The organism is Micromonospora sp. DT231 (assembly GCF_049847025.1).
Lineage (GTDB): Bacteria > Actinomycetota > Actinomycetes > Mycobacteriales > Micromonosporaceae > Micromonospora.
In genome coordinates, this window is the sequence record NZ_JBNCNO010000019.1 from 55,989 (window position 1) to 111,607 (window position 55,619).

The 55,619-nt window shown below is 71.9% G+C and carries 58 protein-coding genes, 1 tRNA gene and 1 pseudogene (2 of these 60 cut by a window edge); 45 read left to right on the forward strand and 15 right to left on the reverse strand.

From position 1 onward, the window contains the following. From egtA to ACPXBU_RS32455, 8 genes are all read left to right on the forward strand, one after another. Positions 1–721, forward strand: partial view of an ergothioneine biosynthesis glutamate--cysteine ligase EgtA gene (gene egtA, locus ACPXBU_RS32420; RefSeq protein WP_393370543.1) — the 3' portion only. Its footprint begins 518 nt before the window's first position; the window shows 721 of its 1,239 coding nt (coding positions 519–1,239); its start codon lies beyond the left edge, outside the window; the stop codon is at positions 719–721. Continuing rightward, a complete protein-coding gene (gene egtB, locus ACPXBU_RS32425; protein ID WP_425761108.1) occupies positions 718–2,052 on the forward strand; it encodes an ergothioneine biosynthesis protein EgtB in 1,335 nt (444 codons plus the stop codon). Before egtA ends, egtB begins: the two co-directional genes overlap by 4 nt. A gap of 40 nt (positions 2,053–2,092) precedes the next feature. Continuing rightward, complete coding sequence (gene egtC / locus ACPXBU_RS32430) at positions 2,093–2,839, forward strand: ergothioneine biosynthesis protein EgtC (RefSeq protein WP_425761109.1); 747 nt, start codon at positions 2,093–2,095, stop codon at positions 2,837–2,839. 49 nt (positions 2,840–2,888) lie between these two features. Continuing rightward, on the forward strand, positions 2,889–3,854 hold the full coding sequence (egtD, locus tag ACPXBU_RS32435; RefSeq protein WP_425761110.1) for an L-histidine N(alpha)-methyltransferase: 966 nt from the start codon (positions 2,889–2,891) through the stop codon (positions 3,852–3,854). Between the two features lie 218 nt (positions 3,855–4,072). After that, a complete protein-coding gene (locus ACPXBU_RS32440) occupies positions 4,073–4,660 on the forward strand; it encodes a TMEM165/GDT1 family protein (protein ID WP_272611408.1) in 588 nt (195 codons plus the stop codon). A 39-nt stretch (positions 4,661–4,699) separates the two neighbouring features. After that, positions 4,700–5,062: a DUF1622 domain-containing protein gene (locus ACPXBU_RS32445; protein ID WP_393370531.1), complete on the forward strand. Its 363-nt coding sequence runs from the start codon at positions 4,700–4,702 to the stop codon at positions 5,060–5,062. Then, positions 5,059–5,391, forward strand: coding sequence for a hypothetical protein (locus ACPXBU_RS32450; protein WP_425761111.1), 333 nt, complete (start codon positions 5,059–5,061; stop codon positions 5,389–5,391). Before ACPXBU_RS32445 ends, ACPXBU_RS32450 begins: the two co-directional genes overlap by 4 nt. After that, on the forward strand, positions 5,388–5,585 hold the full coding sequence (locus ACPXBU_RS32455; RefSeq protein ID WP_425761112.1) for a hypothetical protein: 198 nt from the start codon (positions 5,388–5,390) through the stop codon (positions 5,583–5,585). Before ACPXBU_RS32450 ends, ACPXBU_RS32455 begins: the two co-directional genes overlap by 4 nt. A gap of 28 nt (positions 5,586–5,613) precedes the next feature. Here the strand turns inward: ACPXBU_RS32455 and ACPXBU_RS32460 are convergent. Further along, a pseudogene (locus ACPXBU_RS32460) lies at positions 5,614–6,369 on the reverse strand (Na+/H+ antiporter NhaA). Between the two features lie 336 nt (positions 6,370–6,705). On the opposite strand from ACPXBU_RS32460, the gene ACPXBU_RS32465 reads away from it, so the two are divergent. Then, positions 6,706–8,169 (forward strand): polysaccharide biosynthesis tyrosine autokinase, encoded by a 1,464-nt coding sequence (locus tag ACPXBU_RS32465; RefSeq protein WP_425761113.1) that lies wholly within the window; start codon positions 6,706–6,708, stop codon positions 8,167–8,169. Here ACPXBU_RS32465 and ACPXBU_RS32470 read toward each other — a convergent pair. Continuing rightward, positions 8,150–8,704: a low molecular weight phosphatase family protein gene (locus tag ACPXBU_RS32470; protein ID WP_393370521.1), complete on the reverse strand. Its 555-nt coding sequence runs from the start codon at positions 8,702–8,704 to the stop codon at positions 8,150–8,152. The two genes, ACPXBU_RS32465 and ACPXBU_RS32470, sit on opposite strands and share 20 nt — an antisense overlap. Positions 8,705–8,872: 168 nt before the next feature. Here ACPXBU_RS32470 and ACPXBU_RS32475 point away from each other — a divergent pair, with 168 nt between their 5' ends. The 4 genes from ACPXBU_RS32475 to ACPXBU_RS32490 all read left to right on the forward strand — a co-directional run bounded on the left by ACPXBU_RS32475 (position 8,873) and on the right by ACPXBU_RS32490 (position 14,177). After that, complete coding sequence (locus ACPXBU_RS32475; RefSeq protein ID WP_393370519.1) at positions 8,873–10,120, forward strand: glycosyltransferase family 4 protein; 1,248 nt, start codon at positions 8,873–8,875, stop codon at positions 10,118–10,120. Positions 10,121–10,217: 97 nt separating this feature from the next. After that, complete coding sequence (locus tag ACPXBU_RS32480; protein WP_393370516.1) at positions 10,218–12,002, forward strand: DUF4012 domain-containing protein; 1,785 nt, start codon at positions 10,218–10,220, stop codon at positions 12,000–12,002. 13 nt (positions 12,003–12,015) lie between these two features. Continuing rightward, positions 12,016–12,645 carry a hypothetical protein gene (locus ACPXBU_RS32485; protein ID WP_393370513.1) on the forward strand — a complete coding sequence of 210 codons (630 nt, stop codon included), beginning with the start codon at positions 12,016–12,018 and terminating at the stop codon, positions 12,643–12,645. Positions 12,646–13,613: 968 nt separating this feature from the next. Further along, a complete protein-coding gene (locus ACPXBU_RS32490) occupies positions 13,614–14,177 on the forward strand; it encodes a hypothetical protein (RefSeq protein WP_425761114.1) in 564 nt (187 codons plus the stop codon). A gap of 470 nt (positions 14,178–14,647) precedes the next feature. Here the strand turns inward: ACPXBU_RS32490 and ACPXBU_RS32495 are convergent, their stop codons facing one another. The 4 genes from ACPXBU_RS32495 to ACPXBU_RS32510 form a co-directional block, all read right to left on the reverse strand. Next, positions 14,648–16,087, reverse strand: coding sequence for an MFS transporter (locus ACPXBU_RS32495; protein WP_425761115.1), 1,440 nt, complete (start codon positions 16,085–16,087; stop codon positions 14,648–14,650). 85 nt (positions 16,088–16,172) lie between these two features. Continuing rightward, positions 16,173–16,409 (reverse strand): hypothetical protein, encoded by a 237-nt coding sequence (locus ACPXBU_RS32500; protein ID WP_393370505.1) that lies wholly within the window; start codon positions 16,407–16,409, stop codon positions 16,173–16,175. Between the two features lie 131 nt (positions 16,410–16,540). Beyond that, entirely contained in the window at positions 16,541–18,046 is a 1,506-nt protein-coding gene (locus ACPXBU_RS32505; RefSeq protein WP_425761116.1) for a DUF6297 family protein, read from the reverse strand. Then, positions 18,043–18,684 carry an ABC transporter ATP-binding protein gene (locus tag ACPXBU_RS32510; protein ID WP_425761117.1) on the reverse strand — a complete coding sequence of 214 codons (642 nt, stop codon included), beginning with the start codon at positions 18,682–18,684 and terminating at the stop codon, positions 18,043–18,045. Before ACPXBU_RS32510 ends, ACPXBU_RS32505 begins: the two co-directional genes overlap by 4 nt. A 129-nt stretch (positions 18,685–18,813) precedes the next feature. Here ACPXBU_RS32510 and ACPXBU_RS32515 point away from each other — a divergent pair, with 129 nt between their 5' ends. After that, on the forward strand, positions 18,814–19,974 hold the full coding sequence (locus tag ACPXBU_RS32515; protein ID WP_425761118.1) for a geranylgeranyl reductase family protein: 1,161 nt from the start codon (positions 18,814–18,816) through the stop codon (positions 19,972–19,974). An 81-nt stretch (positions 19,975–20,055) separates the two neighbouring features. Next, complete coding sequence (locus ACPXBU_RS32520) at positions 20,056–20,226, forward strand: hypothetical protein (protein WP_357249107.1); 171 nt, start codon at positions 20,056–20,058, stop codon at positions 20,224–20,226. A 55-nt stretch (positions 20,227–20,281) separates the two neighbouring features. Here the strand turns inward: ACPXBU_RS32520 and ACPXBU_RS32525 are convergent, their stop codons facing one another. Further along, complete coding sequence (locus ACPXBU_RS32525) at positions 20,282–22,072, reverse strand: bifunctional metallophosphatase/5'-nucleotidase (RefSeq protein WP_425761119.1); 1,791 nt, start codon at positions 22,070–22,072, stop codon at positions 20,282–20,284. A 186-nt stretch (positions 22,073–22,258) separates the two neighbouring features. Here ACPXBU_RS32525 and ACPXBU_RS32530 point away from each other — a divergent pair, with 186 nt between their 5' ends. Next, a complete protein-coding gene (locus tag ACPXBU_RS32530; RefSeq protein ID WP_425761120.1) occupies positions 22,259–23,161 on the forward strand; it encodes an SDR family oxidoreductase in 903 nt (300 codons plus the stop codon). 176 nt (positions 23,162–23,337) lie between these two features. On the opposite strand, the gene ACPXBU_RS32535 is transcribed toward ACPXBU_RS32530, so the two are convergent. Both ACPXBU_RS32535 and ACPXBU_RS32540 read right to left on the reverse strand, forming a co-directional pair. Continuing rightward, positions 23,338–23,997, reverse strand: coding sequence for a nucleotidyl transferase AbiEii/AbiGii toxin family protein (locus ACPXBU_RS32535; protein ID WP_425761121.1), 660 nt, complete (start codon positions 23,995–23,997; stop codon positions 23,338–23,340). Next, positions 23,994–24,335, reverse strand: a complete 342-nt coding sequence (locus ACPXBU_RS32540; protein ID WP_425761122.1) for a hypothetical protein — start codon at positions 24,333–24,335, stop codon at positions 23,994–23,996. The genes ACPXBU_RS32535 and ACPXBU_RS32540 overlap by 4 nt, the downstream gene beginning before the upstream one ends. 692 nt (positions 24,336–25,027) lie before the next feature. Between ACPXBU_RS32540 and ACPXBU_RS32545 the strand changes: the two genes are divergently transcribed. The 7 genes from ACPXBU_RS32545 to selB all read left to right on the forward strand — a co-directional run bounded on the left by ACPXBU_RS32545 (position 25,028) and on the right by selB (position 35,080). Next, positions 25,028–25,588 (forward strand): hypothetical protein, encoded by a 561-nt coding sequence (locus ACPXBU_RS32545; RefSeq protein WP_425761123.1) that lies wholly within the window; start codon positions 25,028–25,030, stop codon positions 25,586–25,588. A gap of 710 nt (positions 25,589–26,298) precedes the next feature. Further along, entirely contained in the window at positions 26,299–29,571 is a 3,273-nt protein-coding gene (fdh, locus tag ACPXBU_RS32550; protein WP_425761124.1) for a formate dehydrogenase, read from the forward strand. Continuing rightward, positions 29,564–30,670 carry a 4Fe-4S dicluster domain-containing protein gene (locus ACPXBU_RS32555; RefSeq protein ID WP_425761156.1) on the forward strand — a complete coding sequence of 369 codons (1,107 nt, stop codon included), beginning with the start codon at positions 29,564–29,566 and terminating at the stop codon, positions 30,668–30,670. The genes fdh and ACPXBU_RS32555 overlap by 8 nt, the downstream gene beginning before the upstream one ends. Then, entirely contained in the window at positions 30,667–31,887 is a 1,221-nt protein-coding gene (nrfD, locus tag ACPXBU_RS32560) for an NrfD/PsrC family molybdoenzyme membrane anchor subunit (RefSeq protein WP_425761125.1), read from the forward strand. Before ACPXBU_RS32555 ends, nrfD begins: the two co-directional genes overlap by 4 nt. A 13-nt stretch (positions 31,888–31,900) precedes the next feature. Continuing rightward, positions 31,901–31,996: transfer RNA gene (locus ACPXBU_RS32565), tRNA-Sec, on the forward strand. A 22-nt stretch (positions 31,997–32,018) separates the two neighbouring features. Then, positions 32,019–33,323, forward strand: coding sequence for an L-seryl-tRNA(Sec) selenium transferase (selA, locus tag ACPXBU_RS32570; protein ID WP_393374848.1), 1,305 nt, complete (start codon positions 32,019–32,021; stop codon positions 33,321–33,323). Positions 33,324–33,325: 2 nt separating this feature from the next. Continuing rightward, the gene (gene selB, locus ACPXBU_RS32575) at positions 33,326–35,080 is read left to right on the forward strand and encodes a selenocysteine-specific translation elongation factor (protein WP_425761126.1); all 1,755 of its coding nucleotides are present in this window, start codon (positions 33,326–33,328) and stop codon (positions 35,078–35,080) included. A gap of 22 nt (positions 35,081–35,102) precedes the next feature. Here the strand turns inward: selB and ACPXBU_RS32580 are convergent, their stop codons facing one another. Further along, positions 35,103–36,146, reverse strand: a complete 1,044-nt coding sequence (locus tag ACPXBU_RS32580) for an NAD(P)-dependent alcohol dehydrogenase (RefSeq protein ID WP_425761127.1) — start codon at positions 36,144–36,146, stop codon at positions 35,103–35,105. A gap of 95 nt (positions 36,147–36,241) precedes the next feature. On the opposite strand from ACPXBU_RS32580, the gene ACPXBU_RS32585 reads away from it, so the two are divergent. The 5 genes from ACPXBU_RS32585 to ACPXBU_RS32605 all read left to right on the forward strand — a co-directional run bounded on the left by ACPXBU_RS32585 (position 36,242) and on the right by ACPXBU_RS32605 (position 39,520). Further along, positions 36,242–36,850 carry a TetR family transcriptional regulator gene (locus ACPXBU_RS32585; RefSeq protein WP_425761128.1) on the forward strand — a complete coding sequence of 203 codons (609 nt, stop codon included), beginning with the start codon at positions 36,242–36,244 and terminating at the stop codon, positions 36,848–36,850. A gap of 75 nt (positions 36,851–36,925) precedes the next feature. Beyond that, positions 36,926–37,666, forward strand: a complete 741-nt coding sequence (locus ACPXBU_RS32590) for a hypothetical protein (protein ID WP_425761129.1) — start codon at positions 36,926–36,928, stop codon at positions 37,664–37,666. Between the two features lie 39 nt (positions 37,667–37,705). Next, positions 37,706–37,903: a hypothetical protein gene (locus ACPXBU_RS32595; RefSeq protein ID WP_030327722.1), complete on the forward strand. Its 198-nt coding sequence runs from the start codon at positions 37,706–37,708 to the stop codon at positions 37,901–37,903. A gap of 80 nt (positions 37,904–37,983) precedes the next feature. Beyond that, positions 37,984–39,261, forward strand: a complete 1,278-nt coding sequence (locus ACPXBU_RS32600) for a hemolysin family protein (RefSeq protein WP_425761130.1) — start codon at positions 37,984–37,986, stop codon at positions 39,259–39,261. Between the two features lie 73 nt (positions 39,262–39,334). After that, a complete protein-coding gene (locus ACPXBU_RS32605) occupies positions 39,335–39,520 on the forward strand; it encodes a hypothetical protein (RefSeq protein ID WP_036410487.1) in 186 nt (61 codons plus the stop codon). A gap of 5 nt (positions 39,521–39,525) precedes the next feature. Here ACPXBU_RS32605 and ACPXBU_RS32610 read toward each other — a convergent pair whose 3' ends face one another. Further along, positions 39,526–40,194: a hypothetical protein gene (locus ACPXBU_RS32610; RefSeq protein ID WP_425761131.1), complete on the reverse strand. Its 669-nt coding sequence runs from the start codon at positions 40,192–40,194 to the stop codon at positions 39,526–39,528. A 116-nt stretch (positions 40,195–40,310) separates the two neighbouring features. On the opposite strand from ACPXBU_RS32610, the gene ACPXBU_RS32615 reads away from it, so the two are divergent. Then, positions 40,311–40,514, forward strand: coding sequence for a hypothetical protein (locus ACPXBU_RS32615; RefSeq protein WP_393374836.1), 204 nt, complete (start codon positions 40,311–40,313; stop codon positions 40,512–40,514). Here the strand turns inward: ACPXBU_RS32615 and ACPXBU_RS32620 are convergent, their stop codons facing one another. The 3 genes from ACPXBU_RS32620 to ACPXBU_RS32630 form a co-directional block, all read right to left on the reverse strand. Continuing rightward, on the reverse strand, positions 40,515–40,991 hold the full coding sequence (locus tag ACPXBU_RS32620) for a hypothetical protein (RefSeq protein WP_425761132.1): 477 nt from the start codon (positions 40,989–40,991) through the stop codon (positions 40,515–40,517). Then, a complete protein-coding gene (locus tag ACPXBU_RS32625; RefSeq protein ID WP_030327717.1) occupies positions 40,988–41,200 on the reverse strand; it encodes a hypothetical protein in 213 nt (70 codons plus the stop codon). The genes ACPXBU_RS32620 and ACPXBU_RS32625 overlap by 4 nt, the downstream gene beginning before the upstream one ends. A 99-nt stretch (positions 41,201–41,299) precedes the next feature. Beyond that, the gene (locus tag ACPXBU_RS32630) at positions 41,300–42,181 is read right to left on the reverse strand and encodes a universal stress protein (protein ID WP_425761133.1); all 882 of its coding nucleotides are present in this window, start codon (positions 42,179–42,181) and stop codon (positions 41,300–41,302) included. Positions 42,182–42,297: 116 nt separating this feature from the next. Here ACPXBU_RS32630 and ACPXBU_RS32635 point away from each other — a divergent pair, with 116 nt between their 5' ends. The 15 genes from ACPXBU_RS32635 (at position 42,298) to ACPXBU_RS32705 (ending at position 53,877) form a co-directional block, all read left to right on the forward strand. Beyond that, positions 42,298–43,044, forward strand: coding sequence for an SAM-dependent methyltransferase (locus ACPXBU_RS32635; RefSeq protein WP_425761134.1), 747 nt, complete (start codon positions 42,298–42,300; stop codon positions 43,042–43,044). 70 nt (positions 43,045–43,114) lie between these two features. Then, positions 43,115–44,293, forward strand: a complete 1,179-nt coding sequence (locus ACPXBU_RS32640) for a PP2C family protein-serine/threonine phosphatase (RefSeq protein WP_393374825.1) — start codon at positions 43,115–43,117, stop codon at positions 44,291–44,293. Between the two features lie 56 nt (positions 44,294–44,349). Continuing rightward, positions 44,350–44,814, forward strand: coding sequence for a MarR family winged helix-turn-helix transcriptional regulator (locus tag ACPXBU_RS32645; protein WP_425761135.1), 465 nt, complete (start codon positions 44,350–44,352; stop codon positions 44,812–44,814). Between the two features lie 287 nt (positions 44,815–45,101). Then, positions 45,102–45,731: a CDP-alcohol phosphatidyltransferase family protein gene (locus tag ACPXBU_RS32650; protein WP_425761136.1), complete on the forward strand. Its 630-nt coding sequence runs from the start codon at positions 45,102–45,104 to the stop codon at positions 45,729–45,731. Then, complete coding sequence (locus tag ACPXBU_RS32655; protein ID WP_425761137.1) at positions 45,728–46,672, forward strand: DUF881 domain-containing protein; 945 nt, start codon at positions 45,728–45,730, stop codon at positions 46,670–46,672. Before ACPXBU_RS32650 ends, ACPXBU_RS32655 begins: the two co-directional genes overlap by 4 nt. Next, complete coding sequence (locus ACPXBU_RS32660; RefSeq protein WP_030327710.1) at positions 46,669–47,001, forward strand: small basic family protein; 333 nt, start codon at positions 46,669–46,671, stop codon at positions 46,999–47,001. Before ACPXBU_RS32655 ends, ACPXBU_RS32660 begins: the two co-directional genes overlap by 4 nt. Before the next feature lie 10 nt (positions 47,002–47,011). Further along, the gene (locus tag ACPXBU_RS32665; protein WP_393374816.1) at positions 47,012–48,043 is read left to right on the forward strand and encodes a DUF881 domain-containing protein; all 1,032 of its coding nucleotides are present in this window, start codon (positions 47,012–47,014) and stop codon (positions 48,041–48,043) included. Between the two features lie 60 nt (positions 48,044–48,103). Further along, positions 48,104–48,484, forward strand: coding sequence for a glycine cleavage system protein GcvH (gcvH, locus tag ACPXBU_RS32670; protein WP_393374815.1), 381 nt, complete (start codon positions 48,104–48,106; stop codon positions 48,482–48,484). Positions 48,485–48,699: 215 nt separating this feature from the next. Beyond that, on the forward strand, positions 48,700–49,152 hold the full coding sequence (gene odhI, locus ACPXBU_RS32675; protein ID WP_007071101.1) for an oxoglutarate dehydrogenase inhibitor Odhl: 453 nt from the start codon (positions 48,700–48,702) through the stop codon (positions 49,150–49,152). Positions 49,153–49,202: 50 nt separating this feature from the next. Continuing rightward, entirely contained in the window at positions 49,203–49,904 is a 702-nt protein-coding gene (locus tag ACPXBU_RS32680; protein WP_354974112.1) for a MerR family transcriptional regulator, read from the forward strand. A gap of 185 nt (positions 49,905–50,089) precedes the next feature. Further along, positions 50,090–50,554 (forward strand): bifunctional nuclease family protein, encoded by a 465-nt coding sequence (locus tag ACPXBU_RS32685; RefSeq protein WP_030327706.1) that lies wholly within the window; start codon positions 50,090–50,092, stop codon positions 50,552–50,554. Between the two features lie 197 nt (positions 50,555–50,751). Then, entirely contained in the window at positions 50,752–51,348 is a 597-nt protein-coding gene (locus ACPXBU_RS32690; protein ID WP_393374811.1) for a MerR family transcriptional regulator, read from the forward strand. A 254-nt stretch (positions 51,349–51,602) separates the two neighbouring features. After that, positions 51,603–52,001: a group I truncated hemoglobin gene (locus ACPXBU_RS32695; protein WP_393374809.1), complete on the forward strand. Its 399-nt coding sequence runs from the start codon at positions 51,603–51,605 to the stop codon at positions 51,999–52,001. Between the two features lie 2 nt (positions 52,002–52,003). Then, positions 52,004–53,185, forward strand: coding sequence for a globin domain-containing protein (locus ACPXBU_RS32700; protein ID WP_393374806.1), 1,182 nt, complete (start codon positions 52,004–52,006; stop codon positions 53,183–53,185). Then, positions 53,182–53,877 carry a DivIVA domain-containing protein gene (locus ACPXBU_RS32705; RefSeq protein WP_393374803.1) on the forward strand — a complete coding sequence of 232 codons (696 nt, stop codon included), beginning with the start codon at positions 53,182–53,184 and terminating at the stop codon, positions 53,875–53,877. Before ACPXBU_RS32700 ends, ACPXBU_RS32705 begins: the two co-directional genes overlap by 4 nt. 55 nt (positions 53,878–53,932) lie before the next feature. On the opposite strand, the gene ACPXBU_RS32710 is transcribed toward ACPXBU_RS32705, so the two are convergent. Beyond that, positions 53,933–54,589: an NAD(P)H-binding protein gene (locus ACPXBU_RS32710; protein ID WP_425761138.1), complete on the reverse strand. Its 657-nt coding sequence runs from the start codon at positions 54,587–54,589 to the stop codon at positions 53,933–53,935. A gap of 109 nt (positions 54,590–54,698) precedes the next feature. Between ACPXBU_RS32710 and ACPXBU_RS32715 the strand changes: the two genes are divergently transcribed. Continuing rightward, positions 54,699–55,619: the 5' portion of a MerR family transcriptional regulator gene (locus ACPXBU_RS32715; protein WP_425761139.1), read on the forward strand. The gene runs 147 nt beyond the window's last position; only the first 921 of its 1,068 coding nucleotides appear in the window; the start codon lies at positions 54,699–54,701; its stop codon lies off the right edge, out of view.

A 55,619-nucleotide genomic window follows, 5' to 3' on the forward strand; every position in this document is an offset into this window, starting at 1 on the left:
GCAGGTCTGCCTCGACGCCGGTGAGCCGGACCAGGTCGCGGCACGCTGGGCGGCCGCCCACGCGGTCGGGCCGCCGCTGCTCGCGGTGTTCGCGTCGGCCAACCGGCACGCCGGGCGGCGCACCGGCTGGGCCTCCGCGCGGATGGCCGCCTGGCTGGCCATCGACCCGGCCCGCACCCGCCCGGTCTGGACGCCCGGCCGCGTCGACGAGGATCCGACCGCCGACTGGATCCGGTACGTGCTGGCCGCGCCCCTGCTGTGTCTGCGCCGGCACGGCACGGACTGGACCGCGCCGCCGGGCGTGACCTTCGCCGACTGGCTCGACGGCGCGTTGCCCCGACCGCCCACCACCGACGACCTCGACTACCACATCAGTACCCTGTTTCCGCCCGTCCGCCCGCGTGGCTACCTGGAGCTGCGCTACCTGGACGCCCAGCCCGACCGCGACTGGCGGCTCCCGCTGGCGGTGCTGGCCGCCCTGTTCAGCGATCCGGGCACGGTGCGCGCCGCGCACGCGGCCGCCGCGCCGGTGGCGCACCGCTGGTCGGCCGCCGCCCGGCACGGCCTGGCCGACGCCGCGCTGGCCGCCGCCGCGGCGACGCTGCTCGACCTGGCCCTGCGCACGCTGCCCCGGCTGGAGCTGCCGGCGGGCATCCACGACGAGATCCGGCACGGAGTACGACGGCGGTTGGCCGCCGCGACGAGAGGACGGGACAGGTGAGCACGAGCACGACGGGACACACCGACGGGGAGCGGCTACGCGACCGGATCGCGGGGGAGTTGGCGCGGGCCCGCGCCCGCACGACGCTGCTGACCGAGGTCGACGACGCGGACCTGCTGCACCAACACTCACCGCTGATGTCGCCGCTGGTCTGGGATCTCGCCCACGTGGGCAACCAGGAGGAGCTCTGGCTGGTCCGTGACGTCGGAGGCCGCGAGCCGGTCCGGTGCGACATCGACGAGCTGTACGACGCGTTCAAGCAGCCGCGACGGGACCGCCCCGCGCTGCCGCTGCTGCCGCCCGCCGAGGCGCGCGCCTACCTGGGCACCGTCCGGGACAAGGTGCACGACCTGCTCGACCGGGTGGCGTTCACCGAGCGGCCGCTGGTCGCCGACGGGTTCGCGTTCGGGATGATCGTGCAGCACGAGCAGCAGCACGACGAGACCATGCTCGCCACCCACCAGCTCCGGTCGTGGCCGGCGGTGCTGCACGCCCCGCCGCCGCCCGAGCCCTCCGCCCGGGTCGGTCCGGAGGTGCTGGTGCCCGCCGGCGAGTTCACCATGGGCACCGACACCGACCCGTGGGCGCTTGACAACGAGCGCCCGGCGCACCGCGTCGACCTGCCCGCGTACGTCATCGACGCCGCTCCGGTCACCAACGGGCAGTACGCGGCCTTCATCGCCGACGGTGGCTACACCGATCCGCGGTGGTGGAGCGCGGCGGGCTGGTCCCACCGGCTCCAGGAGCAGCTCAGCGCGCCGATGCACTGGCGCCGTGACGGCGCCGAGTGGTCCTACCGGCGCTTCGGCAGGTGGAGCCGGGTCCGCGCCGACGAGCCGGTGGTGCACGTGTGCTTCTACGAGGCGCAGGCGTACGCGGCGTGGGCCGGCAAGCGCCTGCCGACCGAAGCGGAGTGGGAGAAGGCGGCCCGGTGGGACCCGGCGACCGGGCGGTCCCGCCGTTATCCCTGGGGGGATGACGACCCGACCGAGGTCCACGCCAACCTCGACCAACGTCACCTGTGGCCCGCGCCGGTGGGCGCGTACCCGGGTGGCGCCTCGCCGTTGGGTGTGCACCAGCTCATCGGCGACGTCTGGGAGTGGACCTCGAGCACGTTCGACGGGCATCCCGGCTTCACCGCGTTTCCCTACCGCGAATACTCGGAGGTCTTCTTCGGCGGCGACTACCGGGTGCTGCGCGGCGGCTCGTTCGGCACCGACCGTTCGGCCTGCCGGGGCACCTTCCGCAACTGGGACTATCCGATCCGCCGGCAGATCTTCAGTGGGTTCCGCTGCGCCCGCGACGTCCGACCGGACGAGTCGTACCGGTGATCTGCCGCGCGACCGGCGGCCCGGCGGGGGCGGGGCGCTGATGTGTCGCCACCTGGCCTACCTGGGGCCGCCGGTCACCCTTGCCGAGGTGCTGTTCGATCCGCCGCACTCGCTGGCGCGGCAGTCCTGGGCGCCGCGCGACATGCGGGGCGGCGGCACGATCAACGCCGACGGGTTCGGGGTCGGCTGGTATCCGGGCGACGGTGCGCCGGTGCGCTACCGGCGGGCGCAGCCGATCTGGAGCGATCCGACGATTGCCCAGCTCGCCGCGGTGACCCGCACCGGCGCGGTGCTCGCGGCGGTGCGCTCGGCCACGGTCGGGATGGCGGTGCTCGACGGCGCCGCCGCGCCGTTCGCCGAGGGGCGGTGGCTGTTCAGTCACAACGGTGTGGTCCGCGGCTGGCCGGACGCGGTGGTGCCGCTCGCCGCCGGGCTGCCGGTGCGTGACCTGCTCACGCTGGACGCCGCCACCGACTCGGCGTTGCTCTGGGCGCTGGTGCGGCATCGGCTGCGTGCCGGTGAGGATCCGGCCGAGGCGGTCGGGCAGACGGTGGCGGACGTGGCCGCGGCGGCCCCCGGTTCGCGGCTCAACCTGCTGCTCACCGACGGCCGCCGGGCGGTCGCCAGCGTGGCCGGGCACGCGTTGTCGGTCCGCGAGACGCCGGGTTCGGTGCTGCTCGCCTCCGAGCCGCACGACGACGACCCCGGGTGGTGGGCGGTGCCGGAGGGGCACCTGGTCCTGGCCACCGTGGGTGACGTGCGGGTACGTCAGTTGCCGATCCGGTGAGCCGCACCGGTTCCGGCGCCACCTGTTGTTCGAGCAGAGAGGCTTATCGATGACCGCGGATCCGCTGGAGATCTACCTCGAAGAGGGCGACCTGGAGCGCGGCCTGCGCGACGACGTTCGGGCCGGGCTGAGCGCCGGGCAGAAGTGGCTGCCCCCGAAGTGGTTCTACGACGCCCGGGGCAGTGAGTTGTTCGAGGAGATCACCCGGTTACCCGAGTACTACCCGACCCGGGCCGAGCGGGCGGTGCTGGCCGAGCGTGCTCCCGCCATCGCGGCGTTGACCGGGGCCAAGACCCTCATCGAGTTGGGTTCCGGCTCGTCGGAGAAGACCCGGCTGCTGTTGGACGCCTTCAGCCGGCGCGGCGGGTTGGGCACGTTCGTTCCGCTCGACGTGTCGGTGAGCGCGCTGTCGAGTTCCACGGCCCAGATCGCCGCCGACTATCCGCGCCTGCGGGTCCGGGGCATCGTGGGTGACTTCACCCGGCAACTGGACCGGCTGCCCACCGGCGGCCGTCGGTTGGTGGCGTTCCTGGGCGGCACCATCGGCAACCTGCTGCCCGCCGAGCGGGCCGAGTTCCTGACGGCGATGCGCGGCGCGCTGGAGGTCGGCGACTGGCTGCTGCTCGGCACCGACCTGGTGAAGGACCCGTCGGTGGTGGTGCCCGCGTACGACGACGCCGCCGGGGTCACCGCCGAGTTCAACCGCAACGTGTTGCGGGTGATCAATCGGGAGTTGGGCGCCGACTTCGACCCGGAGGCGTTCGCGCACGTGGCCCGCTGGGATCCGGCCCATGAGTGGATCGAGATGCGGTTGCGGGCGACCCGGCCGATGCGGGTACGGGTGCTGGACCTGACCGTGGACTTCGCCGTGGGGGAGGAGTTGCGCACCGAGGTCTCGGCGAAGTTCCGCCCGGAGGGGATCGCCGGGGAGTTGGCCACGGCGGGCTTCGCGACGACGGAGTTCTGGACCGACCCGGACGGGCTCTTCGGGGTCACGCTGGCGCGGGCGCGGTGAGCCGGTTCACCCACCACGGCCCGGCCCGGTGGTGATCGGCTAGGCTGGTCCCGCGAAGGGGAGTAGCCCCCAATGTCGTGGTCGACATACTGGTGCGTTCCGCATCCGGCCACGCGGCCCCGGTCTTTTCCGGGGCGGGCGAGACCTTCGACTCAGGCTGTTGCAGCCGGGTCGAGGGCACCCCTGTACCTCCTCCCGGCGTGAACGGGAAGGATGTCATGGAGGGATTTTTCGCCGCGCTGGTGATCAGCTTCGGCGTCATCTTCGTCGCCGAGCTGGGGGACAAGTCCCAGTTGATGGCGCTGACCTTCGCCACGCGGTTCAAGCCGATTCCGGTGCTGATCGGCATCACTGTCGCCACGGCTGTGGTGCACCTGGCGTCGGTGGCCATCGGTGTGGGTCTCGGGGCGGTGCTGCCGACCGAGTGGATCTCCCTGGTGGCCGGCGTGGCGTTCCTCGGCTTCGGCGCGTGGACGCTGCGCGGTGACAAGCTCACCGAGGAGGAGAAGCGCAAGGCGGAGAAGACGAGCAAGACCGCGATCGTGGCGGTGTCGGTGGCGTTCTTCCTGGCCGAGTTGGGCGACAAGACGATGCTCGCCACGATCACGCTCGCCACCAAGTACGGCTGGTTCGGCACCTGGCTCGGCTCCACCATCGGCATGGTGGCCGCGGACGCGCTTGCCATCCTGGTGGGCCGGATGCTCGGTCGGCGGTTGCCGGAGAAGGCCATCAAGTACGGCGCCGCGATCCTGTTCGCCATCTCCGGTCTCTGGCTGATCCTGGAGGCGGTCAACGAGCTGACCTGAGTGCCGACTAGCTGGCCCGAGGGCGGGTAACGGCCTCCGGTGGAGCCGGCCGAGTTGTTGCGCCAGGGCGATCAGGTGCTGGTTGCCGTGGTGGAGGTGTGCGGCGCGCTCGTCATCTTCGTCGGGGCGGTCTGGGCGGCGGTGCGGTTCGTGGTCGAAGGGCTGCGACACCGTACCGCCGCCCGTTTCACGCCGATCCGGCTCTCGCTGGGTCGCTTCCTCACCCTCGGCCTCGAATTCCAGTTGGCGGCCGACGTGCTGCGGACGGCGGTGTCCCCGTCGTTCGACCAGATCGGCCAACTGGCCGCGATCGCGACGATCCGAACGGCGCTCAACTACTTCCTGGGCCGGGAGATCCGTCAGGAGCAGCGGCAGGTGACCGAGGGTGAGCGGCGAACGTGATGGGCCTGCTGATCACGGCGGTCACCGCGTTGGCGCTTGTCGCCGGGGTGCTCACCACGCTCACCACCCGGGCGCTGCGCAGCGGCGTGCGGATCCTGCTGGACCTGCTGATCGCGGCCGGCCTGCTGCGGCTCGTCGGCGAGTTGGGGTGGAACGACCTGGCCGGCGCGGTGGCGATCATCGCCCTGCGTCAGCTGCTCGGGGCGGCGCTCAGCCGCCCACCCCCGCCGTCCGGCCGACAATCCCCGGCGCGCTGCGCCGATGACGATCGCCACCTACCGTTGGCGGTAAGAGGTGGAACCGGGGAAAGCGGGAGGATAACCACATGAGCCGGCACGACGAACCGAACGAGTACGGCTACGCCGGCGGCGCCACCGCTCCCGAGCCCCCGCCCGGTGGGAAGTCCGACGAGCAGGACCGTGTCGAGGCGGTCGCGGTGCCGGGCGACGACCTCACCGCACCGACGGCGGAGGCGCTGGCCGAGGAGACCGAGGACCTGCCGCCCGCCGAGCGCCGCCGCTGACCGGGTAGCCCGGGCGAGCGCCGCGCCGCTACCTGTCGGCGGGTCGCTGGTAGACGTCGGGCACGCCGTCGCCGTCGGCGTCGAGCCGCTCCCGCTCCGCCACCCGGCGGTACGCGGCGTTGCGGCGGCGCAGCACCGTGGTGGCCAGCCCGGCGGAGACCACCGATCCGAGCAGCACGGCCACCTTGACCCGGTCGTCGGCGGTGCCGCCCGTGCCGAAGGCCAGGTCGCCGATGAGCAGCGACACGGTGAACCCGACGCCGGCCAGTAGGGCGATTCCGGTCAGGTCCGACCAGGTGATGTCCTCGTCCAGTTCGGCGCGGGTGAACCGGGCCAGCAGGTACGTCGAGCCGAAGATGCCGACGCTCTTGCCGAGCACCAGTCCGGCGACGATGGCGATCACCACCGCCGAGAGCGGCCACCACGGGTAGCGCGGCCCGGCGCCTGCCGCGTAGTTCACCGGCGACGAACTCCCGCTTGAGTTTTAGACCCCACCACGAAGAAGACGGCCAGCAGGGCCGTCCGCCGCCCAGGTGGCCACGTCCAGGTCGAGGTGCCAGGGCGCGCCGCCGGGCCAGGGCACCCAACCACCGAGCCGGGTGTACGAGTCGGACCAGGGCGAGTTGGCCCAGAGCAGCGCGGTCACGGCGCCGAGCAGCAGCAACGCGCCACCGACCGTCTCGGTGCGCAGCACGTCGGCCAGATGCCGGGCCTCGGGCCAGGACGACCGGGAGAACAGCCGAGCCTTCGGCCGCCGCTCGGGCGGTGGGGTGGGGGAGGTCATTCGCGGCGCTCACCTCGGGACATCGGGACGGCAGGAATCCACTGGCCGACCAGACTCCCCGGCACACCGCTGTCGGCCCTATCCGGGCTCGGCGCGGTGCCGACCGCGGGGGCCGTTCGGTCGGCATCCGATCGCGGCCGACTTTTCCCGGGTCTCGCCGCTGCCGAATGCGCCTCTGCCCGGTTGGTTATGCGGGCGCACGTGTCGAAGTCAGAACCACCTAACTCCGGACATAAGTCGTATTAGCCGCTTTAATGGTTTCACGAGTTGACAGACGACCTTGGGGGTTTTCGTGAAGTTTTTTGGCGTAACCGGACCGACGCGGAGGCGCTCCTGATGGACCTGCTCCGCCAATTGCGCCACGTGCGTCGGCACTGGTGGGTCGTGCTGGTCACGGTCATGGTGGCCCTGGGCGCCTCGGCGTTCCTGACCGTACGGGCCCAACCCCGGTACGTCGCCTCGGTGACCTTCTTCGTCACCACCCCCAACTCCGGCGTCAGCGATGCCTACCAGGGTGGGCTCTTCCTCCAACAGCGCGTGAAGTCGTACGCCGACCTGCTCACCAGCGACCGGCTGGCGCAGAGCGTGGTGGCCGACACCCCGGTGGGTCTCACCGCGGACGAGGTGCGTAGCCGGGTGAGCACCTCCACCGAGACCGGCACCGTCCTGCTGCGCGCCGCGGTCACCGACACCGACCAGACCCGGGCGTTGCGGGTGACGGAGTCGCTCGCCGCGAAGTTCGTCGACCTGGTGCAGAAGGTCGAGACGACCTCCGAGGGCAAGGCTCCCATCAAGATCGAGGTGGTGAGCGGCCCACGGGTCACCGCCAACCCGGTCTCACCACAGCCCACGCGCAATCTCACCCTCGGCGGGCTGATCGGCCTGGTGCTCGGCGTCGGCCTGGCGATCCTGCGCGGCGTCGCCGACGTCCGGCTGCGGGACTCCGCCGGCCTGCAACGCGCCACCGGCAGTCCGCTGCTCGGCGAGATCCCCTACGAGAGCAGCGCCCGTACCGAGCCACTGATCATCGGCGACGCCGCGACCTCGGCCCGCGCCGAGGCGGTGCGCAAACTGCGGACGAACCTACGCTTCGTGGACGTCCACGAGCCCGCCCGGGTCATCGCCGTGACCAGCGCGCTGCAGGGCGAGGGCAAGACCACGCTCTCCTGCAACCTGGCCATCGCGCTCGCCGAGGCGGGGTGGCGGGTGTTGCTCGTCGACGCGGACCTGCGCCGGCCGAAGGTCGACGAGTACCTGGGCCTGGACGCCGGGGTCGGCCTCACCGACGTGCTCGTCGGCGACGTGAAGGTCGGCGACGTGGTGCAGCGCTGGGGCGACAAGTCGATGCTCGTGCTGCCCAGTGGCTCCGCCCCACCGAACCCGAGCGAGCTGCTCGGTTCCAAGGCGATGTCGGACCTGCTGCTGGCGCTGCGGGAGTCGGCGGACATCGTGATCATCGACACCGCCCCGCTGCTCGCGGTGACCGACGGCGTGGTCGTGGCCGTGCAGGCCGACGGGGCGCTGCTGGTGAGCCAGCAGGGCCGTACCTCCCGGACCCAGGTGGCCGCGGCGGCCCGCGCACTGCACTCGGTCTCGGTCCGCCTGCTCGGCTGCGTGCTGAACATGGCAAAGGTGGCCAAGGCCGAGGCCTACCAGTACGAGGCCTACCGGGTGGTCGCCTCGGCGCCTCCGGCAACGGTGCCGACGGACCGGGCGATGTCCGGCCGGCACAGCGACACCACCACCGGGGTCAACGGCGTCGCCGACCACACCCAGGAACTCACCCGGTTGCCCCGATGAGCGCGGCGAGGGGTCGCAGCGACCGTTCGATCTCCTCGGCGCAGCGTCGGAAGTCGGCGGACGTACCGCCGATCGGGTCCCGCAGGTCGTCCGCGTCCGGGGCGGCGGGTTGCAGCCGTCCCCGGGCCTGGGCGACCGCGGCGATCGCCGCCCGCAACGGGTCGTCCGTCGGCTCGGCGGGCGGCTCGGCCGCCGCGGCCAGCCGACCGAACTGGCGCAGGGTGAACGTCCGGTGCAGCGCGCTCGGCGCCAGCGCGGTGCAGATCGAGCGCTGGCGGCGGGTGGCGGTCAGCACCAACGTCGCGTCGACGAGGTATTCGGGCCGCAGAGCCCGGGTCCGGAACGCCGACACGTCCGCGCCGCCCTCGGCCGCGACCTCCAGGGCGTACGGGTGCATGGACAGCCCGTCGATCGCGTCGGTGCCGGCGCTGGCCACCGTGACGGACCTGTCGGCCAGCAGCCTGCGGGCCAGATGTTCGGCCATCGGTGACCGGCACAGGTTGGCGTGGCAGACGAACAACACGCGATCAGCCATCGGTGCCCCTCTCGTCGGTGCGGGCGCGGGCGGGCACACCGTGCGAACGGTGCGTCGGTGCCGGCGGCCGCGCGGAGAGGGGTTGTCGGCATCGTACGCGCGCCGTCCACCCGTCGGTCGGGGTGCCGCGCCGATCGCCGCCGATTCGCGGCGGACGGGGGCGCGGCCATGAAGATCGGCATCCTGTCCTACCACTTCCCGCCCGAGCCCGCGTTCATCCCCGGCAGCCTCGCCGAGGAGTTGGCCGCGCGGGGGCACGAGGTCCGGGTGCTCACCGGGTTTCCGGACTACCCCGGCGGGCACGTCTATCCCGGCTGGCGGCAGCGGTGGCACCACGAGACGCACAGTGAACGGCTGACCGTGCGCAGGGTGCCCCGTTACCCGGGAGGCGCCACGTCCACCGGCGCGCGGATGGCCAGCTACCTCTCCTTCGCCGGCAGCGCGACGCTCACCGCCCGCCGATACTTCAGCGGCCTCGACGCGCTGTACGTCTTCCAACTCCCGGCCACGACGTTCGCCGCCGCCGGGGTGCTCCGGCTGCTCGGACAGGTGCCGACGGTGCTGCACGTCCAGGACGTCTGGACCCGCGACGGCACCGACGAGGCGGGCGAGGGGGGTTGGGTGTCGCGGCTGGGCAGCGCGATGACCCGGATCTACCGGTCGGCCGCGCGGATCGCGGTCGCCGCGCCGTCGATGCGGGACCTGGTCATCGCCGCCGGCGCCGAACCGGACCGCGTCCGGCTGGTGCTCAACTGGACCGACGAGCGGATCTTCTATCCGGCGACACCGGGCGCGGCGGCCCGTCAGCTGGTCCGTCGGGACGGTCGGTGCGTGGTCATGCACGCCGGCACGATCGGCCCACGGCAGGGGCTGGAGACCGCGGTCCGGGCGGCCGCGGCGCTGGACCGGACGATGGACCTGGTCCTGGTCGGTTCGGGCTCGGCCGAGCGGCGGGTCCGGGGGCTCGCCGCCGAGTTGGGCGCGGACAACGTCCGCTTCGTGGCGCGCCGGTCGCCTGTCGACATGCCCGAGCTGTACGCGGCCGCCGACTATCAGCTGGTCATGCTGCGCGACCTTCCGGAACTGCGCGGCACGGTGCCCGGCAAGTTGCAGGCGGCGCTCTCCTGTGCCGCACCGGTGATCGCGTCGGCCGGCGGCGACACCACCGAGCTGGTCGAACGCGTCCGGGCGGGGCTGTCCTGCCCGCCGGAGGACTGGGCGGCGCTGGCCGACCGGTTCTGGTTGGCCGCCACCATCCCGCCGCCGTCGCGTACCGAGATGGGTCGCCGGGGGCGGGCCGCGTACCTGCGGGAGATGTCGCTGCCCGCCGGGGTGGACCGGATCGAGCGGTTGCTGCACGAGGCGGCGGGACGTGTCACCGAGCCCGTCGGCGAACTGCGAAGGAAACTCGCTTAAAGGGCGAAGAAGCCAATAAGAGTACGAAGTTCCCCGACACGTGCTAAGAACGTCAGGGAACCGACCTTCTGTCCGGTTCCGCGAACGGGAGTGTGGTGTGACGGAAAGCGAACGGCCGACCCGGCGGCGGAGCCGGTCCCGGCGCCGTCGGCGGGCCCGACTGCGACGTGCCCTCCTCGGCGCCCTGGTCGTCGGCTCGCTGCTGCTGGCGACCGGCGGCTGGATCGGCTTCCGTGGCTGGCAGGCGCGTACCCACCTGCTCAACGCCGCCGGCCTGGCCCGGGAGTTGAGCGCGCAGGTGGTGGGTGGGGACACCGAACGCGCCCTGCGGACGCTCGACGCCCTGCAGGAGCAGTCCGGCGCCGCTCGGGCGGCGACGGCCGATCCGAGTTGGCGACTCGGCCGGCGGACGCCGATCGCGGGTGACGATCTCGACGCCGTCCGCCGGATCGCCGTCGCCATCGACCAACTGGCCCGGGAGGCGTTTCCGAGTCTGCTGCGGACGGATCTGACCCGGCTGGTGCCGAGCGGCGGCCGGCTGGATCTCGCTCAGCTCACCGCGGTGTCCACCGAGCTGACCGGGGTCAACGAGTCGGTGCAGCGGACCCGCCGAGACCTGGGCGCGGTCCCGGCCGACCGCCTGGTCAGCCAGGTCCGGCAGGCACTGACGGACCTGCGCGACGAGATCGACCGACTGGCCGGCCTCACCACGGCCGCCGATCAGGGAGCCCGCCTGCTGCCGCCGCTGCTCGGCGCGAACGGACCGCGACGGTACCTGCTGGTCTCGCAGAACCTCGCCGAGTTGCGCGCCACCGGAGGCATGTTCGGCGCGTACGCGATGATCGAGGCGGAGAACGGCGCGGTGAAGATGGGCAAGCAGGGCAGCAGTGCCTCGCTCGGCCGGTTCACCCCGGCGCTGAAGGTGCCCGCCGAGATCCGGGCGCTCTGGACCGACCTGCCCGGCATCTATCCCGCCGACGTCAATCTGTCTCCGCACTTCCCGAGCGCCGCCGCGCTGTACCGCGAGATGTTCCGGCGCTCGACGAACATCACCGTCGACGGTGTGCTCGCCGTCGACCCGGTGGTGCTGTCGTACCTGCTCAAGGCGACGGGTCCGGTGTTGGTGCCCGGTGGTGTCCCGCTGGCCAGCGAGAAGGTCGTGCAGACCCTGCTCAACGACAGCTACCAGAGGCTGAACGTACGGCAGCAGGACGACTTCTTCGCGGCGTCGGCCGCGTCGGTGTTCGACGCCTTCTTCAAGAAGAATGTCAACCCTCGTGTGTTGTTGTCCGCATTTGACCGTGCTATCACCGAACGGCGGATATTGTTCTGGAGTGCCCGACCTGAGGAACAGCGGACATTCGGCGCGAGCCGGATGGCCGGGACGCTTCCGGAACAGGACACCGTGCCGACCGTCGGCGTGTTCCTCAACGACGGCAGCGGCGCGAAGCTCGGCTACTACCTGCGGCCGACGGCGAACCTGACGGTGGGCGAATGCCGGCCCGACGGTCGCCGCGAGCTCCGGCTGCGGGTGACCCTGCGCTCGACCGCTCCGAAGTCCGGACTTAGCGAATCCGTCCTCGGGCTAGGTCTGGCGGGCGACCCCTACACCGCCCGCACGTTGGTGTCGATTTTCAGCCCGGCTGGCGGGGCAGTGCTCGAGGCCCGGCTCGACGGGGCCGAGACGGCGCTTGGCAGCGGCACGGAACGCCGCCGCCAGGTGGCGACCGCAAGTGTCGACGTCGGCCCCGGCGTCGAGAAGGTGCTGGAGGTCACCGTGCTGACGGCCAAGACCGGCGTCGGGCAGGCCGAGCTGTGGCTGACCCCCACCGCCAGCCCCTGGACCACCCAAGTTCATTCCGCACCAAGCTGTGACCAGTAGGAGGGAACCAATCATGCGGCTATCCCGCATCATCATGGCGCTCACGGTCGGCCTGGCCGTGGTGGCCGTGCCGACGGCAGCGGGGGCGGCACAGCCGCAGCCGACGCCAAGCGCGACCACCGACCCGCCGCAACCGCCGCCGTACCCGCCAGCCGCAGCCTCGCTGACCGTCAACCGGCCGACGATCTTCCTCGGTGAGACGGTCGTGTTGACGGGCACCGGCTTCGGTCCGAACGAGACGGTCGACATCGTGGTGACGGTAGCTCCGCTTGCTGCCCCGGCCGGCGGTCAGGCTCCGGCTCGCCGCAGCGACGGCAGCACCGTGGCGATGGTCCCGGTGGCCTACCAGGCGAGCGCGCCGCTGACCTTCACGGCGTACACCGACGCCCAGGGACGATTCACCAAGAGCTACAAGCCGTCGGTGACGGGTCACCTGACCTTCACCGCCACGGGTCGGGAGTCCGGCCGTTCCGCCAGCACCGAGCTGCGGGTGCTGCACAAGAAGCAGCCGTTGCCGGTCACCGGTGACAGCATCGGCACGCCGATGAAGCTCGGCGGTGGCCTGGTGGGCGCCGGAGCGGTCATGCTGCTGCTGACCCTGGCCTGGCGTCGCCGCCAGCGCCTCGGTGGGACCGCGCACTAATCCGCACACCACCGGGCCCTGCCCGGATCGCACCTGAAGCTGGCGCCCGTCGGATCACTCCGACGGGCGCCAGCGCCCGTCGCCCCGAGCTCGTCCGACTCTCGGGGCGTCGGTCCGGATAGGTCCGGTCCGGGTGGGTCCGGTAGCCGCCGGGTACCTCCTCGCCGGCACCCGGGCGCTCCGAGGCGTCGAGATCAGGAACGTCAGGGCCTTCGACCGATCCAGGTCGGAGACGACCACGTCCCGGACCAGGTGGGCAGACTCAGCGAAGGCGCGGCGAACCCGAACTGAACAATGACGCCCCCTGCCGCATTTGTCGCTTTCGGGAGCGCTGGCCGTGGCCGACAGGCCTCGATCGACTCGCGTTTCATGATGTCGGGCTGTCGGAGCGTCCCGGATGCCGCGTTATCAAAGACTCCGAGTGGATCATGCCCGGTTCGGGCGCGGTCTGGCGCGGTGTCGGCTCGCCTGGTGCCGCAGGCGGGAAGCCGCTGGGCTTTCCCACCAATCTGGGCGGTTTGGCCGACGTGACGGGTCGCACCCGGGGGCCGGAATGCTGGCCGGGGCGGAGTCGTTACATACCCTGACGATCGCAGTACCGCCGGCTCGCCGCCCCTAGCGGGGTCGGAATGCGGGCCGCGGCCCGGTCGTTACAGTCCCCACGAACGACCACCCGGTGACCGCCTCCACGTGGTGCCGATGGACGGGCCGCCCCCGGAATGACCCCGGCCCGCCGGTCGTTACAGATGGACCCGGCGCCACGAGCCCCGCTTGTAGGTCGCCGCCCCGGGCGCCGCAAGCCCTCGCTTGTAGGTAGCCCCGCCGGGCGCCGTGAGTCTCCGGGCTTGCTGGTCGCCCACCTCCAAGACTTTTCGCCGTTGTGAACGTGCAGCGCCGGACGAGGTGCTCACACCCTGCCGCTTTCCCCCTGGCGCTGGGTGTTTCCTACCCCCGAAGGAGCTACCCCCATGAACACGATCATGCGTAAGAGCGTGCTGTCCGTTGCTGGTCTCGCGTTCGCCGGTGGTGTGTTCGCCGGTCCGATCGCCGCCCACGCCGCCGCCCCGGTGGATGCCAAGCCCGTCGCGGTGGCCGTGCAGACCACTGCGCCGAAGCCGCAGGGCGACCAGTCGCACATCTCCCTGAACGATGAGCAGACCGCCAACGTCAAGGCGATCATCGCCGCGACGAAGAAGGCCGGCCTGCCCGAGCGCGCCGCGGTCATCTCGATCGCGACGAGCCTGCAGGAGTCGAAGCTGGACAACCTGGGCCACCTCGGCGACGCCAACGACCACGACTCGCTGGGCCTGTTCCAGCAACGCCCCAGCTCGGGTTGGGGTACGCCGGAGCAGATCACCAACCCGGAGTACTCCACCACCGCGTTCCTCAAGGGCCTGCGCCAGGTCGACGGCTGGCAGGACATGGCACTGACCGACGCCGCGCAGACCGTCCAGGTCTCCGCCTACCCCGACGCGTACGCCCAGTGGGAGCAGCAGGCCACCGACCTGGTCGGCCAGCACTGGAACAGCTGACACCGGCACCACCGCACCACCGCACCACCGCACGGCACCACCGCACCACCGCACGGCACCACCGCACCACCGCACCCGAACACCTGTCGCTGACCGGCATCCGCACCACGGGGTGCCGGTCAGCGCTGTTTCCACTTCCGTGCCGCGCGTACGGCCTGCTCGCCAACTCGCTGAGCGCCCACGTGTCATCTCGCTACACCTGGACAACCACGCCGACCCCGCTGGCCGCTGGCCACGGACGCGGCGACGGCGACCGCCACCGGATTACGCCACCGATCGCTGGCCGGGCATCCCGCAACCTGGGGCGCCCGCTGGCGGCGTTATCGGACGGGCTGGCCCGGCACCCGGGGGTGCCCGCCAGCGGCGTTGCCGGGCGGGCTGGCCCGGCACCCGGGGCGCCGGCCAGCGGCGTTACCGGAGTGGCCGGCCCGGCGCCGGGGGTGCCGGCCGGCGGCGTACCCCTGGTGTTGTCAGGTTTTCTGGTGGCGTGTACGGAGGATGTCGATCAGCGCGCAGATCAGCGCGAGCGCGATGATGCCGGTGGCCAGCATGAGCGACCGTTCGAAGGATGTGGTCCAGTTGCCGCGGCTGTCGGCGAGCGATGAGAAGAACAGCGAGCCGACGGCGGCGATGCCGGCGGCGGCGCCGATCCGCTGACCGGTCTGGAGCATGCCCGCGCCACTACCGGCCTGCGCTACCGGGACGTCGGCGAGGGTGATCGTCTGGTTGGGTGCGATCACCAGCCCGCTGCCGATGCCGGCGACGAGCAGCGGTCCGGCGGTGACCCAGGGGGCCGGGGCGTCCGGGGCGAGGTGCAACGCGACAACCGTCGCGACCAGCCCGATCACGATGGTGAGTAGACCGATGGCGACAAGTGGTCGGCCGAGGCGGTTGACGATGCGGCCACCGAGCACGGCTGCGGCGGCGGAACCCAGGGCGAACGGGGTGATCGCCAGGCCCGCGACGAGCGCGCTGTAGCCGAGACCCATCTGCAGGAACAGCGTGAAGATGAAGAAGATCGCGGTGAAGCCGCCGAAGTAGACGAGCGCGATGAGCGACCCCAGGGTGTACGACCGGACGCTGAACAGTCGAAGGTCGAACAGTGGTTGGTGGTGGCGTGCGTACCGCCGTTCCCAGAGCCCGAAGACGGCGAGCACCGCGAGACCGACCGGGATGAGCGCCCACTTCCAGGGGGTCCGCCACTGCTGTTCCTGCACGAGCGGGAGCAGGACGAGGACCACGCCGATGCCGAGCAGCAGGACACCGACGGGGTCGAGTTGACGCCAGCCGGGTTGACCGGCGGGGCGGCCCGGCAGCAGACGCCAGCCGAGGATCACCGCGAGGATGCCGACCGGCACGTTGACGAAGAAGACCCACCGCCACCCGTGTTCCTCGCCGCCGACGGCGATGAGCATCCCGCCGAGCAGCGGCCCGACCGCAGTGGAGATACCGATGGTGGCGCCGAGCAGCCCGAACGGGCGGGCCCGTTCCGGGCCTCGGAAGAGCTGCTGGATCAGCCCGATGACCTGCGGGTTGACGATGCCGGCTGCGGCACCCTGGAGCAGGCGGGCGAGGACCAGCCAGGTCGGTGAGGTGGCGAGGCCGGCAAGCGCACTGGTCAGGGTGAACAGTGCGATGCCGAAGACGAACGCGTTGCGCCGGCCGCGGGCGTCGCCGAAGCGACCGGCGGGCACCAGCGCCAGGCCGAAGGTGAGCGCGTACCCGGAGAGGATCCACTGGAGGTCGCTCGACGAGGCGTGCAGCGCCCGGTCGATGGACGGCACCGCGACGTTGACGATGCTGACGTCGAGCAACGTCATGAACGCGGCGACCAGTCCGACGCCGACGGCCTGCCAGCGTCGTCGGTTCGCTGCCGCGTCCACCGGTTGCGGCGGTTGCGCCGCGTTCATCGTGCCCCCCGTTGACCGTCGATCGCGCATCGTTGACCCCTACCCGGGTCAGCGGGGGGCGAATCGTCCCGGCTTGTTCCGCGGGTCACGCCATCTGGCGGGCGCAGAACCGGGGACCGAAGTCGAGGCCCGCCATCGGCGAGTCCTCGCGGTGCAGCAGGCCCTTCTCGGTGAGCAGGTGCAGGGGGGTGCCCACCTGTTCTCCGGTCAGTCCGGACTCCTCGGCGATCAGGTCCGGGTAGGGCACCTGTCCGCGTGCCTCAAGAGTGGTGACCGCCTGGTACACCCGTTGCTCGGCCTCCGACAGTTGCACCTGCTGCATGGTTCCTCCTTCGTCTGTCCGCCGTCGTGCGGCGGTTGCCGTGCGCCGGTTACCCCCTGTCCGACCGAAGATGCACACCCGATCGGGCGGTGCTGATCAGGCGCGGCAGCGGCGTGCGGGCGTGGGGCGGCTCAGAGCCGCCACACCACCGTCACCGCTCTGGTCACGGCCGCCCGGGCGGAGCGACGGAGACGTCCACGGGCCCGGCGCGTCCCGGACGCGGTGAGGAACGCGGTCAGCACGACGACGGACAGGACCGCCTGGATGGCCACGGCGATACCCCCGACGCTGTCGGCGGTGATCGCGGCCAGGGCCGGCAGGGTGCCGATCAGCGCCACGTCGAACGCCTGGGTGACCCAGAGCAGCGGTCCGCTGGGCACCACTCCCTGGGGCGTGACGATCAGCGGGTAGTCGTGGCGGACGAACGACCGACGGCAGGAGCGCAGCGCACCCGCGGCGAGCGCGGGGCCCGCCGCCGCGCCGAGAGCGGCGCCCCACACCGGGTCGGCACCCGTCTGCCCGGCCAGCGTCGCCGCGGAGCCGGCGCTCCAGAGCACCGCGACGCCCACCGGTACGACGGCGCGCAGCCGCAGCAGCGCACCGTCGGTGCGGCCGAGCAGCCGGCCCAGTCCGGGGCGGTCGGCGTCGTAGCGGACATTGCCGGTGACCTGGGCCGTGGCGTACAGGCCGCAGGCGAGCCAGAGCGCGGCCCGGCTCGCGGGGGCGACGGTGATCAGGGCGGGGATGGCGGCGAAGGCCGCGATCAGGAGGATCCGCGACGGCATGCGGAGGAGGGTGATCACGTCGTGGGCCGGGATCGCCGAGGAGCCGGCGGGCAGCCGGAACCGTCCGCGCGGCGGGTGCCGTTTCCAGCGGCGGTCCTCGGCGACCCGGGACAGCAGGCCGGGATCTCCCGCCGTGACGCCGCCGGTCGCCGCGAGCACGGACGCCCCGGAGGCGTGCAGGGTGGTCAGCCGTACCGCGTCGAGCCGCCGCGCGGCCAGGAACGTCGCCACTGCGGCGGTCAGCACGGCGATCACCGTGACCGGAACGGCAGGGGGACGCACGGCCGAGGCGATGCCGAGCAGGCCCACTGTGAGCGCGGCGACGCCGCAGACCGTCGCCGAGATCCGCAGCACCCGGGCCGGATCACGGGCCGAGGTCTGCACCAGCACCGCCGTGGCGGCCGTCGCCACGCCGAGGGCGAACGCCGGGACGACGACCGCCGGCCGGGCCGCGGCGACGGTCAGCGGCACCCCGCCGACGAGGCCGGCGCCGAGCACGGCGACGAGGCGGGGACGCAGCATCTCGGCGCGCCGCAGCGGGCTGGTGGCGAGCCAGCTCAGCGCCGCGGCGGAGGTTGCGAGGGGCCCCGCCAGCGCCGCGCCCGCGAGGAGCGCCGCGACGCTGCCCAGCGCCACGGCCAGGACGGTGGCCGTGCTCGCCGGCCCGTTCCCGTCGGTGTCCCGCAGATGGCCGTGTACCGCCGTACCGATCATGAGGAGCAGGAAGATCAGCGTCAGCGCGACCGTGTAGAGCCCGTCGGCGCTCCACTGCTCCCGGGCCTGGCGTACCTGTCGGGCCCGCAGCCACCGCCGGACCGTACGCGCGGAGACCGGGGCCGGTCCGACACTCATCGCGGGTGTCGAGAGTGTTCGGGCCCGGTGACCTCGACGACGCGGCAGGTCTCGGCGAGGTCGGGGTCGTGGGTGGCGATCAGCGCGGCGCCGTCCCGGTCGAGATACGCGCGCACAAGGTCGATCACGGTCTGCCGGCCCGCCGCGTCCAGGTGTCGTTCCGGCTCGTCGAGCAGGAGCACCCGGCTGGGCCGCGCGAAGGCCATGGCCAGCGTCAGGCGCTGCCGTTGACCCGAGGAGAGCCGCACCGGGGAGTCGTCGGCGACGGTGGTCAGGGCGAGCAGATCCAGCAGCTCGACCGGATCCCACCAGGCGCCGGTATCCGCAGGGTTGAGCAGCCGTACCAGATCAACGTGTTCGCGAACCGTGAGCGACGGATACCAGGCGACGTCGTCGAGCATCGCCACCACCGCGCGGCGGAACCCCGCGTCCCGCTCGTCCACCGGGAGACCGGCCACCGTCACGGTGCCCGCGCGCGGCGCGTGCAGACCTGCCACGCACCGCAGCAGGGTGGACTTTCCCGCGCCGTTGGGCCCGCGCAGGGCCACCGCCTCCCGGGGCCGGACGTCGAGGCCGAAGTCGGCCACCACGAGGTGGTCGCCGTAGCCCAGGGTGAGCCTGTCGATGCTGATGGCCACGTACGGCTCCCCGTCCGGTGGGCTGTCGGTCAGGCGTCGGGACGCAGGTGCGGACCGACCGAGGATAGCCGTGCGGGATCACCCCCTCGGCGAACGAATGCGCGGTTCGCCATCCCCTAGGCTGCTTTCGTGATCGTTTGGGACCTCGTTGTCGTCGGCGCCGGCCCCGCCGGCCTGTCCGCGGCCTACGCCGCTGCCCGCGCGGGCGTGTCCACACTTGTTGTCGAGCGGGCCGCGCACCCGCGGTACAAGACCTGCGGCGGTGGCCTGATCGGCACCTCCCTGGCGGCGGTCCACGGTCGGATCGAGGTGCCCGCGCACGACCGGGTGGACCGGGTGACGTTCACCCGCGACGGCCGCCGGGAGTTCACCCGCCGCCACGACAGTCCGGTGGTGACGATGGTGCGCCGCGAGGAGTTCGACGACCGGCTGCGCGCGGCGGCGGTCGCCGCCGGCGCGCAGGTGCGGGAGCGGGTCGCCGTCCGCGCGATCGAGCAGGACCCCGAGGGGGTACGCCTGCGGCTGGCCGACGGTACGACGATCGCGGCCCGTGCGGTGATCGGGGCGGATGGTTCCTCGGGGGTGAGCGCCCGGCACGTCGGGGTGCGGTACCGGCAGGTGGACCTGGGTCTGGAGCTGGAGATTCCGGTGCCCCCGGCGGAGCAGGAGCGGTGGCGGGGGCGGCTGCTGCTGGACTGGGGCGCGATGCCGGGCTCGTACGCCTGGGTCTTTCCCAAGAACGACACACTGACTGTCGGTGTGATCGCCGGTCGGGGCGCGGGGGAGGGGACCCGGGACTACCTGCGGCGGTTCGTCGACCGGTTGGGGCTGACCGGGTTGCCGGCGGAGCACGACTCCGGTCACCTGACCCGGTGCCGCGAGGAGGATTCGCCGTTGCGTAACGGTCGGGTGCTTGTCGTGGGCGATGCGGCGGGGCTGCTGGAGCCGTGGAGCCGGGAGGGCATCAGCTTCGCGTTGCGCTCGGGTGAGTTGGCCGGCGCGGCGGTCGCCGGCGGAGATCTGGCCGGGTACGAGCGGGCGGTCGCCGAGCGTCTGGTGCCGGAGATGCGGGCCGGGTTCCGGCTGCTTGACGTGTTCACCAGGCGTCCGGGGGTGTTCCACGCCCTGTTGGCGACCCCGCCGGGGTGGCGGATGTTCGTCCAGTTCTGCCAGGGTCGGGCGAGCTTCGCCGAGATGCTGCGGCGGCGGCCGATCCGGGCGGCGCTCGCGGTGCTCGACCGGCTGCCCGACCGGCGTCGACGGTCCTCCACTGCTCACCCAGGATCCTAGGATGCTCTACGCGGTGTGACGGTGACCTGGTGTCGAGCACCCCGTACACCGGACAATGACGGGGAGCAACAGGAGGTGCCGATGGCCGAGCAGCCGTTCACCGATGACGAGTACGCGTTCCTGCGGCACGCGCGCTTCGGGGAGTTGCCGCCCGCGGTCCGCCCCGACGAGCGGGTAGCGCTGACCGAGACCGACCCCGGGCGAGATCAGCCGGAGCCCGAGGACCCGGTCCGCTGGAACGTGCAGGGCTGACACACGCGCGGCGGGCCGCGGGTGTCGCCACCCACGGCCCGCCGACGATCGGAGATCAGAAGAGCGGCACGCCCTCGCGTACGAGCCGCCAGTTGGGCTGGAAGAAGTCGGCCGGGTCGATCGTCCCCTTGGCCTGCGCCCAGTCGATGAGCAGCTGACGGATCTCCTGCTGCGCGTTGTAGACCTGGGTCTTCACGATGCCGGGGAAGTTGCCGCCGCCGCTGCGCCGATAGTTGTTCACCGCCACCACGAACTGCGCGTTGTCGGCTACCGGAGTGTCGGTGCCGGTCAGCACCAGTCGGGTGATCCGCTGTCCGACCGGCTTGGCGATGTCGATGTCGTAGTCGAGGCCGGAGAAGACGTCGTAGTTGTAGTCCGGCACCGCCGGGTCGCTGATCTGCTCCGGGTCGACAGGCGCGCCCGGCGCGAGGGTCCGGAAGTACTTCGCCGAGTACTCCAGGTACGCGCGCACCTCGGCGCCGCTGAGCACGACCGCTTCGAGGGTGTTGTCGTAGACGTACAGGCCGGCCACGTCGCGGATCTTGACGTCACCGGCGGGGAAGACCGCGGTACGACTGAACGGCGCCGCGATCGACAGCACCGGCAGGTCCGCGTACGTGGTGCCGGCCAGGGCCGCGCCGACCACCTCGGTCTGCACGTGGTTGATGAAGTCCAGGATCGGCGTGTCCTTGTACCGCGACTCCGCCGCCGACAACTCCACTGTCGACTGGGCGACCACCTGGTTGACGTACGCGATGGTCTTCTGGTGTTGGGCCCGCACCGCCGCGAGCACCTTCGGGTCCTCGACCACCGTGTTGGTGTTCAGCATGGTGGCGGCCTTCGTGGTGATCGTCCAACGGCCACGCTCCCGGGCGAGGGTGAAGTCCATCCGGGTGAGCCGCTGGCCCCACTTCGACGGCTCGGAGAGCAGCACCTGCGCGCCGGTCCGCTCGTTGGTGACGAACCGCTCGACCACCTCGTTGTGCGCGTGACCGAAGAGGATCGCGTCGATCCCGGGCACCTGCTGGGCGATCAGCGCCACCGGGTTCTCGTTGGGCAGCTCCGGGCCGTAGCTGGAGGTGCCGCTGTCACCGCCGTGCGCGGAGATCAGCACGAGGTCCGCGCCGCGCGCCCGCATGATCGGCACCCACTTCGCGGCGGTCGCGACCATGTCGTCGAAGCGCAGCCTGCCCTCGACGTTGCCCTTGTCCCAGATGGCCACGCCGGGGTTGGTCAGCCCGAGGATGCCGACCCGCAGGGTCGGCGCGGCGAAACCGAGGGAGACCTTCTTGATGACGTACGGCTGGAAGGCCGGCTTTCCGGTCTTCGCGTTCACCGCGTTGGCGGCGAGCGCCGGGAAGCCGAGCTGACGGATCCACAGGTCCAGCAACGGCAGACCGTAGTTGAACTCGTGGTTGCCGAGGGTCACCGCGTCGTAGTCGATGACGTTCATGGCCCGGGCCATCGGGTGCTTCTCCCCGGTGGCGGTGATCGGCTCCTGCTTGGCGTAGTACGTGGCCAGCGGCGTGCCCTGGATCGTGTCACCGGCGTCCAGCACCAGGGTCGCCTTGCCGCGCCGCTCCCGGCGGATCTGGTTGATCAGGGTCGCCAGTTTCGCGACGCCGATGTCGTTGTGCTTGCTGTCGTCGTACTCGGCGTCGCGGTAGTAGTCCCAGTTGTAGACGTTGCCGTGGGTGTCCGACGTGCCGAGGAGGGTGAGGTCCCAGGTGCGCGGCCGGGGCCTGCCGGCCGCCTGCGCGGGCGCGGCGGCGATCAGCGGGGCGGCCGTCGCCGCAGCGGCGGCGACGAGCACCTGGCGGCGCGACGGGGCGGAGGAGAAGGTCATGACGTGCCTTTCCATGGGGGTGGACGCGCCTCGTGAGCGCCTTGCGCACCATAACCAGCGGCCGTCACTCCCGCCACGCCAGCCCCGGGCGTTACTGCGGTTTCCGCAGGCAGGTGCGGGGTAGGGCGATCCGGGACGACATTCGCGGGAAAGCCCCGCTTCCCGCGCGCAGTGAGGAGTTATCACGTGAGCGAGGACCAGCACACCCAGCAGGACCCGACCAGCCAGTACGGCCAGCAGTCCGGTCAGCCCGCACAGCAGCAGTCACCGCCCGGCTCGACCGCTGGCATGTTCCCGAAGCCCGACCACGGGGAGGAGTCGTACCGGGGCAGCGGCAAGCTCGACGGCAAGCGGGCGCTGATCACCGGCGGTGACTCGGGGATCGGCCGGGCCATCGCGATCGCGTACGCGCGGGAGGGCGCCGACGTGCTCATCTCGTACCTGAGCGAGGAGGAGGACGCGGACGCCCGGGAGACCATCCGGCTGGTCGAGGAGGCCGGCCGGCGAGGCATCGCGGTACGCGGCGACATCACCGACGAGGCGCACTGCCAGGAGTTGGTCGACCGGGCGATCCGCGACCTGGGCGGCATCGACATCCTGGTCAACAACGCGGCCTACCAGATGTCGCAGGACAAGGGGATCCTCGGCATCAGCACCGAGCAGTTCGACCGGGTGCTGAAGACCAACCTGTACGCGATGTTCTGGCTCTGCAAGGCGGCCATCCCGCACCTGGCCGAGGGGTCGGCGATCGTCAACACGGCGTCGATCCAGGCGTTCGACCCGTCGCCGCAGCTGCTCGACTACGCCACCACGAAGGCGGGGATCGCCAACTTCACCAAGGCCCTCGCCGCCGACCTGGCCCAGCAGGGCATCCGGGTCAACGCGGTCGCACCCGGCCCGGTCTGGACTCCACTGATCCCAGCCACGATGCCGGAGGAGAAGGTGAAGCAGTTCGGCACCGACACCCCGGAGGGGCGTCCCGGCCAGCCGGCCGAGCTGGCCCCCGCGTACGTTTTCTTCGCCTCGCAGGAGTCCAGCTACGTCACCGGCGAGATCCTGGGGGTCACGGGCGGTCGACCGACCAAGTGATCCGCCACCGGGGTGGGCGCCGCTCGGCTGCCCGCCCCGACGAGGTCCGGTCCGGCGAGTCGTGATCCGGGCGCTGCGCCGGGCCGCGGTCGCTGCGCTGGTTCCTCGCGCCGTCGTTGCCCGGTTGTTGCGGGGCGTTGCCCGTCTCGTCGATCGGTTCGCCGGCGGCGGCTGGGTCAGCGCGGCCAGGCGGCGAAGCGCTGCCGGACCTGGGCGATGTCGGCCGCGTTGAGGCCGTACCGGCCGAAGCGCTGCTCGGACAACCGGTCCAGGTAGCGGCCGGCGGCCCGCACGTCCGCCGGATCCAGCGCGGGGTCGACCTGCCGTGCCAGCACCAACAGCTCGGTCACGTCGTAGTGCTCCAGCGCCGCCGCCACGTCGATGAAGTCCCGGACCTCCCGCCTGTTGACGAGTGCCGCGATCTTGTTGGCCACCAGGTCACGGACGTCCATGACCGGGCCGAGGTCCATCACCACCGGGCTCTGCTGACGGTCCAACCGGGCGAGGCTGAGCCGGATCTGCCGGCCGTCCCGGCTCACCACGAAGTCCTTCATGTCCTGGCCGTACCCGTCGAACAGCTCGGCCAGCTCACTGTCCGGGTCCGCGTCGGTGACGGTGAAGCCGGCGCGTTCCAACGCCACCCGCACCCCGGCGGACGCCGCCGCCGCCGCGCCCTCCACGTCCGCGAAGAGATCGACGTCCTCCGTCGGGCGGGCGACCAACCCGTGCGCCGCCCAGGCCACCCCACCCCCCAACACGAACCGGTACGGCCCGGCGGCGGTCAGCGCCACCCGGGCCACCTCCCGGTAGAACTCGTGCAGGTGCGGCGCGATCACGCCGCGCGCAGGCCGCGGTGCCGGCTCTCCCACGCCTGCCGTACGCCCCGCGGCAGGTTGAGCAGTCGCCACACCCGGCGCAGGGTCCGCCCGTTGATCAGCGCCCGCAGGTCGTCGGCACGGGTGGTCTCGCGGAGCACGTTCTCGTACATCCAGAGCAGTTGGTCGGGGTCGCCGAGGTCGAAAGTGCGCTCGGCGTTCCACATCAACCGGACCGGCAGTTCGACGATACCCCGGGTCGGGCCGCCCAGCTCGGCGAGTGTTCTCGCCACCACGGCGGGGCGACCGGGACGCGCCAGGAAGGCCACGCCGGTCGGGGTGGGGGAGACGGCCTGCATGGTGTCAGGGTAACGCCCGGCAGACCCGGTGTCGCTCAGGTCGATCCGAGCGCCCTGCTCCAGGTGCGCCGGCCTGGCCGCCATCACTGCGAAATGTGTCCGTTTTGCGCCCGAGCTGGCGCGCGTAGTCCGTCGTGATCGACTCGGGTTTGGTGAAGTCGGGGTGTCCGGGAGTCCGGGATGCCCCGACTTCCGTGAACCCGAGTGGATCACGCGGGTGACGGTGGGTTGGGGCGCCCAAGCCGCGCCGTGGGTGGTTTGTCCGGTGCTGGGGTGTGGCCGGGCGCACTCGTGGGCCGGAATCATGGCGCGGCCGGGGTCGTTACATACCCTGACGATCGCAGGACCACCGACCCGCCGCCCGACCGCTGAGGGCTGGTCGCGCAGGTTGGAATGCCAGGCTCCACCCGGTCGTTACAGTCCCCACGAACGACCGCAGGCACCGCCATGACGAGGGTGCCGATGGATGGGCCGCCCCGGAATGACCCTGGCCCCCCGGTCGTTACACATGGACCCGGCGCCACGAGCCCCCGCTCGGCAGGTCGCCGACCCCGACCCCGACGCCCGACAGGGTGTCACCCCCTTGACTTCCCCCTTGTTTGTGCAGCGCCGGACGAGGTGCTCACACCCGTGACCGCCGTTTCCCCGATCGGCGTGGCGCGGGTGTTCCTACCCCCGAAGGAGCTACCCCCATGAACACGATCATGCGTAAGAGCGTGCTGTCTGTTGCTGGTCTCGCGTTCGCCGGTGGTGTCTTCGCCGGCCCGATCGCCGCCCACGCCAACCCGGTCGATGCCAAGCCCGTCGCGGTGGCCGTGCAGACTACTGCGCCGAAGCCGCAGGGCGACCAGTCGCACATCTCCCTGAACGATGAGCAGACCGCGAACGTCAAGGCGATCATCGCCGCGACGAAGAAGGCCGGCCTGCCCGAGCGCGCCGCGGTCATCTCGATCGCGACGAGCCTGCAGGAGTCGAAGCTGGACAACCTGGGCCACCTCGGCGACGCCAACGACCACGACTCGCTGGGCCTGTTCCAGCAGCGCCCGTCCAGTGGTTGGGGCACGCCGGAGCAGATCACCAACCCGGAGTACTCCACCACCGCGTTCCTCAAGGGCCTCAAGCAGGTCGACGGCTGGCAGGACATGGCCCTGACCGACGCCGCGCAGACCGTCCAGGTCTCCGCCTACCCCGACGCGTACGCCCAGTGGGAGCAGCAGGCCACCGACCTCGTCAACCAGCACTGGAACAGCTGACACCGGCACCACCGCACGGCACCACCGCACCTGAACACCTATCGCTGGCCGGCACCCGGACCCCGGGGTGCCGGTCAGCGGTGTTTCCATTTCCGTGCGGGGCGTACGGCCTGCTCGCCGACTCGCTGAGCGCCGACGTTTCATCTCGCTGCACCTGGAAACCACGCCGACCCGCTGGCCGCTGCCGCTGGCCGCGGACGCCGCGCCGTCCGGTGTCTGGCCGAGCACGGTTCGGTGGTGGCTGCCCGCAGCGCGGCGCTTGGGGGCGTGCGTGCCGTGGCCGGGAGGCGACCGGCCTTACCGCGATGGGACCCGGCGCGCGGAACGGGCGGCGGGACGGGCGCGCGGGACGGGCGGGCGGGACGGGCGCGCGGGACGGGCGCGCGGGACGGGCGGGCGCTGCGACCGGATGGGCTCGCGCGGCGGAGCGCGGGAACGCGGAGTGCGGGAACAACGTGGGGGACCGGCTGGTTGTGGAGGGTGTCGGTGTGACTCAGTGTCCCCGGGCCTCACCTAATATCGCCGTCGCGGAATACCGTTTGGCTGGAGCCGCGTCGCGCCACTCGCCGAGAGGCGACCTGCACACCGACGCCAGCGCCGCCCCCGGTCCACAAGGCCGGGGGCGGCGCTGTCTGTCTACCCCCACTCGCGAACATGTCTCGGTTGACCTATGTTCATGGGGTCGCTCGCGTGGGAGGGGGTGTCGGGGCATGGGTCTGCGTACCTTCATCGAGGGTTGGCCGGTTTACCGGCAGCTCACCGGCACCGATCCGCTCGGTCGGGGTGCCGCGGCCAAGTCCACCCGGTCGGCAGGACTCACCGCGCGCACCGATGACGCGGATTCGATGGCCCGGTCGGTCTGCCCGTACTGCGCCGTCGGTTGTGGTCAGCGGGTGTACGTCAAGGACGGCCAGGTCACCCAGATCGAGGGCGATCCGGACAGCCCGATCTCGCGGGGTCGGCTGTGCCCGAAGGGTTCGGCCAGTAAGGGTCTGGTGACCAGTCCGCTGCGGCAGACGACTGTGCGTTACCGCCGTCCGTACTCGACGCAGTGGGAGGATCTGGACCTCGACACCGCGCTGGACATGATCGCCGACCGGATGCTCGCGGCCCGTGCGCAGACCTGGGAGGACGTCGACACGCAGGGCCGGCCGCTCAACCGGACGCTGGGTTTCTCCAGTCTGGGTGGGGCGACGCTGGACAACGAGGAGAACTACCTCATCAAGAAGTTGTTCACCGCGATGGGGGCGCTCCAGATCGAGAACCAGGCCCGTATTTGACACTCCGCCACCGTCCCCGGTCTGGGGGCCAGCTTCGGTCGTGGCGGTGCGACGGATTTCCAGCAGGACATCGCCAACGCTGACGTGATCGTCATCCAGGGTTCGAACATGGCTGAGGCGCACCCGGTGGGTTTCCAGTGGGTGATGGAGGCCAAGCGCAAGGGTGCGAAGGTCTTCCACGTCGACCCGCGGTTCACCCGGACCAGTGCGGTGGCTGACGCGTACCTGCCGATCCGGGCGGGCACGGACATCGCGTTGCTCGGTGGGGTGGTGCGCTACATCCTGGACAACGAGTTGGACTTCCGGGAGTACGTGCTGTCGTACACCAACGCGGCGACGATCGTCAGCGAGGAGTTCGTCGACACCGAGGACGGCGACGGGTTCTTCTCCGGGTTCGATCCGGAGACCGGCGCCTACGTGCAGGACAGCTGGCAGTACGCGGGGCACGAGGGTTCGTCCGGCAGTGGGCACACCGAGCAGGAGCGGGACAGCGCCGCGGGGCTGACGCACGAGTCCCACGGCGCACCTGTCGGCGGGCAGACCGAACGGGACGAGACGTTGCGGCACCCGCGCTGCGTCTACCAGATCCTCAAACGCCACTTCGCCCGCTACACCCCGGAGATGGTGGAACGGGTCTGCGGCATCCCGCGGGAGCAGTTCCTGGAGTTGGCCGAGGCGTGGACGCGGAACTCCGGTCGGGAGCGCACCGGCATGCTGATCTACTCGGTGGGGTGGACGCAGCACAGCGTCGGTGTGCAGTACATCCGTACCGGCGCGATCATCCAACTGCTGCTCGGCAACATGGGTCGCCCGGGCGGGGGCGTGATGGCCCTGCGGGGGCACGCCAGCATCCAGGGCTCCACCGATATCCCGACGTTGTTCAACCTGCTGCCCGGCTACCTGCCGATGCCGCACCACGCCGACCACCCGAGCTTCGACGAGTGGGTGGACAGCATCCGGCACCCGGGTCAGAAGGGTTTCTGGGGCAACGCGCGGTCGTTCGCCGCCAGCCTGCTCAAGGCGTACTGGGGTGACGCGGCGACGCCGGAGAACGACTTCTGTTACGGCTACCTGCCCCGGTTGACCGGTGACCACGGCACCTACCAGCAGGTGCTCAACATGATCGACGGGAAGATCAAGGGGTACTTCCTGCTCGGTCAGAACCCGGCGGTCGGCTCCGCGCACGGCCGGGCGCAGCGCCTGGGCATGGCCAACCTGGACTGGCTCGTGGTCCGGGACCTGTTCATGATCGAGAGCGCCACGTTCTGGCAGAACGGCCCCGAGGTCGCCACCGGGGAGATCGTGCCGGAGGAGTGCCGTACCGAGGTGTTCTTCCTGCCCGCCGCCTCGCACGTGGAGAAGGAGGGCACGTTCACCCAGACGCAGCGGCTGTTGCAGTGGCGGGAGAAGGCCGTCGAGCCGCCGGGCGACGCCCGCTCCGAGCTGTGGTTCTTCTACCACCTGGGGCGCAGGCTGCGGGAGAAGCTGGCCGGCTCGCCGTTGCCGCGTGACCGGGCGCTGCTCGACCTCACCTGGGACTACCCCACGCACGGTCCGCACGCGGAGCCGAGCGCCGAGTCGGTGCTGCGCGAGATCAACGGGTACGACGTGACGACCGGCCGCCCGCTGTCCAGTTTCGCCGAGGCCCGCGCGGACGGCTCCACCGCGATCGGCTGCTGGATCTACACCGGCGTGTACGCCGACGGTGTCAACCAGGCGGCGCGGCGCAAGTCCCGACACGAGCAGGACTGGGTGGCCGCCGAGTGGGGGTGGGCGTGGCCGGCGAACCGGCGCATCCTCTACAACCGTGCCTCCGCCGACCCGGACGGCAACCCGTGGAGTGAGCGCAAGCGCTACGTCTGGTGGGACGCGGAGAAGTCCGAGTGGACCGGCTACGACGTGCCGGACTTCGAGAAGACCAAACCGCCGTCGTACCGGCCGCCACCCGGCGCGTCCGGGACGGAGGGCATAGCCGGTGACGACCCGTTCGTCATGCAGGGTGACGGCAAGGGCTGGCTGTACGCGCCCAGCGGCGTGCTGGACGGGCCGCTGCCGACGCACTACGAGCCGGTGGAGTCGCCGGTGCGTAATCCGCTCTATCGGCAGCAGGCCAATCCGACCCGCAAGATGTACGCGCACCCGGTCAACTCGGTGAACCCGAGCCCACCGCAGGAGCACAGTCAGGTGTTCCCGTACGTGTTCACGGTCAGCCGGCTCACCGAGCACCACACCGCCGGTGGGATGAGCCGGACCGTCCGGACCCTTGCCGAGCTGCAACCGGAGATGTTCGTCGAGGTGTCACCGGAACTGGCAGGCGAGGCGGGGCTTACCCATCTGGGGTGGGCGCACCTGGTCAGCGGTCGTGCGGTGATCGAGGCGAAGGTGTTGGTGACCGACCGGCTCACGCCGTTGCGGGTGGACGGTCGGATCATCCACCAGGTGTGGTTGCCGTACCACTTCGGTTTCGAGGGTCTGGTGACCGGCGACTCGGCAAACGACCTGTTCGGCATCAGCCTGGACCCGAACGTCCTGATCCAGGAGAGCAAGGTCGGCACCTGCGATGTCCGGCCGGGTCGGCGGCCCACCGGGCCGGCGCTGCTCGACCTGGTGGCCGACTACCAGCGGCGCGCCGGGATCACGCCCGGCCAGCAGGCCCCGGCGGTCACCACCGACAGCGCGGGGGAGCAGCCCGGTGATTCCTGACCCGAACAGCCTCTACGGCCCGTTGGATCCGGCGCCCGAGGCCGGTTACGAGGACGCGCCGCCGCGGATGGGGTTCTTCACCGACACCAGTGTCTGCATCGGTTGTAAGGCCTGCGAGGTGGCCTGCAAGGAGTGGAACGGTGTGCCGGAGAGCGGCCTGGACCTGCTCGGCATGTCGTACGACAACACCGGCGCGCTGACCGCGAACTCGTGGCGACACGTCGCGTTCATCGAGCAACCCCGACCGGCCGGACACCGCGCCCCGCCGTTCGCGGGTACGCCGACCCACGGTTCGGCAAGCGCGGCGTCGGCGGCCGTGGCGGCCGGCACCGGTCAGCGCACGGGCACGGACCCGGGTGTGCCGACCGGAGCGCCGCCCGCCGCCGCCCGGATGGCCGCGGGTGGACCGGCGGACGTGCTCGGCGCCCCCCTCGCCGCCGATCCGGTCGTCGTGGGTGGCGCGGGTCCGGAGTTCCTGGGGATGCCGGGGGCGCAGCCCCCGGGCCGGGGCTCCGGTGCGGAGGGGCGTTCGGATTTCCGGTGGTTGATGATGTCGGACGTCTGTAAGCACTGCACCCATGCGGCGTGTCTGGATGTGTGTCCGACGGGTTCGTTGTTCCGGACGGAGTTCGGGACGGTGGTGGTGCAGGAGGACATCTGCAACGGCTGCGGTTACTGCATCTCGGCGTGTCCCTACGGGGTGATCGACCAGCGTAAGGATGACGGTCGGGCGTGGAAGTGCACGTTGTGTTACGACCGGTTGGGTGCGGGGATGACGCCGGCGTGTGCGCAGGCGTGTCCGACGGAGTCGATCCAGTACGGGCCCCTCGATGAGCTGCGAGAGCGGGCCGCTGCCCGGGTCGAGACACTGCACGAGCGGGGCGTCCCCGAGGCCCGCCTCTACGGGCACGACCCCAACGACGGTGTCGGTGGTGACGGGGCGTTCTTCCTGCTGTTGGACGAGCCCGAGGTGTACGGGTTGCCACCCGACCCGGTCGTGACCACCCGCGACCTGCCGAAGATGTGGAAACGCGCCGGCCTCGCCGCCCTGGCCATGGCGGCGGCGACCGTCGCCGCGTTCGTCGGAGGTTCCTCGTGAGTGCGCACCACCCCGAAACGGGTGACCGATTCCGCCGCTTCCGCGACCGACTCACCAACGCCAGCACCGACCCATCGGCCGCCGACCCCACCGACCCATCGGCCGCCGACGGCACCGACCGCTCGGGTGGTCCGGGGATGCGGCGGGGAGCGGTGGGCGCGGACTCCCGGGCGGAGCTGACCTCGCCGCGGCGGGGGTCCGCCGGCCGGCGGGGCGGACGACGCGGCGGCGGCGAGGAGCTGCGGGTGCCGGAGGCCGAGTTCACGTCGTACTACGGGCGGCCCATCCTCAAGGCGCCGGTCTGGAAGTGGGACATCGCGGCGTACCTGTTCACCGGTGGGCTGGCCGCCGGCTCGTCGCTGCTCGCCGCGGGTGGGCAGCTCACCGGGCGGCCGGCGCTGCGTCGGGCCGGTCGGGTGACCGCGTTGGGCGCCGTCAGCGCCAGCGCCGTCTTCCTGATCAGGGACCTGGGCCGACCGGCGCGGTTCCACCACATGCTCCGGGTGGCCAAGCCGACCTCGCCGATGTCGATGGGCACCTGGATCCTCACCGCGTACGGGCCGGCGGCGGGTGTCGCCGCGATCGCCGAGGCCGCCGGCGTGCTGCCCCGGCACGGTCTGCTCGGGCTGGCCGGTCGCGCGTTGCCGCCCATCGGGCACGCCGCCGGGCTGCTCGCCGCCGGCACCGCGCCGGCGCTGGCCACGTACACCGGGGTCCTGCTCGCCGACACGGCGGTGCCGTCGTGGCACGAGGCGTACCCCGAGTTGCCGGTGATCTTCGCGGGCAGCGCCCTGGCCAGCGGCGCCGGCGTGGGTCTGCTCGCCGCGCCCCCGCACGAGGCGGGGCCGGCCCGCCGGATGGCGGTGGCCGGTGCGGCCCTGGAGCTGTACGGCACGCACCGGGTGGAGACCCGCCTCGGTCTGCTCAGTGAGCCCTACCGGCGGGGCCGGCCCGGCCGGCTGCTGCGCGCCAGTCGGCTGCTCACCGCGGGTGGGGCCGCCGGTGCGCTGCTCGGCCGGCGCAGTCGGGCGGTCAGCGTCTTGTCCGGCGCCGCGCTGCTGGCTGCCTCGGCGCTGACCCGGTTCGGCATCTTCTACGGCGGCGTCGCGTCCGCCCGCGACCCTCGGTACACGGTGGTGCCGCAACGCGAGCGGGCCGACGCCCGACGAACCGGCATGGATCTTCCATCTGGTCGGGCGGCCCCGCCCACGGTGTGATCGAATGTCCGGTGGAGGCGTTCAGGCGGCTGGTGCCCCTCCCGGTCTTCAAAACCGGAGTGGTCCGGGACCCGGGCCAGGCGGGTTCGATTCCCGTCCGTCTCCGCCAAACCGCAGCAGGAGATGACGCGATGGGCGACGGGCCGGTGGACCCACGACGCCGGGTGCCCCGCACCGACACGCTGCTCGCCGACCCGCTGCTGGCCGCGGCCAGCGCGACGCTGGGCCGCGACCAGGTCAAGGCGGTCGTCGTCCGCGCCCAGGAGCGGGCCCGCCGCGGCGAGATCAACCCCGACGAGGTACGCGACGCGGCGGTCGCCGCGTTGCCCGCGCCCGGCCCCCGGGCGGTGCTCAACGCCACGGGCGTCGTACTGCACACCAACCTGGGCCGGGCGCCACTGTCGCCCGCCGCGGTCGCCGCGGTGGTGGCCGCCGCCGGGCACACCGACGTCGAGTTGGACCTGGGTACCGGCCGACGGGCCCGCCGTGGCCGCGACGCGCTCGACGCCCTGGCCGCCGCCGTACCCGACGCCGGGGCCGTGCACGTGGTGAACAACGGCGCCGCCGCGCTGGTGCTGGCCGCCACCGCCCTGGCCGCCGGTCGTGAGATCGTGGTCAGCCGGGGCGAGTTCGTCGAGATCGGCGACGGTTTCCGCCTGTCCGACCTGCTGGAGAGCACCGGCGCTCGCCTGCGGGAGGTGGGCACCACCAATCGCACCACGCTCGCGGACTACGCCGCCGCGCTCGGCCCGCAGACCGGTTTCGTGCTCAAGGTGCACCCGTCGAACTTCCAGATCACCGGCTTCACCTCGGCGACCCCGGTGCGTCAACTGGCGACCCTCGGCGTGCCGGTGGTCGCCGACATCGGCTCCGGCCTGCTCACCGCGGATCCGCTGCTGCCCGACGAACCGGACGCGACGAGCACTCTGCGCGCCGGGGCGGCGCTTGTCACCGCCAGTGGCGACAAGCTGCTCGGCGGCCCGCAGGCGGGGTTGCTGCTCGGCGACGTCGCGTTTGTCGACCGGCTGCGCCGGCACCCGCTGGCCCGGGCGGTACGGGTGGACAAGCTCACCCTGGCCGCGCTCGCCGCCACCCTGCACCGACCGGACACCCCCACCCGGACGGCGTTGCACGCCGACCCGGGCGCCCTGCGCGAGCGGGTGGAGCGGCTGCGCGACCGGCTCGGCGCGGACGGCCGCAAGGCGGAGGTGGTGCCGGCCGTCGCGGTGGTCGGCGGCGGTGGGGCCCCCGGTGTCGAGTTGGACTCGTGGGCGCTGAGCCTGCCCGAGCGCTACGCCGCGCCGCTGCGCACCGGCGACCAGCCGGTGCTCGGCCGGGTGGTGCGGGGCCGGCTCCTGCTCGACCTGCGCTGTGTGCCGGCCGACGCCGACGAGGCGGTCCGCGTGGCCGTGCTGCGCGTGCCCGGGGACGACTGAGCGTGTTCGTCGTCGCGACCGCCGGACACGTCGACCACGGCAAGTCGACGCTGGTCCGGGCGCTGACCGGGATGGAGCCCGACAGGTGGGCCGAGGAACGCCGCCGGGGCATGACCATCGACCTGGGCTTCGCCTGGACGACACTGCCCTCCGGCGCCACCGTCGCCTTCGTCGACGTGCCCGGCCACGAGCGGTTCGTGCCCAACATGCTCGCCGGGGTCGGCCCGGTGCCGGCGGCGCTGATCGTGGTCGCCGCCGACGAGGGGTGGATGCCGCAGTCCGCCGAGCACCTGGCCGCGCTCGACGCGCTCGGCGTCGGGTACGGCCTGCTGGCGGTGACCCGCGCGGACCTGGCCGATCCGGGGCCGGCGACGGCCCAGGCCCGCGCCGAGATCGGCGCGACAAGCCTCGGCGCGGTGGAGGCGGTGGCGGTCAGCGGCCGCACCGGCGCCGGTCTGGCGGAGCTGCGGGCCGCCCTGGACCGGCTCACCGCCCGACTGCCGGCGCCCACGGTGGACGACCCGGTCCGGCTCTGGGTCGACCGCAGCTTCACCGTGCGGGGCAGCGGCACCGTCGTCACCGGCACCCTCGGCGCTGGTCGGCTGCGGGTGGGTGACGTGCTGGAGTTGGCCGGTGCCGACGAGCCGGTCCGGGTCCGTGGCCTGCACTCTCTCGGCGAGGCCCGACCGGAGGCCGCCGCGGTGGCCCGGGTGGCGGTCAACCTGCGTGGTACGCCCCGCGACCGGCTCGGACGCGGCGACGCGCTGCTCACCCCGGGCCGGTTCCAGCACACCGACCTCATCGACGTGCGGCTCGCCGGCGACGCGGCCGCCGACCTGCCGGCCACCCTCACCCTGCACGTCGGGTCGGCGGCGGTGCCGGTCCGGGTCCGACCGCTCGGCGCGGACACCGTGCGGCTGCGCCTGTCGCGCCCGCTGCCACTGCTGGTGGGCGACCGGGCGCTGCTGCGCGACCCAGGCCGGCACCACGTGGCCGGCGGGGTGCGGGTGCTGGACGTGGCGCCGCCGCCGCTGGCCCGCCGGGGTGCCGCGGCCGCCCGCGCGCAGGTCCTCGCCGCGCTGGACGGTCGACCCGACCTGGTCGGTGAGCTGCGCCGCCGACGGCTGGTCCGGGCCGGCGCCATGATCCGGATGGGCGTGCCGGTGCGCGCCGCGCCGGTGGCCGGTGACTGGCTGGCCGACCCCGAGCACTGGCGGCGCCTCGGCGACCAGGTGACCGAGGAGGTCGCCCGCTACGCGCGGGAGCACCCGTTGGAGCCGGGGATGCCGGTGGACGCGCTGCGCCAGCGACTCGCCCTGCCCGACCGGCTGCTTGTCGAGGCGCTGGTCCGGCCGCCGTTGCGGATCCACGCCGGGCGGGTCGGCGCGGCGGGCGCCGACGCGTTGCCCGAGCCGGTGGCCCGAGCCGTGCGGCGGGTCCGCGACGAGTACGGCGACCGGCCGTTTCGCGCCCCCGAGGCGGACCGTCTCGTCGACCTCGGCCTGGGTCCCCGGGAGATCGGCGCGGCGGTGCGGGCCGGCGCCCTGCTGCGGTTGGCCGACAACGTGGTGCTGCTGCCCGACGCGCTCGACGACGCGGTCCGGGTGCTGGCCGGGCTGCCGCAGCCGTTCACGCTCTCCGCGGCCCGGCAGGCGTTGGACACCACCCGCCGGGTGGCGGTGCCCCTGCTGGAGTTGCTGGACCGTCGCGGTGCGACCCGGCGACTGCCCGACGACGCCCGGATCGTCGTCACCTGAGCCCCGCGACACGTCGCCTTGGTCAGGAGTCCAGGTCGGACATGTCGAGGACGAAGCGGTAGCGGACGTCGTTTCGCCGGAGGCGGTCGAGGGCCGTGGCCACCTGCGCCGACGGGAGCACCTCGATGTCGGCCGCGATGCCGTTGTCGGCGCAGAACTGCAGCATCTCGGCTGTCGCCGGCCGGCCTCCGCTGCCGGCGGAGCCGAGTCGCTTGCGGCCGACGAGGAGGGCGGTGGTCTCGACGGTGACCGGGCCCAGGTAGCCGAGGAGGCTGAGGGTGCCGTCCATCGCCACCAGCTTCAGGTACGGGCCGAGGTCGTGCGGTGCGGAGATGGTGTCGATGACGACGTCGAAGGCGTCGCGTGCCGTGGCCATCTGTTCCGGGTCGGTGGAGTCGAGGAGGTCGTGTGCGCCGAGCCGGAGGGCGTCGGCGCGCTTGTCCCGGCTGCGGCTGATCACGGTCGTGGTGGCGCCGAGGGCCACGGCCAGCCGGACCGCGAGGTGGCCGAGGCCGCCGAGCCCGGCCACGGCGACGCGACTGCCGGGGCCGACCGCGAGGGCGCGCAGGGGTTCCCAGACGGTGATGCCGGCGCACAGCAGCGGGGCGGCCGCGGCCGGGTCGAGGCCGGCGGGGAGCGGATAGGCGAAGGCCTCGCGGACGACGTACTCGCGGGAGAAGCCGCCCAGGGTGGTCGACCCGTCCTGCCGGTCGGTGCCGCCGTAGGTCAGGGTCGGGAAGGAGTGGCAGAAGTTCTCCTGCCCGGTGCCGCACATGGCGCACACGCCGCAGGAGTCGACGATGTTGCCGACGGCGACGTGGTCGCCGATCGAGAAGGTGGTCACCCCGGGGCCGGTCCCGGTCACCACGCCGGTGAATTCGTGGCCCGGCACCAGCGGCGCGCCGCTGTGCGTGTCGTAGTCGCGCAGGGCGTGCAGGTCGCTGTGGCAGACGCCGCAGTAGTCGACCCGTACCGCGATGTCGTCGGTGCGCAGGTCCCGGCGCTGCAGGGGGGTGCGGCGCAGCGTCGACGAGTCGGTGGCCTGCCATCCGGTGGTGCTTCGCATACTCGACTCCTTAAACAGACTGTTCGGTTTGTTAGAGCCTAGGTCGGGCCACGAGGTAAAGCAAACCAACTGTTCTGTTTTGCTAGGGTGGGGGTATGCCGGAGCAGCCCCTGACCTCGCGAGGCGCCGCGACCTACCAGCGCATCCTGGACGCGGCCACCGAGGAGTTCGCCCAGCACGGCATCGCCGGCGCACGAGTCGACCGGATCGTGACGGCGGCGCGGACCAACAAGGCGCAGCTCTACTCGTACTTCGGCGACAAGGAACGGCTCTTCGACGCCATCTTCCTCAGCTCGCTGGAGCGCATCACAAACGTCGTACCCATCGACGCCGACGACCTCGCGGACTGGGCCGTCCGCCTCTACGACGAGTACCTGCGCCGTCCCGACCTGATCCGGTTGGCGACGTGGACGCGGCTGGAGCGCCGGCCCGCCGGGCACCTCGTCGAGACCCACGAGCACTACGACGACCGCAAGCTCACCGCGATCGCCGAGGCCCAGGCCGCCGGGCGGATCCGCACCGGCGACCCGTTCGACATCATGGCCCTGGTCATCGCCATGTCGATGGCCTGGTCACCGGTCAGCAACGTCTACGCGGCAAGTCGCCAGGAATCCGACGACGTCCATGACCACCGCCGTGCTCTGCTGCGCGACTGTGTCCGACGCGCCATGGTGCCGACCGACCAGGGTCATCCGGACCGCTGACCGCCCGTTTCCCCGCGCTGGCTCGGGGCCCGTCCGGGGCTGACAGGAACCGTCCCGGGGTGCGACGGTAGAGCGATGGTCGAGCTGATCCCGACCCGGTCGCGGCCCGCCGGCGGCCGATGGCGTGCGGCCCTCCCGGTGGCGCTGCGCTGGGGGCTGCCGGTGCTCTGGGTGCTGTGGGCATCCCTGGCCTGGTGGGTGGAGCCCCGCGAGTCGACGGAGGCCCAGCTCGACCGGGATCTCGCCAGCGGCCGGGTGGTGACCTTCCAACGGGCAGACGGCTGGGCCGACGACGACGCGTACTGGGGCAGCCGTCCCCGGCTGCAGCACGCGACGGACGGCGGGTTGCTCGCCTGGACCGTGCCGAACGGCCAGATCCGGTACGTGTTCGTGGACCCGCCCGCTTCGGAGTCGTCAGTCGCCGAGGCCGACCCGTCGCCGAACCCGAGGTGGGACGCGCGGCTCGCCGCCGTCGCCGAACCGTGGCGTGGCGTGAACGCCGCCGCGCACCGGATGACGGACGCCGCCGCCGTGCTCGCCGGCGTGTTGACAGTGCTGTGGCTGGCCAGGCTTGTCGGTGGTGCGCCGCCCCGAGCCGGCACCCGATGGTTCTGGTTCTGGATCGGGCTCCTGCCGTTCGGGACGGGCGTGCTCGCCTGGACCTACCGGGAGGTGTGGCGGGCGCCGTCGGAGCAGGTCGGCGAGCGCAGCTCGGGCTGGCGCGGCCTCGGCTGGCTGATCCTCGCCGGGATCGGCATCGCCATGCTGGTGTCCGTCGCCCAACGGCTGCTCGGCACGACGGTGGTGCCGGGCTAACCGGCCCCCGGGTCGGCGGCGGTCACCTACGGTGACGCCATGGACCCTTCGGCGGTCTGGCGGGACCGGCAACACCGGTGGCGGATCGAGGCGTACCGCGCGCCCGACCTGCGGTTCGCCATCTACGCCACGAACGGCCCCACCGAATCGGTGCCGCTGTGGCTGTTCGGTATGTCGGCGCTGGCCCGCTGGTTGATGACCCACGCCATCTCGCTCGACGACCTGGAGGTCGACTGAGCGGTGGCGCGGACCCAAACCGGACCCGGGACCGGCCGCGCTGCGGTTGAGTGACCTGAGGCGGCGGACGGGGGTGCGCGATGGGCGGTCAGCTCGTGCAGGTGGCGCTGGTGGCCGTGCTGGTGCTTGTCAACGCCGCGCTCTCCGGCAGCGAGATGGCGTTGGTGACGCTGCGCGAGGGGCAGTTGCGGCGGTTGGGGCGACGGTCGCGCGCCGGGGAGCGGCTGGTGCGGTTGTCCGGCGACCCCAACCGCTACCTGGCCACCATCCAGCTCGGCATCACACTTGCCGGTTTCCTCGCCTCGGCGGCGGCCGCGGTGTCGCTGTCCGAGCCGCTCGTCGGTCCGTTGGGCTTCCTCGGTGGCCTGGCCCGCCCCGCCGCGGTGCTGGTGGTGACCGTACTGCTGACGTTCGTCACCCTGGTGCTCGGCGAGTTGGCGCCCAAACGACTGGCGATGCAGCGGGCGGAGCGTTGGGCGTTGCTGAGCGCCGGCCCGTTGGACCTGCTGGCCCGGGTGTCCCGGCCGGCGGTGTGGCTGCTCAGCCGGGCCACCGACGCGGTGGTACGGCTGGCCGGCGGTGACCCGCGGGCCAACCGCGCGGAGATGACCGAGGAGGAGCTGCGGGAGATGCTGGCCAGCCAGCGCGGCCTGTCGGCCCAGCAGCGGGAGATCCTGACCGGCGCGTTCGACATCGCCGGCCGGACGTTGCGGGAGATCCTGGTGGCCCGGCGGGAGGTGATGACGCTGCCGGCCAGCCTGACCGCCGACGAGGGGGTCCGCCGGCTCGCCGCCGCCGGGCGGTCCCGCGCCCCGGTCACCGGTCCCGGCGGCCTGGACGAGCTGCTCGGGGTGGTGCACATCCGTGACCTGGTGCAGGCCGGCGCGGCGTCGGTGGGGGACCGGGTGCGCTCGCCGGTGCTGCTGCCGGTGACCCTGCCGGTCGCCGACGCGTTGCGTCAGCTCCGTCAGGAACATCAGCAACTGGCCCTGGCGGTCGACGAGCACGGCGGCATCGACGGCCTGGTCACCATGGAGGATCTGCTGGCCGAGGTGGTCGGCGAGTTGTACGACGAGACCGACCGGGACGTGCGCGGGGTGATCCGGGAGGAGGACGGCGCCCTGCTGGTGCCCGGTGACTTCCCGCTGCACGACCTGCCCGACCTGGGGGTGCGGTTGCGCTTCCCGTTGTCCCGTGAATACACCACGGTGGCCGGGTTGGTGCTGGCCCGGCTGCGGCACCTGCCCGGCCAGCCCGGGGAGATGGTGCGGCTGCCCGGGCTGACCCTGGAGGTGGTGGAGGTCGCCGACCGGGCGGTGCGTCGGGTGCGGTTGCGCGGGTTCACGGCCGACACGTGACCGGGTCGCCCGGACGGGGGACAAGAGCGCCGAAAACACCCGCGGCGGATGCGGCTTGCCTACGGTGCGATTCGTGAAGGACCGAGGTTTGCGTACGTTCGTCACGGTGCTGGCCGGCCTCGCGGTGATCTACTTCGGCAGCGCCGGCCGCAGCCCCGAGGAGGGCCGCGGGATCTCCGGTGGGGTGGTGGTCCTGGCGTTGCTCGCCGCGCTGCTGGTGTGGCACCTGACCCGGCCGGGGGACAAGACGGTGAAGTGAGCGGGTCAGCGGGCGGCGACCCGGGTGACCTCGCCGGCGGACTCCTCGCCGAGCGCCACCCGCACCAGCGCCGAGGCGAGCCGGCCGAAGTCCGGTTCGTCGACCAGGCCGGCCAACCCGTCCGGGGAGCCCGGCAGGCCCAGCCGCTTCGCCCCGGCGAGGGCCCGACGGTCGGCGTACGGGCGCAGGTCGGACCAGACCGTCTGCGCTTCGCGCAGGTAGATGTCCGCGCCGGTGGGGCCGATGCCGGGAAACTCGGTGAGGCGTCGCCGCAGCCCGGCGGGGTCACCCGGGGCCTCGCGGTGTAGTCGGCGCAGGTCGCCGTGCCAGCGGTCCAGGCACAGGCGGGCGCCGGTGCCGAGCATGGTGGCGGTCCGCTCGTCGTAGCGGCGGTAGTGACCCCGGCCCAGCGCGTCGACGCGTTCCTGCCAACTGGCCGCCTCCATGGCCTGCGGTGTGCGGTAGCCCGCGGCGAACAGCTCCCGCGCGGCGTCCACCGCCAGGCACGCCCGGATCCGGGTGCTCAGCAGGGTGGTCAGCACCAGCAGTTGGTAGAGCGGGCGGGGACGGTCGGCAAGCTGGATGCCGGCCTCCTCCGCGTAGGTGCGGCCCCGCCGGTCCAGTAGGACCCGCACCACCGTTCGATCGTTGCCCACACCGATCGGGTACCCCATCGGTGTCCCGCTAGGCGTCGCGCCGGCGACCGCTGTCGGAATGCCGCCGGAGCGGGCGGGTATGCCGACGGTGGAAGGCGGTCGATGCCGCCCGCCGTACCCGGAGGGAGACACCTGTGGTCAACCCGCAGCAGGAAGAGTTCCGGCGCAACGCCAAGGGCGCCACCAGCCAGGACAGCAAGGGGCCCACGCCGACCGGGCACCCGCGCAACCGTGGCTCGTCGCGCGGTGACGAGGGTCGGCCGGTGCCCAGGGGGCAGGTGTCGCCGTACGGCCCGGCCGGTGAACCGGTGGCCGAGGACGACAGCGACACCCGCTAACTAACGACCGCGCTCGGACGGCCGCCGCAACCTGTTCCAGGTCGCGGCGGCCGTCAGCCCGTAGGCGAGGTGCGGGATGATGTCGGAGATCCAGTCGGAGCGCCGCCAGGTGCGCGGGTCACTGATCCCGAGCACGGTGATCGACCCGTCGGTCATGGTCATCACCCCGGCGCCGAGCAGGCTGGTGGCCACCGGCAGTGGTTGCCGTCGACCGCCGGCGTAGAGCGCGAACGCGACGCCCGCGGCGATGCCCAGCCCGTAGCCGATCAGCGGCCCGAGGCCCGAGCGACGGTTCGCCGCCCGGCCGTCGGACCCCAGGCTGACGTGCGCGATCCCGGCCAGCCGGTCGACGGTCTCCTGCGGGACGTCGCTCTCCGGCCGTCCCCGCAGGGCCATGTCCAGGTAGCTGACCACGTTCAGCGCGGTGCTGCCGACGGCACCAGCGATGGCACCGTCGGCAAGGTCGACCCTTCTCACTTCGGGTCGCCCGGTTCGCGCTCGCTCTTGGGGCCGTACGCGCGGTCGCCGCGTACCACGCCCCGCTGGCCGCGATCCTCCTGGAGGATCCGGTTGGCGACCTGGTTGGCCTTGCCGTCGGGCACCCGACGTCCGGAGTCGTCGATCGCGTTGCGCAACCGCGCCCGCTGCTTGTCGTAGGCGTTACTGCCGGGCCGTGGTCCTGGCATCTGGTGTCTCCTTCGTCGGTCTGGGCGTCTGCTGTCGCCCTCGTCGTCGTCGGCGTACCGCGGCCGTCTACCCGTCTGGCGGCCGGTGAACCACAGGCGCTAGCGGGGGCCGTGCACCACGGCGACCGGGCACCGCGCGTGGTGCAGCATCGACTGGCTCACCGACCCCAGCAGCAACCCGGTCACCTCGCCGCGCCCCTGCCCGCCCACCACCGCCAGTTGCGCGGAGCCGGACGCCTCGGCCAACACGGCGCCGGTCCGGCCGTGGACCGCCCGGCAGGTCAACCGCAGCTTCCGGTGCTGCTCGGTCAGGCCGGTCAGCCACCCGGCGAGCATCCGTTCCTGTTCGCCGTGCAGCTTTGCCTCGTCGTACACCAGGGGTTGCATGTCGCCGGGGCCGCTGCTGCCGGGGTGCCGGTAGGCGTGCACCGCCAGCAGCGGCACGCCGCGCGACACGGCTGTCTCGGCCGCGAAGTCGGCCGCCAGCCGGGAGGCCGGCGAGCCGTCCACCGCGACAAGCACCGGCTCGTCGGGTCGTTGCGCGCCGCGGGCCACGAGCACCGGGCAGTCGGCGTACGCGGCGACCTGCACCGCGACCGAGCCGACCACGAGCGCCGAGAAACCACCGAGCCCTCGGTCGCCGAGCACGATGAGCGCGGCGGTGGGGGACTCGCCGACCAGCACCGCGGCGGCCTCACCGTCGATGATCTCACCGGAGATCGACAGCCCCGCTACGGTCGCCTCGGCCTCGGCCACCGCGGCCTGGACCAGCTCCTCGGCCCGGTGCCGCAGCCCACCGCCGGGTGGCGCGCCCGGGGCGGGGGCGATCGGCACGTGCAGCAGCGGCCAGACGAACCCGTGCACGATCCGCAGTGGCCGGTGCCGGCGGGCCGCCTCGGTGGCGGCGAGGCGTACGGCGCGCAGGGCCGGCGGCGAGCCGTCCACGCCGACCACCACCGCCGCGCTGTTCGCCGAGTTCACCGCCCACCTCCCGCTCGGGGCCAGTATCGCGGGCGGGACCGTCCCCGCGCCGCGATACCGCTGAGCGCGCCGGGGTCGGTACGCTGACGGCGACCGGTCCGGAGGGGGGATTGTCGATGGGTGCACCGGACCAGCCGAGCACCGGCCGCATGATCGACTATTGGCTCGGCGGGGAGCACCACTTCCCGGTCGACGTGGCGGCCGCGAGCGCGTTCGAGCAGGCGTACGGGCCGTGCGCTCCGGTGTTCCGGGAGCTGCGGGCGTTCCTGGGGCGGGCGGTGCGGGCCATGGCCGCCCGGGGCGTGGACGGTTTCCTGGTGTTCGGCGCCGGGGTGCCGACGATGGGCAACGTGCACGAGGTCGCCGTCGACGCGACGGTGCTCTACACCGACGTCGACCCGGTGACCATCCGGTTGGGGCAGAGCATCCTCGCCGGCAGCGACCGGGCCGGCTACGGCTTCGGTGACGCGACCGACATCGGCACGATCGACCCGGCGCAGTTGCACCGCTTCGTGCCGGGCTGGGGCCGCCGGCCGGTCGGGGTGGTCTTCCTCGGGCTGGCGGCGTTCCTCGACGACACCACGCTGACCCACACCCTCGACGAGCTGTACGCCGGCGCGGCGGCGGGCAGCCTGCTCGTGGTGGACTTCGACACCGAGGAGCTGGCGGGTCACCCGCAGGCGCTGGCGATGATGGGGCCACAGTTCCGGATGCGCCCACCGACCGCGTTCGGGCCGCTGCTGGGCCGCTGGGCGCCGACGGTGGACGGCATCGTGCCGGTCGCGCGGTGGCGGCCGGTGGGTCCGCCCGCCCCGGTGCCCGACGCGTTCCACGGCGTGCTCGCGACCCGGGGCGACGACTGACCGCAGCGGTTCGCCGTCCGGGTGGTCCGTATGATGCTTGCCCTACCGCAAGCTTCTGGAGAGGACGAGCATGGTGGACCCGCCGGAGGTGGTGTCGCGCGCGCTGCGCGAGGCCCCGCCCGACCAGTTGGCCGAGGCGGCGGACCAGGCGATCCGATCGACGCTGGGCGCCCTGCGCACCGACGTCTTCGTCGCCGACTATCGGATCAGCGGGCTCTGGCCGGTCCTGGACCCGGACCTGCCGGCGGCCGGGTTCCTGGCCTGCCACACCATGGCGCAGCGGTGTTTCAGCAGCCAGCAACCGGTACGCGACGCCGCCGGCGAGGGGTCCTGCCGGCTCTACCTGCCGTTGACGCTGTGGGGGGAGCGGTTGGGCGTGCTGTTGATCGAGCTGCCGGCCGTACCGAATCCGACAGTGACCGGCCAGGCGACCGACATCGCCGACGCTCTCGCGGTGGCGATGCGCGCGGCGGACCGGGGGACCGACAGGTACCGGCGGGCCCGTCGCCGGGAGCGACTCACGATGGCCGCCGAGATGCAGTGGGATCTGCTGCCCGGTCGCAGCGTGGCGCACCACGCGTTCGAGTTGGCCGGGCAACTGGAGCCGGCGTACACCGTGGGTGGGGACCACTTCGACTGGTCGCTGGACGGCGACCAACTGACCCTGACCGTGCTCAACGGCGAGGGCAACGGGCTGGCCGCGTCGATGCTGACCGCCGTCACGGTCAACGCGATGCGCAACGCCCGTCGCTCCGGGGGCGGCCTGGTGGAGCAGGCCGAACTGGCCTCGGACACGGTCTTCTACCAGCACCGGGGCCGCCGCTACGTGGCCACCCTGCTGCTCGACGTCGACACCCGCACCGGTCGGGTCCGGGCGGTCGACGCGGGGTCCCCGCACCTGCTGCGGATGCGCGGGGCGACTGTGGAGCGGATGAAGCTGGATCAGCAGTTGCCGTTGGGGATGTTCGCGGAGACCCGCTACGAGGTGCAGGAGTTGCACCTCGAGCCGGGCGACCGCCTGTTCGTGGTCAGCGACGGGGTGTGGGCCGCCGAGCCGCCGGGCCAGGAGCCGTACGGGGATCGGGTGATGGCGCGTTCGTTGCGCGCCACGCGGTTGCAGCCGGCGGCCGAGGCGGTTGGTACGGTGATGCGCGAACTGCACGCCTACCACGCGGACTCCGACCTACGCGACGACGCCGTCGTGGTGTGTCTGGACTGGCACGGCCCGCGTGCGCGGGGCGCCAGGTGAGGGTCGCCGCCGCTGCGTCTGGCGGGCAGCAGCGCGACGACGGCGGGGGACATCGGGTGGAGCGACCTGGGGATCTCGCCGCGGCGATCGACGCGGCCGCCGGGACACTGATCGCCGTGCTCGACTCGGCCGCGTCGGGGCATCAGGTGCCGCCCACCCAGTTGCGGGTGTTGGCGCTGATCACCAGCCGTTCGGAAACCAACGTCAACGGGTTGGCGGAGCTGCTGGACGTGGTGCCGTCGTCGGCGAGCCGCCTCTGTGACCGGCTGGAGGCGACCGGGTTGTTGCGCCGGGTGGCCGATCCCCGCGACCGGCGTGAGGTGCGGCTGGTGCCCACCCCGGCGGCGCTGACGCTGTTGGGGGACCTGGCCGAGCGGCGGCGGCGGGCGGTGCAGGCGGTGCTGGATCGGATGCCGGCGCGCACGCAGCACGATCTGTTGCTGGCGCTTGTCGCGTTCGGTCGGGCGGCGACTCAGGCGGTGCCCGAGCAGCAGACCGATCCGGCGGCACAGACGGCCTGAGTCGCCGCTCCCACTAGTATCCTAGGACGCTCTACGCGTGGTGATCCACGCCACAGTGCGACAACACCGCACCGAACGACCCGCGACGGCGCCGGGCAAGCGGACGCAGGCCCGATATAGTGACAGCGCACTTACCCGGCCCGTGATCTTCGAGATCGCGGGCCGGATCAGGGAAAGAGGCCCCACCCGGGGCCGCAGGGGGAGCCGGCGCGGGCCGGCCCGACAGCGCGTACGACCCTCCGCCGCGCCCGACGTCGGCCGAGGGTCCGTGCCGTGGAGGAGGATCGGTGTCGCGTCCGGCTCGGGCAGAGCAACCGCGGGACACCGGTGAACAGGCCCCCGGCAACCAGGTGCTCACCCTGCCCAACCTGATCAGCTTCGTGCGGCTGCTGGGCGTGCCCCTCTTCCTCTACCTGTTCCTGGTCGAGCGGGCCGACGTGGCGGCGATCGTCGTCCTGGCCATCGGCGGCACCACGGACTGGGTCGACGGCTGGATGGCGCGCCGTCTGCACCAGGTGAGTCGGCTGGGGGAGTTGCTCGACCCGTTCGCCGACCGGCTCTACATCCTCGCCACCCTTGTCGCCTTCACCGCGCGGGAGGTGGTGCCGTGGCAGTTCACCGCGGCGCTGCTGGCCCGTGAGCTGCTGCTGCTCGGCTCGCTGGCGGTGCTCCGCCGCTACGGGTACGGGCCGCCGCCGGTGCACTACGTCGGTAAGACCGCCACGTTCCTGCTGTTGGCGGCGTTCCCGGTGCTGCTGTTGGCCACCGAGTGGAGCGCGGCGGCGACGGCGACGGCCGCGATCGGCTGGGCGTTGGCGTGGTGGGGGCTGGTGCTCTACTGGGTGGCCGGCGGGATGTACGTGGTGCAGGCGGCGCGGCTGGTGCGCGCGGCACGTGGCCCGGGGGCGGCGGCATGACCGCGCCGCAGTCGGGGAAGCCCCGCCCGGATCGGGTGTACGCGCCGGACTTCCTCACCGAGTTGTTCCGCAACCCGCTCGATCCGGGGTACGCGGATGCGGCGGCGGCGCGACGGCGCTCGGCGTCCACCGGGTCGGCCCGGGGGTGGCGGGCCTGGCCGGCGCGGTCGGTCAGTCTGGTCGTGGTGGTGCTGCTCGGTTTCCTGTTCGCGGTCGCGTACCGGCAGACGATGGCGGACGAGCCGGGGAGGGCCCAGGCTCGTTCCGGTCTGGTCGCGCAGATCAAGGAGCGGGAGGGTCAGACCGACCGGTTGTCCACCCGCGCGGATCAGCTGCGCGAGGAGGTCAGTCGGCAGCGAGACGCGGCGTTGAGCGGGTCGGCGGCGGCACGGCTGCGGGACCTGGAGGCGAGCACCGGCCTGGGTCGGGTGCGCGGCGACGGTGTGGTGGTGCGGTTGGCGGACGGGCCGGAGAACGCGGACGCGGTGACGGGTGCCGGTGCGGGGCCGTCGCGGGTCTTGTACAGCGATCTGCAGGGTGTGGCGAACGCGTTGTGGAGTGCCGGTGCGGAGGCGGTCGCCATCAATGGGCAGCGGTTGACCTCGACGTCGACGATCCGTACGGCGGGTGACGCGATCCTTGTGGACTTCCGTCCGGTGATGGGGCCGTACGAGGTGTCGGCGGTCGGGCCGGGTTCGCTGCGGCGCAAGTTCGAGAACAGCCGCAACGCGGACGTGATGCGGGAGGTCGCGCAGAAGACCGGGTTGTCGTTCGGTGTGCGGGAGGCCGATGACCTCACCCTGCCGGCGGCTCCGGAGCCGCAGCTACGCTACGCGAAGCCGTCGGTCAGTCCGAGCCCTTCCGCGTCGGGTGTCCGGTCCGGCAGTCCTGGGTCGTCCGGTCCGACGACGACCGTTAGCCCCTCGGGAGGTGGCCGATGATCGCGGTGCTGGCGTTGCTTGCCGGTGTGGTGCTGGGTGTGTGGCTTGATCCCACGGTGCCGGCGGCGTTGCAGCCGTACCTGCCGATCGCTGTGGTGGCCGCGTTGGACGCGGTGTTCGGTGGGGTGCGGGCCCGGTTGGACCGCATCTTCGACGACAAGCAGTTCGTGGTGTCGTTCATCTCGAACGTGTTGGTCGCTGGTCTGATCGTGTATCTGGGTGACCAGCTCGGGGTGGGCGGGCAGTTGTCCACGGGTGTGGTCGTCGTGTTGGGTGTCCGCATCTTCGGCAACGTGGCGGCGATCCGTCGGCACCTGTTCCGGGCGTAGGTTGACAGCGATGAGTGATGAGCAGAGCGACACGGGGACCGGGTGGCCGCAGCCGGGTGGGCCGACGCGCCCGGGTGGGCCGGCGGGTGAGCCCGATCCTCGTCCGGACGCGCCGGATCCGGACGAGTTGAGCCCGTTGGCCCCGCAGGAGCCGGCGGTGCCGGGGGAGCGGCCGGACGACGAGCCCGCGGTGGAGGGGGTCGACGAGGGCGCGACGGTGGACCTGAACGCGGTGTCGCGGCCGGGGGCTGCGGTGTCGCGGTCGGTAGGGCCGGAGCCGGTGTCGGACGGGTTGGCCGAGCCGGCCGGGGAGCCGGTGGCGGCGCGACCGGTGGCGGCGGGTCGGTTCCGGTGGAGTACGGCCGGTGTGATGATCGTGGCGTTGTTGGTGCTGCTGGGTTTCACGTTGGTCGTGCAGTTGAAGACGACGTCGACGGATCCGACGTTGGGGGCGACGCGCCAGGAGGACCTGGTGCGGATTCTGTCGGATCTGGATGCGCGGGAGAGTCGTCTGCAGCAGGACATTCGGGCTCTGGAAGACAGTCAGCGGCAGTTGGCCTCGGGTGAGCAGGGTCGTCAGGCGGCGTTGGACGAGGCGACGCGTCGGGCGAACGAGTTGGGCATCCTGGCGGGTACGTTGCCGGCGGTGGGGCCGGGGTTGACTGTGCAGTTCGACTCCGGTGTCAAGCCGATCACGGCGACGCGGGTGCTCGACGCGGTGCAGGAGTTGCGGGGTGCGGGCGCGGAGGCGATGCAGATCTCCGGTGGTGACCGGGCGACGGTGCGGATCATCGCGTCGACGTACTTCCTCGATGGGGACAACGGGTCGTTGATGGTGGAGGGGCGTCGGTTGACGGGGCCGTACACGATCACGGTGATCGGTGATCCGGCGACGATGCGTACGGCGTTGAACATTCCTGGTGGGGTGGTGGCGTCGGTCCGAGGTGTCGGCGGTAACGTGACGTTTGGGGAGCGTGAGGTTGCCGAGGTTTCGGCGCTGCACGCGCCGATCAAGTTGGAACACGCCCGTCCGGTCTCCTGACCGGCGCGGCCGCGCCGGGCCCGGGTGGTCCGGGGCACCGATGGATGAAGGACGCGTCTGGTGATTCCTGAGGATCTGCGATACACCGCCGAGCATGAGTGGGTGGCGGGTGACGGCACGGCTTCGATCCGGGTCGGTATCACGCACTTCGCGCAGGACGCGCTGGGTGACATCGTGTACGTGCAGTTGCCCGAGGCGGGTGCGGTGGTCGCGGCCGGTGACTCGTTGGGTGAGATCGAGTCGACCAAGAGTGTGTCGGAGATCTACGCGCCGGTCGCCGGTACGGTGGTGGCGTCCAACGAGGCGTTGGGTGACACACCGGAGCTGATCAACACTGATCCGTACGGTGCGGGTTGGTTGGTGGAGATCACGCCGAACGATCCGACGGCGACGGATGGGTTGCTGACGGCGGCCGCTTATCAGAAGATCACCGAAGGCTGAGTGTGCGTGATCCGGTGCGTGGGCTGTGTGCGCGCGTCCGGTTGCCCTGCATTTCGGCGCTGGCTAGGCTCGCCAGGTCGACCGAGAACCCAAATAGTTGAGCGTTGCGGAATTGCCTTCCCGGGCACGGGGAGCCAGCCGCCGGGTGTACAAGTGCCCGGCGGCCAGACCCGCCATTACCCGACGCCGACCGAACAGATCCGTGAGGTGGTCCCATGACGCGGCCAGACGACGAGTTCCCCCCGCTCGACGTCACTTCGACGCTCAATCTCGGTTCGCTCGACGAAGTGCTGGAAGGGCCGGACACCGATGTGGTGCCGAGCCGGATGTCCGGCTCGTTGCCGCCGGGTATGGCGCTGCTGGTGGTTCGTCGAGGCCCGAATGCGGGTGCCCGGTTCCTGTTGGACCACGATGTGACGACGAGTGGCCGGCATCCGGACAGTGACATCTTCCTCGACGACGTGACGGTGTCGCGTCGGCACGCGGAGTTCCACCGTGATGGTGGGACGTTCACGGTGCGGGACGTGGGTAGCCTGAATGGCACGTACGTGAATCGTGAGCGGGTTGAGGCGGCCACGTTGAGCAATGGTGACGAGGTTCAGATCGGTAAGTTCCGGGTGGTGTTCATCGCCGGTCCGCGCCCGGAGGAGGAGGCCGGCCGGGGGTGAACGAGCCTGCTGCCTCCATGTCACCCGGAGCGGCTCGGTCTGAGCCGCTGATGAGCATCGGTGAGGTGCTTGGGCAGTTGCGGGTGGATTTCCCGGACACCACGATTTCGAAGCTGCGGTTTCTTGAGGCTGAGGGTCTGGTCGAGCCGCAGCGGACGGCTGCGGGTTACCGGAAGTACAGCTGGGACGATGTGGCGCGGTTGCGGTTCGTGTTGACCGCGCAGCGGGACAAGTACCTGCCGTTGCGGGTGATCCGTGAGCAGTTGGCGCAGTGGGATTCGTCTGGTGAGCAGCCGGGGCGGTCGCGGCCTGCGTTGGTGGCGGTTGGTCCTGATGGTGCGGTGCCGGGTCGTGAGTCGGTGGAGCCGGCCGAGTCGTCGCAGGTGCGGCTCGGCCGGGCGGATCTGGTGGCGCGCAGTGGGATCGACGAGTCGACGTTGGTGGAGTTGGAGCGGCTCGGTGTGCTGGTGTCGGATCCGCCGGGTTGGTATGACGCGGATGCGTTGATCATCGCTTCGGCGGTGGCGGGGTTGGCGTCGTACGGGTTGGAGCCGCGGCATCTGCGGGGTTACCGGACGGCGGCGGACCGTGAGGTTGGTTTGTTCGCGCAGTTGGTGGCGCCGTTGGCGCGGCAGAGTGATCCGGCGGCGCGGGCTCGGGCGGCGGAGACGGCGCGTGAGTTGGTGGCGTTGTCGGAGCAGCTGCACGCGGCGTTGGTGCGGGTGGGTTTGCGGTCGACGTTGGGTCGGTGAGGGTGCCCGGTGGGTGGTGGCTGAGCGGAAAGATCTCTTCCGGGAAGCGTGCCGTAGGCTTGCCGGGGTAACCCCTCTCTGGCGCGGGCGTGGTGCGGTAGCGCACGGGACGACCGTGTCGCGGTCCGTGTACCGTGCAGGGAAGGGCGCGGTGCGGCGTAGGTGACAACGACACGGAGGCGGCGGTGCGCGAGCTGAGCGTGGTCGGAGTTCGGGTGGAGCTGCCTAGCAACCAGCCGATCGTCCTGCTCAGGGAGGTCGAGGGGGACCGCTATCTGCCGATCTGGATCGGCGCGGTCGAGGCCACGGCTATCGCTTATGAGCAGCAGGGGGTCAAGCCGGCTCGGCCGTTGACGCATGATCTTCTGCGGGACGTGTTGGCGGCGTTGAAGGCGCCCTTGCAGGCGGTGGAGATCACCGAGCTCAAGGAGAACGTGTTCTACGCGGATCTGTTGATCGGTGATGGGGTGCGGGTGTCGGCGCGGCCGAGCGATTCGATCGCGTTGGCGTTGCGTGTCGGTGCGCCGATTCGTTGTGCTGAGCAGGTCCTCAGCGAGGCGGGGATCGTCATTCCTGATGAGCAGGAGGACGAGGTGGAGAAGTTCCGGGAGTTCCTGGAGCAGGTGCGTCCGGAGGACTTCGCGGGCTGAGGTGGGCCGTGGGCTCTGCTCCCGGGTGTCGCTGGGGGTGCTTCCCCGTGCGGTTGGTGATCTTTCTTGGTGGCTGCGCGGCGTGTCGTGTCGGTTCCTCCGTGGTAACCCCTGAAGGTGGCTATAGGGTTGCCGTGTCGAGGGGTGCGCGTTGAAGGAAACGACGCGTTGCCACACTGACGGGGGAGGTTGTCCGGATGCACGAGCCGCAGGATCCCGATCCAGGTAGGGAGTTCGACGAGCCGGGTGCCTCGTCGCCAGGTGTGGCGGCTGAGGGTGACGGTTCGGTCGGCTACCGGGGTGTGACGGCCTGCCACGCGGTGGGCATCAGTTACCGGCAGTTGGATTACTGGGCGCGGACGGCGCTTGTGGTGCCGAGTGTGCGGGATGCCTCCGGTTCGGGGACGCAGCGGTTGTATTCGTTCCGGGACCTGGTGGTGTTGAAGGTCGTGAAGCGGTTGTTGGATGCGGGGGTGTCCCTGCAGAACATCCGTAAGGCGATCGAGGCGCTGCGGTCGCGTGGTGTGGAGGATCTGGCCGGGATCACGTTGATCTCCGATGGGACGACTGTGTATGAGTGCCGGTCCCCGGAGGAGGTGGTCGACCTGTTGCAGGGTGGCCAGGGTGTCTTCGGGATCGCGATCGGTGGGGCGTTCAAGGAGATCCAGGGGTCGTTGTCGCATCTGCCGGCGGAGCCGGCGACGAGCGCTCCGGTGGAGTCCGTGGTGGCGTCGGGGTCGGATCCGGTGGGTGACGAGTTGGCGGCGCGGCGGGCTCGGCGGCGGGCTGGCTGAGCGCGGGGCGTTCGGTTTTTTCGGTTGGTTTTTTCGCGACCGTCGGTGACGGCGGGTGGAGTCGGTGGGTGGCTTCCGTCCACTGTGGACACGTTGGGTGTCGTTCTCGTTGCCGACTGTGGAGATACTCGTCGGTAGTGGTGACGCTGCGTTTCGGGCCATTGTCGGGAACGCGATAGGGGGGCAATGACCCCGGGCGATTGACACGCTATGGTCCGTCACGGTTATCGACCCTTCCCCCCGGAGGAACGACCGTGACGGTTACCGAAGAGGCTGCCCCGAAGTCGCACTACGACCGTATTGGTGGTGCCAGCTCGGTCAAGGCGGCTGTTGATCTGTTCTACGACAAGGTGTTGGCCGACCCGGCTGCTGCGGGCTATTTCGCCGATGTGGACATGGTGGGTCAGCGGCGGCACCTGACGTTGATGTTGACCACGGTGTTGGGTGGTCCGGACGAGTACACCGGTCGTGGGTTGGCCGAGGCGCACCAGCCGTTGAACATCCCGGTGGAGCACTACGTGAAGGTGGGCGGGTACCTCCTGGCGACGCTGACGGAGTTGGGTGTGCCGGCGGACATCCTGGCCGACGTGCAGACGGTGCTGGGTCAGGTGCAGGACCAGGTGGTGGCCTCCGGAGACCGGTCGGGCGCCTGAGCGTGGACGCGGCCCAACTCAAGCGGAGCTGGTCGGTGGTCGCCGAGCACGGCGATCAGGTGCCGCTCTATTTCTACTCGACGTTGTTTCTCGCTCATCCTGAGACGCGGCAGATGTTCCCGACGAACATGGCCGGGCAGCGGGACCGCCTGGTGACCGCGTTGGGGCACATCGTGTCCAACGTGGACCAGGTGGACCGGCTTGTGGGGTTCCTGCAGGATCTGGGCGCGGACCACCGCAAGTTCGCGGTCCGCGCGGAGCACTACCCGGCTGTCGGTGAGGCGCTGTTGGCGACGTTGCAGCATTTCCTCGCCGAGCAGTGGACCGACGAGTTGGCCGCGGACTGGGCGGCCGCGTACGGGTTGGTGGCTCAGGTGATGGTGGAGGCCGCGCAGGCCGCCGAGGCGGTGAACCCGCCGTGGTGGGTGGCGGAGATCGTGGCGCACGAGCGGCGGGCGTTCGACGTGGCGGTGTTGACGGTGCGTCCGCAGTACCTGCTGCCGTTCACCCCGGGTCAGTCGATCGGGGTGTCGCATCCGTCGGTGCGTTCGTGGCGGTACTACTCGCCGGCGAACGCGCCGCGCGCGGACGGCACCCTGGAGTTGCATGTGCGGGCCGCGCCGGGTGGTGCGGTGTCGTCGCGGTTGGTCTACGGGTCGGCGGTGGGGGATCGGATCCACCTGGCGGCGCCGGTCGGGGAGCGGCTGGGGTTGTGGTCGGCGGGTTCCAGTGACCTGTTGCTGCTGGTCGCGGGGACCGGGTGGGCGCCGGTGAAGGCGCTCGTGGAGCAGGTCGCGGCGGAGGGTTCGCGTCGGCGGGTGGATCTGTACGTGGCGGCGCGTTCCCGCAGTGAGCTCTATGACAGCGATGCGATCGACAAGTTGGCGTCGTCGTATCCGTGGTTGACGGTGACCTATGTGGTGGGTGCCGATGTGAACCGGCCCGGGGAGTTCGTGCACGCGGTGGATCGGGCGTTGGCCGATGGTGACTGGCGTTCCCGGCACGTGTTCGTGTGTGGGTCGGACGAAATGGTGTCGTACGCGGTGCGGGCGTTGCTGCAGGCGGGTTTCCACGCGGGTCAGGTGCACCACGAGGGCCTGGGTGAGCAGTGGTACGGCCCGGCGTGGCGTACGGCGGTGCAGCAGGCGCCGGTCGGTGACGTTTCGGGAGGTGGGCACAGGTGAGCGCGACCCCGATCAGCCGGTACGACGGGATGCAGGTTTCCGGCGCGGTGCAGGTGCGGATGACCGCCGACCGGGTTCGGCGGTGGCAGTTCGGGGCGGCGTCGTTCGCGCGGCGTGGCTACGACAACGCCGACGTGGACCGGTTCCGGATGCAGATCGCCGACGAGTTGGATGTGTTGGCGACGCAGATCGCGACGTTGCGGGCGGAGAACGAGCGGCTGACCGACCGGGTGGAGTTGCACCGCCATGGGGTGATTCCGAGCACGGGGTCGGCGGGGAAGGTCCCGGCGGCGCGGGAGGTGAATCTGCTGTCCGCGGCGCAGCGGGAGGCGGAGCAGATCATCGCGCAGGCGCATGACTACGCGCGGCGGGTCGCCGAGTACGCCCGGGTGCAGTACGAGAGTTACCTGCACGCGGCGGAGGCGGAGGCGAAGCAGGAGGCGGAGCGGGCCGTGGCGGAGTACCGCAGCGCGGCGGGGTCGAGCTTCGACGACACGGTGGCGACCCGGGAGGCGTTGCGGATCTTCGGGGAGATGATGGTGTCGCACATGCAGGCGGCGGCGCGGCATCTCGATGACGGCAGTGAGCAGTTGGCCCGGACGATGGATCGGATCGCGGCGGAGACGCCGGGGGCGCCGTTCGTCGGCGGTGTGGTGGGTCAGTCGGCGTTGCCGCGCCACCAGCAGCGGTGAGCGTCCCGGGTGGGGTGCGATGCCCTGCCCGGGTGCTCCGCTGAAAGGTCACTGGTCAGGTGGTGGCGGCGCGGATGGCGTCGGCGATCGGGGTGGGCCCGCTGACGAGTTCCAGGGTCGCACCGGTGGTGGCTGGTGCGTCGAGCAGGGCGACGAGGACGTGGGCGACCTCGGCGCGGCTGATCGCGCCCCGCCCGGCGTGTCGGGTGAGGGTGACCTGCCCGGTGGGTGGGTCGTCGGTGAGCCGGCCGGGCCGCAGCACCGTCCAGGCCAGGTCACGGTCCCGCAGGTCGTCCTCGGCGGCGCGTTTGGCGCGCAGGTACGCCGCCCACACGTCGTCGGTGCCGGCGGCGGGTGGGGCGTCCACACCCATCGAGGAGACGAGCAGGTAGCGGTGGACACCGGCGTGGGTGGCGGCGTCGGCGAGCAGGGCGGCGGCGGCCCGGTCGACGGTGTCCTTGCGGGCGGCGCCGCTGCCGGGTCCGGCGCCCGCGGCGAAGATCACCGCGTCGGCGCCGTGCAGGTGCGCGGCCAGTTCGGTGACCGAGGTGTGTTCCAGGTCGCAGACGACGGGGGTGGCGCCGGCGGCGCGCAGCGTCGCGGCCTGCGCGGGGTTGCGGATCAGGCCGACGGCGGTGTCACCGCGCCCGGCGAGGTGGGGGTGCAGCAGTAGGGCGATCTTGCCGTGGCCTCCGGCGATGACGACACGCATGCGCCCAACCTACCGGCGCCGTGGGTGCCGGCGGCTTGACCTTGACCTTCGGGTAACCCTGAGCCTGGGGTGTGCCGGTCGCCGTGACCGGCGCGAGGAGGATGGCGACGTGGGGTTGTGGACCATCGGGGTGTTCGCCCGGGCGGCGAGGCTGACGCCGAAGGCGCTGCGCCTGTACGAGCAGGTGGGGCTCCTGCTGCCGGCCGCTGTCGATCCTGAGTCCGGGTATCGGCTCTATGACCCGGAGCAGCTGCCGGTGGCTCGGTTGGTCGCCCAGCTACGGCGTATCGGTATGCCGCTGGCGACGATCCGCGTCGTGTGTGCCCTGCGGCCCGCGGCGGCGGCGGAGGTGGTCGCCGCGTACTGGCGGGAGGTCAGCGTCGACACCGCGGCCCGTGCCCGGCTCGCCACGGTCCTCGTGGAGCATCTTCTGGACGGGGACGTCACCGGCTCTCGGTCGAATCCCGACCTTGCCGTTCGCTGTGCCGCCGGCTGTGTCGCCGGGGTGGCGCGTGACAGCAACGAGGACGCCGCGTACGCCAGTGAGCGGCTGTTCGCCGTCGCCGACGGTATGCGGGGGCCTGGTGGGGCTGCGGCCAGTGCCGCCGCCATCGACGCCCTCCTGCCGTTGGTGCTCGCCGACACCCCGGCGGTGGACCTGCTGACGATGCTGGCCGGTGCGGTCACCGACGTCGACCGCACCGTGGGGGCGTTGGCCACCGACGAGCACCAGCCGGTCACCACGTTGACCGCGTTGCTGCGCAGCGGCTCCCAGTTGGCGCTGGTGCACGTCGGTGACACCCGGGCGTACCTGTTGCGGGGCGGGGAGTTGTCGCTGCTGACGCAGGATCACACCTGGGTGCGGACCCAGGTGGATCAGGGTCGTCTCGACTCCGGCGAGGCTGCCGCGCATCCGCAGCGGGCGGTGCTGGTGCGCGCGCTGGGTGGGGGTCGGCAGGTCGAGGCTGATCTGGCGCTGCGGACCGCGTTGCCCGGTGACCGGTACCTGCTGTGCTCCGACGGGCTGTGG

Coding starts and splice junctions, on each gene's coding strand:
- ACPXBU_RS32680 (WP_354974112.1), top strand. CDS start 49,203: ATGAGCATCGGTGAGGTGCTTGGGCAGTTGCGGGTGGATTTCCCGGAC.
- ACPXBU_RS32440 (WP_272611408.1), top strand. CDS start 4,073: ATGGAGGGATTTTTCGCCGCGCTGGTGATCAGCTTCGGCGTCATCTTC.
- ACPXBU_RS32625 (WP_030327717.1), bottom strand. CDS start 41,200: ATGCCAGGACCACGGCCCGGCAGTAACGCCTACGACAAGCAGCGGGCG.
- ACPXBU_RS32580 (WP_425761127.1), bottom strand. CDS start 36,146: ATGCGAAGCACCACCGGATGGCAGGCCACCGACTCGTCGACGCTGCGC.
- selA (WP_393374848.1), top strand. CDS start 32,019: ATGGGCGACGGGCCGGTGGACCCACGACGCCGGGTGCCCCGCACCGAC.
- ACPXBU_RS32655 (WP_425761137.1), top strand. CDS start 45,728: ATGACCGCGCCGCAGTCGGGGAAGCCCCGCCCGGATCGGGTGTACGCG.
- ACPXBU_RS32710 (WP_425761138.1), bottom strand. CDS start 54,589: ATGCGTGTCGTCATCGCCGGAGGCCACGGCAAGATCGCCCTACTGCTG.
- ACPXBU_RS32520 (WP_357249107.1), top strand. CDS start 20,056: ATGGCCGAGCAGCCGTTCACCGATGACGAGTACGCGTTCCTGCGGCAC.
- ACPXBU_RS32465 (WP_425761113.1), top strand. CDS start 6,706: ATGGACCTGCTCCGCCAATTGCGCCACGTGCGTCGGCACTGGTGGGTC.
- odhI (WP_007071101.1), top strand. CDS start 48,700: ATGACGCGGCCAGACGACGAGTTCCCCCCGCTCGACGTCACTTCGACG.
- ACPXBU_RS32505 (WP_425761116.1), bottom strand. CDS start 18,046: ATGAGTGTCGGACCGGCCCCGGTCTCCGCGCGTACGGTCCGGCGGTGG.
- egtC (WP_425761109.1), top strand. CDS start 2,093: ATGTGTCGCCACCTGGCCTACCTGGGGCCGCCGGTCACCCTTGCCGAG.
- ACPXBU_RS32635 (WP_425761134.1), top strand. CDS start 42,298: ATGGGTGCACCGGACCAGCCGAGCACCGGCCGCATGATCGACTATTGG.
- ACPXBU_RS32455 (WP_425761112.1), top strand. CDS start 5,388: ATGAGCCGGCACGACGAACCGAACGAGTACGGCTACGCCGGCGGCGCC.
- ACPXBU_RS32485 (WP_393370513.1), top strand. CDS start 12,016: ATGCGGCTATCCCGCATCATCATGGCGCTCACGGTCGGCCTGGCCGTG.
- ACPXBU_RS32610 (WP_425761131.1), bottom strand. CDS start 40,194: ATGGGGTACCCGATCGGTGTGGGCAACGATCGAACGGTGGTGCGGGTC.
- ACPXBU_RS32470 (WP_393370521.1), bottom strand. CDS start 8,704: ATGGCTGATCGCGTGTTGTTCGTCTGCCACGCCAACCTGTGCCGGTCA.
- ACPXBU_RS32600 (WP_425761130.1), top strand. CDS start 37,984: ATGGGCGGTCAGCTCGTGCAGGTGGCGCTGGTGGCCGTGCTGGTGCTT.
- ACPXBU_RS32690 (WP_393374811.1), top strand. CDS start 50,752: ATGCACGAGCCGCAGGATCCCGATCCAGGTAGGGAGTTCGACGAGCCG.
- ACPXBU_RS32500 (WP_393370505.1), bottom strand. CDS start 16,409: ATGCAGCAGGTGCAACTGTCGGAGGCCGAGCAACGGGTGTACCAGGCG.
- ACPXBU_RS32585 (WP_425761128.1), top strand. CDS start 36,242: ATGCCGGAGCAGCCCCTGACCTCGCGAGGCGCCGCGACCTACCAGCGC.
- ACPXBU_RS32545 (WP_425761123.1), top strand. CDS start 25,028: ATGAACACGATCATGCGTAAGAGCGTGCTGTCTGTTGCTGGTCTCGCG.
- ACPXBU_RS32590 (WP_425761129.1), top strand. CDS start 36,926: ATGGTCGAGCTGATCCCGACCCGGTCGCGGCCCGCCGGCGGCCGATGG.
- ACPXBU_RS32595 (WP_030327722.1), top strand. CDS start 37,706: ATGGACCCTTCGGCGGTCTGGCGGGACCGGCAACACCGGTGGCGGATC.
- ACPXBU_RS32540 (WP_425761122.1), bottom strand. CDS start 24,335: ATGCAGGCCGTCTCCCCCACCCCGACCGGCGTGGCCTTCCTGGCGCGT.
- ACPXBU_RS32525 (WP_425761119.1), bottom strand. CDS start 22,072: ATGACCTTCTCCTCCGCCCCGTCGCGCCGCCAGGTGCTCGTCGCCGCC.
- ACPXBU_RS32475 (WP_393370519.1), top strand. CDS start 8,873: ATGAAGATCGGCATCCTGTCCTACCACTTCCCGCCCGAGCCCGCGTTC.
- ACPXBU_RS32660 (WP_030327710.1), top strand. CDS start 46,669: ATGATCGCGGTGCTGGCGTTGCTTGCCGGTGTGGTGCTGGGTGTGTGG.
- egtD (WP_425761110.1), top strand. CDS start 2,889: ATGACCGCGGATCCGCTGGAGATCTACCTCGAAGAGGGCGACCTGGAG.
- ACPXBU_RS32665 (WP_393374816.1), top strand. CDS start 47,012: ATGAGTGATGAGCAGAGCGACACGGGGACCGGGTGGCCGCAGCCGGGT.
- ACPXBU_RS32490 (WP_425761114.1), top strand. CDS start 13,614: ATGAACACGATCATGCGTAAGAGCGTGCTGTCCGTTGCTGGTCTCGCG.
- ACPXBU_RS32640 (WP_393374825.1), top strand. CDS start 43,115: ATGGTGGACCCGCCGGAGGTGGTGTCGCGCGCGCTGCGCGAGGCCCCG.
- ACPXBU_RS32495 (WP_425761115.1), bottom strand. CDS start 16,087: ATGAACGCGGCGCAACCGCCGCAACCGGTGGACGCGGCAGCGAACCGA.